This window comes from Paenibacillus sp. YSY-4.3, assembly GCF_054767475.1.
Map to the genome: position 1 here is coordinate 1 of NZ_BAABMC010000016.1, position 52,982 is coordinate 52,982.

The 52,982-nt window shown below is 49.7% G+C and carries 48 protein-coding genes, 1 tRNA gene, 1 other RNA gene and 2 riboswitches; of the genes, 15 read left to right on the forward strand and 35 right to left on the reverse strand.

Going from position 1 to position 52,982, the window contains the following annotated elements:
• Positions 1 to 297 precede the first annotated feature (297 nt).
• The 6 genes from ACYUJT_RS24830 to ffs form a co-directional block, all read right to left on the reverse strand.
• The gene (locus ACYUJT_RS24830; protein WP_460327492.1) at positions 298 to 561 is read right to left on the reverse strand and encodes a pro-sigmaK processing inhibitor BofA family protein; all 264 of its coding nucleotides are present in this window, start codon (positions 559 to 561) and stop codon (positions 298 to 300) included.
• Between the two features lie 30 nt (positions 562 to 591).
• A complete protein-coding gene (locus ACYUJT_RS24835; protein ID WP_460327494.1) occupies positions 592 to 888 on the reverse strand; it encodes a DUF2508 family protein in 297 nt (98 codons plus the stop codon).
• Positions 889 to 1,033: 145 nt separating this feature from the next.
• On the reverse strand, positions 1,034 to 1,633 hold the full coding sequence (gene recR / locus ACYUJT_RS24840) for a recombination mediator RecR (protein ID WP_460327496.1): 600 nt from the start codon (positions 1,631 to 1,633) through the stop codon (positions 1,034 to 1,036).
• A 27-nt stretch (positions 1,634 to 1,660) separates the two neighbouring features.
• Positions 1,661 to 1,972, reverse strand: coding sequence for a YbaB/EbfC family nucleoid-associated protein (locus tag ACYUJT_RS24845; protein WP_379397745.1), 312 nt, complete (start codon positions 1,970 to 1,972; stop codon positions 1,661 to 1,663).
• Between the two features lie 68 nt (positions 1,973 to 2,040).
• Positions 2,041 to 3,780 carry a DNA polymerase III subunit gamma/tau gene (gene dnaX, locus ACYUJT_RS24850; protein ID WP_460327498.1) on the reverse strand — a complete coding sequence of 580 codons (1,740 nt, stop codon included), beginning with the start codon at positions 3,778 to 3,780 and terminating at the stop codon, positions 2,041 to 2,043.
• Between the two features lie 236 nt (positions 3,781 to 4,016).
• Positions 4,017 to 4,284: signal recognition particle sRNA large type (ffs, locus tag ACYUJT_RS24855), an RNA gene on the reverse strand.
• Positions 4,285 to 4,431: 147 nt separating this feature from the next.
• On the opposite strand from ffs, the gene ACYUJT_RS24860 reads away from it, so the two are divergent.
• Positions 4,432 to 5,694, forward strand: a complete 1,263-nt coding sequence (locus ACYUJT_RS24860; protein ID WP_460327500.1) for a stalk domain-containing protein — start codon at positions 4,432 to 4,434, stop codon at positions 5,692 to 5,694.
• Between the two features lie 95 nt (positions 5,695 to 5,789).
• Here ACYUJT_RS24860 and rpmE read toward each other — a convergent pair whose 3' ends face one another.
• From rpmE to rpoE, 8 genes are all read right to left on the reverse strand, one after another.
• Positions 5,790 to 5,987 (reverse strand): 50S ribosomal protein L31, encoded by a 198-nt coding sequence (gene rpmE, locus ACYUJT_RS24865; protein ID WP_155613487.1) that lies wholly within the window; start codon positions 5,985 to 5,987, stop codon positions 5,790 to 5,792.
• A gap of 108 nt (positions 5,988 to 6,095) precedes the next feature.
• Complete coding sequence (locus ACYUJT_RS24870; protein WP_460327502.1) at positions 6,096 to 7,364, reverse strand: radical SAM protein; 1,269 nt, start codon at positions 7,362 to 7,364, stop codon at positions 6,096 to 6,098.
• A gap of 65 nt (positions 7,365 to 7,429) precedes the next feature.
• A complete protein-coding gene (gene rho, locus ACYUJT_RS24875) occupies positions 7,430 to 8,767 on the reverse strand; it encodes a transcription termination factor Rho (RefSeq protein WP_460327504.1) in 1,338 nt (445 codons plus the stop codon).
• A 170-nt stretch (positions 8,768 to 8,937) separates the two neighbouring features.
• Positions 8,938 to 10,191 (reverse strand): UDP-N-acetylglucosamine 1-carboxyvinyltransferase, encoded by a 1,254-nt coding sequence (locus ACYUJT_RS24880; RefSeq protein ID WP_460327506.1) that lies wholly within the window; start codon positions 10,189 to 10,191, stop codon positions 8,938 to 8,940.
• A 185-nt stretch (positions 10,192 to 10,376) separates the two neighbouring features.
• Positions 10,377 to 11,231, reverse strand: a complete 855-nt coding sequence (gene fba / locus ACYUJT_RS24885) for a class II fructose-1,6-bisphosphate aldolase (RefSeq protein ID WP_460327508.1) — start codon at positions 11,229 to 11,231, stop codon at positions 10,377 to 10,379.
• A 311-nt stretch (positions 11,232 to 11,542) separates the two neighbouring features.
• The gene (locus ACYUJT_RS24890) at positions 11,543 to 11,920 is read right to left on the reverse strand and encodes a response regulator (protein WP_055105456.1); all 378 of its coding nucleotides are present in this window, start codon (positions 11,918 to 11,920) and stop codon (positions 11,543 to 11,545) included.
• Between the two features lie 131 nt (positions 11,921 to 12,051).
• A complete protein-coding gene (locus ACYUJT_RS24895; RefSeq protein WP_460327510.1) occupies positions 12,052 to 13,653 on the reverse strand; it encodes a CTP synthase in 1,602 nt (533 codons plus the stop codon).
• Positions 13,654 to 13,936: 283 nt separating this feature from the next.
• Positions 13,937 to 14,491: a DNA-directed RNA polymerase subunit delta gene (gene rpoE, locus ACYUJT_RS24900; protein ID WP_460327514.1), complete on the reverse strand. Its 555-nt coding sequence runs from the start codon at positions 14,489 to 14,491 to the stop codon at positions 13,937 to 13,939.
• A gap of 526 nt (positions 14,492 to 15,017) precedes the next feature.
• On the opposite strand from rpoE, the gene ACYUJT_RS24905 reads away from it, so the two are divergent.
• Positions 15,018 to 16,169 (forward strand): S8 family peptidase, encoded by a 1,152-nt coding sequence (locus tag ACYUJT_RS24905; RefSeq protein ID WP_460327517.1) that lies wholly within the window; start codon positions 15,018 to 15,020, stop codon positions 16,167 to 16,169.
• A 243-nt stretch (positions 16,170 to 16,412) separates the two neighbouring features.
• Here ACYUJT_RS24905 and argS read toward each other — a convergent pair whose 3' ends face one another.
• From argS to speE, 5 genes are all read right to left on the reverse strand, one after another.
• Entirely contained in the window at positions 16,413 to 18,092 is a 1,680-nt protein-coding gene (gene argS, locus ACYUJT_RS24910) for an arginine--tRNA ligase (protein WP_460327519.1), read from the reverse strand.
• A gap of 1 nt (position 18,093) precedes the next feature.
• Positions 18,094 to 18,531 carry a YwiB family protein gene (locus tag ACYUJT_RS24915; protein ID WP_460327521.1) on the reverse strand — a complete coding sequence of 146 codons (438 nt, stop codon included), beginning with the start codon at positions 18,529 to 18,531 and terminating at the stop codon, positions 18,094 to 18,096.
• A gap of 175 nt (positions 18,532 to 18,706) precedes the next feature.
• Positions 18,707 to 19,711: a hypothetical protein gene (locus tag ACYUJT_RS24920; RefSeq protein ID WP_460327523.1), complete on the reverse strand. Its 1,005-nt coding sequence runs from the start codon at positions 19,709 to 19,711 to the stop codon at positions 18,707 to 18,709.
• 212 nt (positions 19,712 to 19,923) lie between these two features.
• The gene (speB, locus tag ACYUJT_RS24925; protein WP_460327525.1) at positions 19,924 to 20,793 is read right to left on the reverse strand and encodes an agmatinase; all 870 of its coding nucleotides are present in this window, start codon (positions 20,791 to 20,793) and stop codon (positions 19,924 to 19,926) included.
• A 14-nt stretch (positions 20,794 to 20,807) separates the two neighbouring features.
• On the reverse strand, positions 20,808 to 21,635 hold the full coding sequence (gene speE, locus ACYUJT_RS24930; RefSeq protein WP_460327527.1) for a polyamine aminopropyltransferase: 828 nt from the start codon (positions 21,633 to 21,635) through the stop codon (positions 20,808 to 20,810).
• Between the two features lie 279 nt (positions 21,636 to 21,914).
• On the opposite strand from speE, the gene ACYUJT_RS24935 reads away from it, so the two are divergent.
• The 4 genes from ACYUJT_RS24935 (at position 21,915) to ACYUJT_RS24950 (ending at position 27,572) form a co-directional block, all read left to right on the forward strand.
• Entirely contained in the window at positions 21,915 to 23,969 is a 2,055-nt protein-coding gene (locus ACYUJT_RS24935) for a transglycosylase domain-containing protein (RefSeq protein WP_460327530.1), read from the forward strand.
• Between the two features lie 87 nt (positions 23,970 to 24,056).
• The gene (locus ACYUJT_RS24940; protein WP_460327532.1) at positions 24,057 to 24,725 is read left to right on the forward strand and encodes a DNA-3-methyladenine glycosylase; all 669 of its coding nucleotides are present in this window, start codon (positions 24,057 to 24,059) and stop codon (positions 24,723 to 24,725) included.
• 185 nt (positions 24,726 to 24,910) lie between these two features.
• A complete protein-coding gene (locus ACYUJT_RS24945) occupies positions 24,911 to 25,297 on the forward strand; it encodes an ArsR/SmtB family transcription factor (protein WP_460327535.1) in 387 nt (128 codons plus the stop codon).
• On the forward strand, positions 25,290 to 27,572 hold the full coding sequence (locus ACYUJT_RS24950; RefSeq protein ID WP_460327537.1) for a heavy metal translocating P-type ATPase: 2,283 nt from the start codon (positions 25,290 to 25,292) through the stop codon (positions 27,570 to 27,572). The genes ACYUJT_RS24945 and ACYUJT_RS24950 overlap by 8 nt, the downstream gene beginning before the upstream one ends.
• 115 nt (positions 27,573 to 27,687) lie before the next feature.
• On the opposite strand, the gene ACYUJT_RS24955 is transcribed toward ACYUJT_RS24950, so the two are convergent.
• Positions 27,688 to 28,215 carry a YwhD family protein gene (locus tag ACYUJT_RS24955; RefSeq protein WP_460327539.1) on the reverse strand — a complete coding sequence of 176 codons (528 nt, stop codon included), beginning with the start codon at positions 28,213 to 28,215 and terminating at the stop codon, positions 27,688 to 27,690.
• Between the two features lie 196 nt (positions 28,216 to 28,411).
• On the opposite strand from ACYUJT_RS24955, the gene ACYUJT_RS24960 reads away from it, so the two are divergent.
• From ACYUJT_RS24960 to ACYUJT_RS24985, 6 genes are all read left to right on the forward strand, one after another.
• The gene (locus tag ACYUJT_RS24960; protein ID WP_460327542.1) at positions 28,412 to 30,403 is read left to right on the forward strand and encodes a M1 family metallopeptidase; all 1,992 of its coding nucleotides are present in this window, start codon (positions 28,412 to 28,414) and stop codon (positions 30,401 to 30,403) included.
• A gap of 199 nt (positions 30,404 to 30,602) precedes the next feature.
• Positions 30,603 to 31,424: a hypothetical protein gene (locus tag ACYUJT_RS24965; RefSeq protein ID WP_460327544.1), complete on the forward strand. Its 822-nt coding sequence runs from the start codon at positions 30,603 to 30,605 to the stop codon at positions 31,422 to 31,424.
• A gap of 220 nt (positions 31,425 to 31,644) precedes the next feature.
• Positions 31,645 to 31,782: riboswitch (cyclic di-AMP (ydaO/yuaA leader) on the forward strand.
• Positions 31,783 to 31,787: 5 nt separating this feature from the next.
• The gene (locus tag ACYUJT_RS24970) at positions 31,788 to 32,279 is read left to right on the forward strand and encodes a C40 family peptidase (RefSeq protein WP_460327547.1); all 492 of its coding nucleotides are present in this window, start codon (positions 31,788 to 31,790) and stop codon (positions 32,277 to 32,279) included.
• 201 nt (positions 32,280 to 32,480) lie between these two features.
• Positions 32,481 to 32,619, forward strand: a riboswitch (cyclic di-AMP (ydaO/yuaA leader).
• Positions 32,620 to 32,623: 4 nt separating this feature from the next.
• A complete protein-coding gene (locus ACYUJT_RS24975; protein WP_460327549.1) occupies positions 32,624 to 33,100 on the forward strand; it encodes a C40 family peptidase in 477 nt (158 codons plus the stop codon).
• 325 nt (positions 33,101 to 33,425) lie between these two features.
• Positions 33,426 to 33,923: a GNAT family N-acetyltransferase gene (locus ACYUJT_RS24980; protein ID WP_460327552.1), complete on the forward strand. Its 498-nt coding sequence runs from the start codon at positions 33,426 to 33,428 to the stop codon at positions 33,921 to 33,923.
• Between the two features lie 245 nt (positions 33,924 to 34,168).
• Positions 34,169 to 34,528, forward strand: a complete 360-nt coding sequence (locus ACYUJT_RS24985; RefSeq protein WP_460327554.1) for a c-type cytochrome — start codon at positions 34,169 to 34,171, stop codon at positions 34,526 to 34,528.
• 81 nt (positions 34,529 to 34,609) lie between these two features.
• On the opposite strand, the gene ACYUJT_RS24990 is transcribed toward ACYUJT_RS24985, so the two are convergent.
• Positions 34,610 to 34,918, reverse strand: a complete 309-nt coding sequence (locus tag ACYUJT_RS24990; protein ID WP_460327556.1) for a 4a-hydroxytetrahydrobiopterin dehydratase — start codon at positions 34,916 to 34,918, stop codon at positions 34,610 to 34,612.
• Positions 34,919 to 35,139: 221 nt separating this feature from the next.
• Positions 35,140 to 35,433 (reverse strand): hypothetical protein, encoded by a 294-nt coding sequence (locus tag ACYUJT_RS24995; RefSeq protein WP_460327558.1) that lies wholly within the window; start codon positions 35,431 to 35,433, stop codon positions 35,140 to 35,142.
• Between the two features lie 190 nt (positions 35,434 to 35,623).
• Between ACYUJT_RS24995 and motA the strand changes: the two genes are divergently transcribed.
• Entirely contained in the window at positions 35,624 to 36,427 is an 804-nt protein-coding gene (gene motA, locus ACYUJT_RS25000; protein ID WP_460327560.1) for a flagellar motor stator protein MotA, read from the forward strand.
• Positions 36,411 to 37,199, forward strand: a complete 789-nt coding sequence (motB, locus tag ACYUJT_RS25005) for a flagellar motor protein MotB (protein ID WP_460327562.1) — start codon at positions 36,411 to 36,413, stop codon at positions 37,197 to 37,199. The genes motA and motB overlap by 17 nt, the downstream gene beginning before the upstream one ends.
• 69 nt (positions 37,200 to 37,268) lie before the next feature.
• Here the strand turns inward: motB and ACYUJT_RS25010 are convergent, their stop codons facing one another.
• Both ACYUJT_RS25010 and ACYUJT_RS25015 read right to left on the reverse strand, forming a co-directional pair.
• On the reverse strand, positions 37,269 to 37,973 hold the full coding sequence (locus ACYUJT_RS25010) for a pseudouridine synthase (protein ID WP_460327564.1): 705 nt from the start codon (positions 37,971 to 37,973) through the stop codon (positions 37,269 to 37,271).
• 67 nt (positions 37,974 to 38,040) lie between these two features.
• Entirely contained in the window at positions 38,041 to 39,927 is a 1,887-nt protein-coding gene (locus ACYUJT_RS25015) for an ATP-binding protein (protein ID WP_460327566.1), read from the reverse strand.
• Positions 39,928 to 40,265: 338 nt separating this feature from the next.
• Here ACYUJT_RS25015 and tadA point away from each other — a divergent pair, with 338 nt between their 5' ends.
• The gene (gene tadA, locus ACYUJT_RS25020; RefSeq protein ID WP_460327568.1) at positions 40,266 to 40,757 is read left to right on the forward strand and encodes a tRNA adenosine(34) deaminase TadA; all 492 of its coding nucleotides are present in this window, start codon (positions 40,266 to 40,268) and stop codon (positions 40,755 to 40,757) included.
• A gap of 108 nt (positions 40,758 to 40,865) precedes the next feature.
• Here the strand turns inward: tadA and ACYUJT_RS25025 are convergent, their stop codons facing one another.
• The 11 genes from ACYUJT_RS25025 to ACYUJT_RS25075 form a co-directional block, all read right to left on the reverse strand.
• Positions 40,866 to 41,933, reverse strand: a complete 1,068-nt coding sequence (locus tag ACYUJT_RS25025; RefSeq protein ID WP_460327570.1) for a hypothetical protein — start codon at positions 41,931 to 41,933, stop codon at positions 40,866 to 40,868.
• 107 nt (positions 41,934 to 42,040) lie between these two features.
• Entirely contained in the window at positions 42,041 to 42,880 is an 840-nt protein-coding gene (locus ACYUJT_RS25030) for a YitT family protein (RefSeq protein WP_460327588.1), read from the reverse strand.
• 378 nt (positions 42,881 to 43,258) lie between these two features.
• Complete coding sequence (locus ACYUJT_RS25035; RefSeq protein WP_460327572.1) at positions 43,259 to 43,411, reverse strand: small acid-soluble spore protein P; 153 nt, start codon at positions 43,409 to 43,411, stop codon at positions 43,259 to 43,261.
• Between the two features lie 806 nt (positions 43,412 to 44,217).
• Positions 44,218 to 44,306 (reverse strand) — tRNA-Ser (locus tag ACYUJT_RS25040).
• A gap of 63 nt (positions 44,307 to 44,369) precedes the next feature.
• Positions 44,370 to 45,653 (reverse strand): serine--tRNA ligase, encoded by a 1,284-nt coding sequence (serS, locus tag ACYUJT_RS25045; RefSeq protein WP_460327574.1) that lies wholly within the window; start codon positions 45,651 to 45,653, stop codon positions 44,370 to 44,372.
• 169 nt (positions 45,654 to 45,822) lie between these two features.
• Complete coding sequence (gene pdxT, locus ACYUJT_RS25050; protein ID WP_460327576.1) at positions 45,823 to 46,407, reverse strand: pyridoxal 5'-phosphate synthase glutaminase subunit PdxT; 585 nt, start codon at positions 46,405 to 46,407, stop codon at positions 45,823 to 45,825.
• 48 nt (positions 46,408 to 46,455) lie between these two features.
• On the reverse strand, positions 46,456 to 47,337 hold the full coding sequence (gene pdxS / locus ACYUJT_RS25055; RefSeq protein ID WP_460327578.1) for a pyridoxal 5'-phosphate synthase lyase subunit PdxS: 882 nt from the start codon (positions 47,335 to 47,337) through the stop codon (positions 46,456 to 46,458).
• 177 nt (positions 47,338 to 47,514) lie between these two features.
• Positions 47,515 to 48,927 carry a D-alanyl-D-alanine carboxypeptidase family protein gene (locus ACYUJT_RS25060; protein ID WP_460327580.1) on the reverse strand — a complete coding sequence of 471 codons (1,413 nt, stop codon included), beginning with the start codon at positions 48,925 to 48,927 and terminating at the stop codon, positions 47,515 to 47,517.
• Between the two features lie 132 nt (positions 48,928 to 49,059).
• The gene (gene guaB, locus ACYUJT_RS25065; RefSeq protein ID WP_460327582.1) at positions 49,060 to 50,517 is read right to left on the reverse strand and encodes an IMP dehydrogenase; all 1,458 of its coding nucleotides are present in this window, start codon (positions 50,515 to 50,517) and stop codon (positions 49,060 to 49,062) included.
• Positions 50,518 to 50,839: 322 nt separating this feature from the next.
• Positions 50,840 to 51,427, reverse strand: coding sequence for an ATP-dependent Clp endopeptidase proteolytic subunit ClpP (gene clpP / locus ACYUJT_RS25070; protein WP_460327584.1), 588 nt, complete (start codon positions 51,425 to 51,427; stop codon positions 50,840 to 50,842).
• 47 nt (positions 51,428 to 51,474) lie between these two features.
• The gene (locus tag ACYUJT_RS25075; protein ID WP_460327586.1) at positions 51,475 to 52,557 is read right to left on the reverse strand and encodes an RNA polymerase sigma factor; all 1,083 of its coding nucleotides are present in this window, start codon (positions 52,555 to 52,557) and stop codon (positions 51,475 to 51,477) included.
• Between the last annotated feature and the right edge of the window lie 425 nt (positions 52,558 to 52,982).

A 52,982-nucleotide genomic window follows, 5' to 3' on the forward strand; every position in this document is an offset into this window, starting at 1 on the left:
GATGTTTGACTTGCTCATTTTGAATCTGACGAGATCAGATTTACATCTGACTCTATTTTTAGATTTCACTTGCGTGAAACCCGCTCACTCGTTGTTCAGTTTTCAAAGATCAATTCTCGTTTTTGTTCGTCGCCGTTGTTTCAGCAGCGACCTTTATAATGTATCATATCCGCTCTTCTTAAGTCAATACTTTTTTTGAAATTATTTTACTGACTGATCTTGCTAAGCACTGTCTTTCGAAGAAGCGATTTATAATGTATCACATAATCCAAATTAACGTCAACCATGAAATGCATTTTATATCATTGTTAATTTAAGCCCAAGCAGTAAACCTACACCAGGGAGACCAAGAATAAGCACCGTACTTATCGTTACCGGATTCATCGGAATATACGTCTCCGTAAGCAAACCCGAGAAATTGACGATATAAATTCCGAGTGCAGCCAATACAACATGAAGGCCCAGGCGAGTAAGCCAAGCTAGTCCCAGCCTTCGCGAGAACACGATATAACCCAACAACAGCAATGATCCGATAAGCACCAAAGATAATATCATTTTCATCCCCCGTCACACCTCCTTACTAACTTGCGTTTAGCCTCTAAGATAGGAATCATGCTGCGAGTAAGTCCCGAATTGAAACGGCTCCCATGTAACATTCGCCTGCTTTGCCGCCTTCAAATGAACCTGGTACCTTCTTTCCGCCGCTTCCAGCGTATATATCGCTATATCCACCTCGTCTGAACCGACCGCTGCCTGCAGCGCACAATATGCCTGCTCCCACTGGCGCCGGGCTTTCATTACCTCACGATACAATTGCTCCTTTTGCTCCAGCTCTTTATCGTACTGCCTAGCTTTCTTCATTCTCAGCAGCCATTGCTTCAATTTCACGTTATATCCGCCTCCCCTGAACCGGTATATTTCATGTGTATCGGGAAAGGGACAAACTTAGAACTATCGTATGCAAATGGGTAAAAAAGCAATAAAAAGAAGCACCGGTCTATGACCAGCACTTCTGAATCAACCTGCTATAAACTTATCTTAATTCACGCCGCCCCTCGAGCGCCTTGGATAAGGTTACTTCATCCGCATACTCCAAGTCGCCGCCGACCGGCAGCCCATGGGCAATACGGGTAACCCGAATATCAAACGGCTTCACGAGACGAGAAATATACATCGCCGTCGCCTCTCCCTCAATATTGGGGTTGGTCGCTAAAATCAGCTCTTTAACCCGTTCATCGCTGAGACGGTTAAGAAGCTCCTTGAGCCGAATGTCGTCCGGACCAAGTCCTTCCATGGGTGAAATAGCGCCTTGCAGCACATGATAGTAACCATCAAACTCTTTTGTCCGCTCCATGGCCACCAAATCTTTGGAGTCCTGGACTACGCAAATTACGGATGAATCCCGAGACTTATCCTGACAAATTCGACAAGGATCGGTATCCGTAATATTGCAGCATACCGAACAGTAGTGAAGATTGCGTTTGACGCTGACCAAAGCCTTGGCAAAGTCAATTACGTCGTCTTCCTTCATGTTCAGCACGTGAAACGCGAGCCTCGCGGCCGTCTTCGGCCCGATTCCCGGCAGATGAGTAAAGGCGTCGATCAGCTTGGCGATCGGTTCGGGATAATACAATGAGCATGTTCTCCTTCGGTCGTGTAATTAGAATAGGCCTGGAATTTTCATTCCGCCCGTAAATTTGCCCATGTCGTTGTTAGCCAGCTCATCCGCTTTGCCCAGCGCATCGTTAACCGCTGTCAGCACCAAATCCTGCAGCATTTCCACGTCGTCCGGATCTACAGCCTCCGGTTTGATATTGATGGACAATACTTTCTTATGTCCATTGACCTCTACAGTAACTACGCCGCCGCCCGCACTTCCCTCAACCGTTTTGCCGCCGAGCTCCTCTTGGGCTTTCAGCATTTGCTCCTGCATTTTCTTAACTTGCTTCATCATTTGGTTCATATTATTCATCTGTCCTACATCTCCTTCTTCTTAGTCATTTATATGGTTAAACAGAATTATACAAAAATCCAGCCTGGCTACTCCTTCACAACAACGAGGTCATCCCCAAACATGTTGAGCGCCTCGTCTACCCACGGCTCCTTGCCTCCGCCGTCTTCCGCGGGCTCTAACTGAAACGGTTCCTCCTTGGACGGCTGCGTCCCAGCGCCTTCAATGCTGTCATCCCAATCCTTGAGCATCATCGTCACCAGACGGTATGGCGAACCCATCACTCGCTCCATGACTGTTTCAATGAGCTGTTTATTCGCTGGTTTCTCCGTAGTTTCACGGTGAATATCGTTCTTGAATGCGACAAGGATGGCATCCTCCAGCGCGGAGACAGGCTCGCCGTTCACGAACCAGGCATGAATGGTAATCTTCTCATCCTTAACGCCTTGAAGCACCTGATTCCATTTCCCCTGCACCGCCATGAATTCCGGGCTGCTGCGCTGGGCTACGTAGCGGTCAAGCCCTGCCGGGAGCTTAGCCTTCGAGGCTACGCGAGGCGCCGTCGTCCGCGATGCCGGACGATTCCCTCTATTGCCCGCATCTTGGCCTCCGCCCGCCAATCCTCCTTGCAGAGCGTGTTCAAGCTTCTTCTCCAGCTCCGCCAACTGCCGGCGAAGCTGCTGAATTTCGGATTGATCAGCCGTAGCGGCAGGCAAAGCCTGCACGTTAACCGCCTCTTCGCCCTGTGGAATGTTGCACAGCTTCAGAAGGGCTACCTCAAACAGCGTCTGCGGCTGCAGCGCATACTTCATCTCGGTCTGGTAATGGTTCAGCGTATCGATAATCCGGAACAGCTGCGGGCGCGTAAACACTTCGGCCATCTCCCTGAATTCCTGGAGATCCAAAGCGCGCTCCGTCATCTTTTCCGCATTCGGCACCATTTTAATCATCAATAAATCGCGGAAATAATACAGCAGGTTCTCCATGCATTTATCGGCGCTCTTGCCTTCCTGCATAAGACCCTCAATCAACTGCAGCATGCCTCCGACATCACCTTCGATCAGCGTCTTCGCGATTTCCGCAAACTGCTTCGAAGGAATCCCCCCGGTCATATCCAGCGCCTGCTTGTAGGATACATGCCCGTCCGAGAAGGAGGCGATCTGATCCAGAATGCTCAGCGCATCTCGCATGCCGCCATCCGACAACCGAGCTATATATTGAATAGCTTCGTCCTCGGCAGTAATGCCCTCCTGTTCACAAATCAGCTTTAACCGCTCGCACTGCTCCTCCAAGGATACGCGGCGGAAGTCAAAGCGTTGGCAGCGGGATATTACCGTCGCTGGAAGCCGATGCGGCTCCGTAGTCGCAAGGATAAACATCACGTGCGGAGGCGGCTCCTCCAGCGTCTTAAGCAGCGCATTGAACGCTTCCGTCGTCAGCATGTGAACTTCGTCAATGATATAAACTTTCTGCCGCACTTCAGTAGGGGCATATTTCACCTTTTCGCGCAAATCACGAATTTCCTCGACTCCCCTGTTGGAAGCGGCGTCAATCTCTAGCACATCCATAACAGCCCCTGCTGTAATCCGGCGGCAAGCGTCGCATTCGTTGCACGGTTCCGGAGCTGGCCCCTTCTCGCAGTTCACGGCTTTGGCCAAAATCTTGGCCGCGCTCGTCTTCCCCGTTCCCCGAGGCCCGCTAAACAAATAGGCGTGCGACAGCCGCTGCTCCCGAATCGCGTTCTGCAGCGTGCGAATAATGTGCTGTTGTCCCACCATGTCCTGAAACGACTGCGGCCGCCAAGCACGGTACAGCGCAATATGCTCCATATGCGGCACCTTCTTTCTTCATGAAACGATAATCGTCACTTTCCCATTATACTATACTCGAGGGACGAGAAAAACTTCTATCCGAACATATTTCCGAGTAAAAGAATATCCCTTCATCCCCTTCTGCACAAGCAGCAAAATAGCAGATTATTCGGCATCAGGCGGGTCCGAATAATTTAAAACAAAAAAACATCTCTGTCCAAAAGACAAAGATGTCGCTTTATAAACCTATGTAGCCGTGCACCTGTTATTGATCATTGCGATCCAAGCGGCACCTTTACGGCGCAACTCGAGACAGGCTTCCCCCCGGCACAAAAGTATGACTGCTTATGGCTGCTTCCTTCCGGACCTGACCAGGTTCACAGGTACTCATTGCGGAGGACCCGTCTGTCAACGTCTGCCGTAAAGACCGGACCTCACATCGGCAAGACCTCTAACAGGAATTCAACCTCGCTATAGCGGATTGCGAGTTACAGGGCACCGCTACCTCCCCATCTAGCACGGTGAAACTAAGTATATCTCATGCATGTCCAAATTGCAACCGACGGCAAAAGTTGTCTATTTAAGATTATTTTTGAACACATGCCTTCTCTCTCAAAGTTTGATATATTTATAGAATAATATGGAACTTCATAGAGAGGATGTGCCTTAATGAGAAGAATAGGCAAACTCGTGCTCGCCGCCACGATATGGATCGGCACTCTTAGCGGACTTGCGTCGCTGCCGCAACAAGCTTACGCAGACACCCAGATCCGCATCATGCTTGATGGATACCCGCTGCAATTTCCAGCCGAGCCTATCATTAAAGATGGAACTACTCTTGTACCGTTTCGCGCTATCTCCGAAGCACTCGGCATTCAAGTGACTTGGGACGAAAAAACGAAGAGCATTTCCGCCATCAAAGGGAGCGGCCCTAGCTCTGTTCGCGTGCAGCTAACCCTAAACAACAAAAAATCCACCGTGAATGGATCCATTGTAGACCTGGCGGTAGCACCCCAGACTGCGAATGGGCATACCTTGATTCCGCTAAGCTTCTTCAGCCAGCAGTTCGGCGCTCAAGTCAATTGGGATCAGCAGACGCGCACCGTCTCAATCTCTTCTTCGAAGCAGCGAATGTACACCATGGGCTTCTATGCGATCTCTTCTTTCTCTGATGCTTCGGTCATACCAAACCTGGACTCCGTCGCCTTCGGCTGGAGCCGGATTGACGAGAACGGCAAATTCACGCTAAGCGGAAAAGACTTTAAATGGCCTCAGCCCGCGGGAGACATCACCCCCGAGAGTCTGGTCAATGAAGCGGCCAAATCGCGGACCCTCCCATACTTAATGGTCTATTCGGGAGACGTAAATGGCGAATTAACCAAAATCATCGAGAATGCCGACACACGGAAACAGGCGATTACAGAAATGATCTCTGCCGCTAAAAACAACCAATTTCAAGGCATCCTGCTGGACTTCGAAGGACTGGGACTTACCACGGACAAAGCAAAGACCCGCTCTTCCTTCACTGCCTTTGTTAAAGAGGTTTCTTTGCAGGCCAAAACAGAAAATCTGAGATTAGCCCTTGCGCTCCATCCGCTCAACTCGTCGTATCAAGGATATGACTACAAAGCGCTCGGCCAAATTGCCGACGAAATCATCATCATGGCCTATGATTACCGCAGCAGCGGCGGAACAGGGCAGCCGGAGCCAGCCGATAAAGTGGATGAAGCGATTCGCCTTGCCTTGAAGGAGACGAAGAAGGACAAACTTGTGCTTGGCCTGAACCTTAACAGCGAGAATACCCATTCAGTGAACACGCTGATCGGCTTAGCAAAGCGCTATGACCTCAAAGGCATAGCTATATGGAGACTCGGCTTAGTCAGCAGCGACGAATGGACACAAATGCAAAAAAGCATCGAATTCAAAAAATAAGTCCAGTAACGACAACAAATCCCCTGCCAGTAGGCAGGGGATTTCCCATGTATTTCGAGATGCCGCAAACGCAGCACTTCTCTAGCAAACGTAGATTAGATGCCGTATTTCTTCTTAAATTTATCAACACGTCCACCAGCATCCACGAATTTCTGTTTACCTGTGAAGAATGGATGGCAGTTGGAGCAAATCTCAACGCGCAGGTCTTGTTTAACAGAACCTGTTTCAAAGGTATTTCCGCAAGCGCAAGTTACCGTTGTCACGTGATATTTAGGTTGAATAGCTTCGTTCATGACTTCACCTTCTTTCCGCCCTGGGCCTCAAGCGTGCACAGAGTTATAATGACACATAACGTGATTATATCACGCCATGTTTTGTCGCGCAATTGGAATATATGAGGTTCATCCCCGAACTTTTACCCGCGCTAATTCAGCAGGCGGTACATGGGTATAAGAACCGATGACTACATCCGGCAGCTCTTGCTGGAATATCTCAATCGCCTGCTTCATGCCGAATATATCCCCTTTTGCCGGGGGAATAAGCTCCAGATAGCTCTCTGGATCGATATTCAGATTGCGAAGCTGAATCAGTCGAAGCTTCGTACGACGGGCGAATTCAATCATCGCCTCAATCTCTTCCTCCCGATCCGTCACACCCGGAAAGATCAGGTAGTTAATCGACGTATACACACCCTGATCCGAGGCATAACGAAGCGATTTCTCTACATTTGCCAAAGTATACCCGCGGGGCTTGTAGTAAGCATTATAATGATCGTCCAGCGCACTAATTGTACTCACGCGCATTAGATCAAGCCCGGCATCGACAATGCCGCGAATATGATCACTAAGACCCGCATTCGTATTAATGTTGATATACCCCATATCGGTCTGGCGCCGAACCTCGCGGATTGCTTCGATGATCAGCTTGGCCTGCGTCGAAGGCTCTCCTTCGCAGCCTTGCCCGAAGCTGATGATCGACTCTGGCGTCTTCAAGTGCTCCAGCATGATTTCAACGAGTTCTTCCACGCGGGGCCGGAAGTTCATTCGCGTCTGCGGAGCGACGAATCCGCTGTCATCCGGCTGCTCCGAAATGCAGCCAAAGCAACCCGCATTGCAAGAGTACGACACGGGAACCGCGCCTTCCCAGCGATTCAGGAACGTGTTCGATGCGGTCAAACATTCATAGCCGAGGGCACAATTCGATAAATGCTCATATAAACGATTCTCGGGATATTTTGTCCGAAGTGCCTTGACTTGATCCTTCAACTCCAGCGGATCGCAGTTCAAAGGATTCCATTTCTCAGGATCATCGGATAAACGCGCCGTCACGTAAAATTGACCGTCTTTCCACACCACTGCTGAATATCCGAACAGCGGAAGCTTATATTCCTTATCCGTCTTTACATAACCCGGAAGACAGAGACGGGTGAATCCCTGTGGAAGCAGCGCCCCTACGGCCTGTACATCTCCAGGGACTGGCATCATTTCACCGGTGTTAGGATCCATTCCTACCGGCCTCGTCGAGGGGAGCCCTACCAGGGTCGCTCCTTCAGGCAGCGGAATAAGCTCATCCTCCAGAATTTCCACGATCATATCCCCGCTGCGGGCTAACCCATACAACGAGGAATGATCATATACTTGCCCTTTGTTGTCTGCATATACTAAATACATGTCGTTCTCCTCTTTGCCTTTCGATTCCGGAACTCTTCAGCCATTCCATCGCGCCAGGCGTATTGTTAAGATGACGAGCCCGATCCGGAGCCTGAAGGCGCAGCGGTACGGGTCGTACGGCGCGTGCTGCTTCCACTGCCGGACGAAGATGCGCTGTTGCCAGCGGTATCGAAGGAAGCGAGAAACTCCGCATTGGTCTTGCTGTCACGCAGCTTCTTCAAGAACCCCTCCACAAAATCGTAAGAGTCGTTCATATTTTTGCGGATGGACCAAATCGTATCGAGCTCCTCTTTCGTCAAAAGTACTTCCTCGCGTCTCGTTCCCGAACGGCGAATATCGATGGCAGGGAAAATACGGCGCTCTGCCAGTTTCCGATCCAAATGGAGCTCCATATTTCCCGTCCCCTTAAATTCCTCGTAAATAATGTCATCCATGCGGGAGCCCGTATCTACCAAGGCTGTCGCCAAAATGGTCAGGCTTCCGCCCTCTTCCACATTACGCGCCGAGCCAAAGAACCGCTTCGGACGATGGAATGCCGCAGGATCGATCCCCCCGCTCAGCGTACGGCCTGAAGGCGGAACAACCAGGTTATAGGCTCTGGCCAGACGAGTGATGCTGTCTAGCAAAATGACGACGTCCTTCTTATGCTCTACCAAACGAAGCGCACGCTGCAGCACAAGCTCAGCCACCTTGATATGGTTCTCAGGCAGCTCATCGAACGTGGAAGCGATCACTTCCCCCTTTACCGAACGCTGCATATCCGTAACTTCTTCCGGGCGTTCATCGATAAGTAACACAAATAGCTCAATCTCGGGATGATTAGTAGAAATGCTGTTGGCGATTTCTTTCAGCAACAGCGTCTTTCCTGCCTTGGGCGGTGCCACGATCAGACCGCGTTGCCCAAGTCCAACAGGGGCTAGAACATCCATAATACGAGTGGATAAATGGTTAGGGGTTGTTTCAAGCACGAGCTTGCTTTGCGGATAAAGAGGTGTTAATGCCGGGAAATGCAGACGTTCCGCTGCGATGGCTGGATTCTCGCCATTAACGGCATTCACTTGCAATAGTCCGAAGTATCGTTCATTCTCTTTGGGCGCCCTGCATTTGCCGGATACAAGATCACCCGTCCTCAAATCAAATTTGCGGATTTGGGAGGCCGAGATATAAATATCTTCCGTGCTGGGCAAATAGTTGATCGGACGGAGGAATCCGTAGCCTTCAGGCAGGATCTCCAGGATGCCTTCCATGAACATAAGGCCGCTCTGTTCCGCCTGAGCCCTTAGAATCGCAAAAATTAATTCCTTCTTCTTAAGCTGACCGTAGTAAGGAATCTGATACTGCTTCGCAAGCTTGTACAGCTCGGTCAGTTTCATTTCTTCCAAGTCGGCAATTTGTAAATCCATATAGAATACCACCTATTCAATTTTTTCGTTTGTGCATGAATGATTATTACTGATTGTTGATTGTCTATTACACTATGAAACCAGTATAAGTCTATAAATCGGAAAATTGATAGACGCATTTTACTAATATTACCCGGTTCCAGCAAAAATATGCGGCCGGCAGAGAACTTCTACTCTGCCTGACGCCACACATCAGCACCGAGTGCACGCAGATTGGTTACAAGATTATCGTACCCGCGATCGATTAATTCGACGCCGGATACTTCAGTAACCCCTTCCTTGACGGTTAGACCAGCAATGACGAGTGCTGCTCCGGCCCGCAGGTCGGTCGCTTTGACCTTGGCCGCGTTAAGCTCGCCGCCCTCGATAATGGCCGAGCGGCCTTCCACGCGAATCTTCGCGCCCATTCGTACGAGCTCCGGGACATGCTTAAACCGGCTGCTGTAAACGAAATCGCTTAATACGCTGACTCCTTCCGCCTGCGTAAGCAGACTGGTCATCGGAGACTGCATGTCCGTCGGAAAACCAGGATAGATAAGAGCCTTCACATCAACGTGCTCATACCGAGCCGCACCCAGAACACGGATTGACTCGTCCATTTCTTCGACCGTAACGCCCATTTCAATCAGCTTCGCCGTGAGCGCCTCAAGGTGTTTCGGAATAACTCCGTCGATAATCATATCACCGCGGGTAGCGGCCGCAGCAATCATGTAAGTGCCCGCCTGAATCCGGTCAGGAATAATCGAATGGCGGCAGCCGCTCATCTCCTTAACCCCTTCAATCCGGATCGTCTCCGTCCCCGCGCCCTTGATGCTGGCTCCCATCGAGTTCAGCAGTGTGGCAACATCTATAATTTCAGGCTCTTTCGCCGCATTCTCAATAATCGTGGAGCCTTTGGCCCTCGCGGCCGCAAGCATAATGTTAATCGTGGCACCGACGCTGCACACATCCAGATATATCTTAGCGCCTCTCAGCTCTTTAGCCTTGAGATGGATGGAGCCATGCTCATTCGTAACCGTGGCCCCCAGCGCCTCGAATCCCTTAATATGCTGATCGATTGGACGAGGTTCAAAATTACAGCCCCCCGGCAGTCCGATCGTTGCCTCGCCGAATCTGCCCAGCATGGCACCCATCATATAATAAGAAGCCCGCAACTTTTTCACAGGGCCGTTCGGCATCGGAATCGAGTGAATTTGACTCGGATCGATCTTGATCTGGCCGTCTGTCCAGGTTACCTTTGCCCCCAGCTCCTCCAATATTTCCGTATATACCGCCACATCACTAAGATGCGGCAAATTATCCAGAGCTACTTCCGATTCCGCCAGGATGGCAGCAGGAAGAAGCGCAATCGCGCTGTTCTTGGCTCCGCTGATTTGAACGGTTCCCCTAAGCGGGCGTCCGCCATGAATCATTAACTTTTCCATAAGAAGAAAATCCCCCTGAAGCCGAAAATAGTTCCTTAATCATTGCGACATAACACATGTTGCTCAATAGCACTCTACGATTCTTATCCATAATACCACTTATGCGCTGAAATAGGAAAGACACCGCTCGAGAGCGGTGTCTTTCTTGTAAATATGAATTGCAAACTGTACCTGGAGTTATTGGCTTATGCTTGGTTGCTGGAGCCGAACTCGCGCATTTTACCGATGACCGTTTGTTTGATGGCTTCACGGCCAGGTTTAAGGAATACACGAGGATCGTAAGCTTCAGTCTTCTCGGCAAGAACTTCGCGAACCACTTTCGTGAAGGACATTTGGTTCTCCGTGTTCACGTTGATTTTGGAAGTACCGAGGGAAATGGCTTTCTTAATGTCATGCGTAGGGATACCTGTGCCACCGTGCAGAACGAGCGGAAGGCTAACCGCGTTGCAGATTTCTTCCATCTCTTTGAAGCCAAGGTTTGGCTCGCCTTTGTAAGGTCCGTGTACGGAACCAAGAGCTGGCGCAAGCGTATCGATGCCTGTCTCTTTCACGATACGGACGCAGTCGTCCAGCTTCGCGTACATTACTTCGCCGATAACGTCGTCTTCTTGTCCGCCGACCATACCTACTTCGGCTTCAACGGATACGCCTTTAGCGTGTGCATATTCAACGACAGCTTTCGTCGTTTCGATATTTTTGTCGATTGGGCTGTGGGAATCGTCGATCATGACGGAAGTAAATCCGGCATCAATCGCTTCTTTACATTTCTCGATGCTTGATCCATGGTCAAGATGAATCGCTACTGGAACGGTGATTTTCAGGTCTTCAATAAGACCTTGCACCATTTTAACAACGGTGTTAAATCCGCCCATATAACGAGCTGCACCTTCGGATACACCAAGAATTACCGGAGATTTCTCTTCTTCGGCAGCTTCAAGAATCGCGTGTGTCCACTCTAAGTTGTTGATGTTGTACTGACCCACTGCATACTTTCCTTTAAGAGCTTTGTTCAACATATCTGTCATACTTACTAATGGCATGGCTCCAATCCTCCTAGGACGTTTGTTTGTATTAATTTTGCCGACATTCACACGTAATTATTATAACACAACCCGACAAAAATACTATTCAAGCTTTTCCATCTATTTATGCAAATTATGCCGCCAAAAAAGCAGTCATATAATGCTTCTTCCGAGCTGTGCCAAGGGCTGGCGAAAACGACCGATTTGGCATCCCCCCGAGAACCTTACCCATTTACATGCAAAAAGAAACCTCCTTCAAGCGGAGGGAATCGAATTTCCCTACGCCTTAAGGAGGCTGTCTTCACGACATATTAAATTGCTGCTTTCGCTTAAAGAACGGCGCCGCCCTTCAGCTCCATGTTTACCGCCATTCTCATTTCATCAATGTCGAACGGCTTCGTAAAATGCCTCAATGCGCCAAGCTCTGTCGCTTCCTTGATCATATCCAGCTCACCGTAAGCCGTCATCATGATAACCTTAATGGCCGGATTGACTTCCTTGATATGCTTCAATATTTCGAGTCCATCCATGCCGGGGATCTTCATGTCGAGAAGCACCAGATCCGGTGAATCGCTGCGGACGATCTCCAAAGCCATCTTGCCATTGGCAGCCTGGAATGTTTTATAACCCTCGCTGCTGAACACTTCCATTAATAAAATACGGATTCCGTTCTGATCATCGACAATCAACACTTTCTTCTCTTCCACTGAGGCACCCTCCTACAAGTCTAGCCCTTGTAATTCTATAAGGTATAATTCGCCTCGATTTAGGAAATCCCTTCTAATTTGGTAAAAAGATACTTGAAATCATTCGCGATTCCTATTGAAAGAGAAAAAAATTAAGATTTATGCGTAATCGCAGCTTTCACGAACTCGCGGAACAACGGCTGCGGCCGGTTCGGACGGGACGTGAATTCAGGATGGAATTGAACGGCCAAGAACCACGGATGGCCAGGAAGCTCGACGATTTCGACGAGACGGCCGTCCGGGGACGTCCCTGAAATGCGCAGTCCTGCCGCCTCCAGCTGTTCACGATAGTTGTTGTTGAACTCATAACGATGGCGATGTCTTTCTTCCACCTGATCCGTCTTATAGCACTGTTCTGCCAAAGAGCCCGGCACTAGCTTACATGGGTACAGGCCTAGACGCATCGTTCCGCCCAAATCCTCGATATCCTTCTGCTCAGGCAGAAGATCGATAACCGGGTGCGATGTAGCCGGATTAATCTCCGAGCTATTCGCGCCTTCAAGACCAGCAAGCGCGCGTGCAGTTTCAATCACGGCTACCTGCATGCCCAAGCAAATTCCGAAGAACGGGATTTGCTGCTCGCGGGCGTAACGGATCGTCGTAATTTTGCCTTCGATCCCCCGGTCGCCAAACCCTCCAGGCACAAGAATGCCGCCTACGCCTTTCAACTGCTCGGCTACGTTGTCAGCGGTAATATCCTCCGCGTTCACCCAGCGAATCTTCACTTCCGCATTGTTGTCGAAGCCGGCATGCGACAGCGACTCTACAACGCTCAAGTACGCATCATGAAGAGCTACGTATTTACCGACGATCGCAATTTCAACCGTCTTCTCCAGCTTGTTGATCCGATCTACCAGCTTCACCCACTCGCTCATGTCCGGAGCCGGGGCATTCAGCTTCAAGTGATTGACGACAATCTCGTCAAGCCCCTCGCCTTGGAGGTTAAGAGGAATTTCATATAATGTATCCGCATCGCGGCACTCTACGACCGCACCGGCATCGATGTCGCAGAAGAGAGCGATCTTCGCCTTCATGTCCTCGGACAGCTCATGCTCCGTGCGGCATACGATTACGTTCGGTTGAATGCCGATGCTGCGAAGCTCTTTAACGCTATGCTGGGTCGGCTTCGTTTTAACTTCGCCGGCAGCCTTGATATATGGAATAAGCGTGACGTGGATGTACATGACATTGTCGCGGCCAACGTCGCTCTTGATCTGGCGGATCGCTTCCAAGAATGGCAAGCTCTCGATATCGCCCACCGTTCCGCCGATCTCCGTAATGACCACGTCTGAACCCGTCTCGCGGCCAGCCACGAACACACGCTCTTTGATTTCATTCGTAATATGCGGGATGACTTGCACTGTTCCGCCGAGATATTCTCCGCGGCGTTCTTTGCCGATAACGGAGGAATAGACCTTGCCTGTCGTGATATTGCTGTTCTTGGACAGGTTGATGTCGATAAAGCGTTCGTAGTGACCTAGGTCAAGGTCGGTCTCTGCTCCGTCGTCAGTGACGAATACTTCCCCGTGCTGGTAAGGACTCATCGTACCCGGATCCACGTTAATGTAAGGATCGAATTTCTGGATCGTTACCTTTAAACCTCTGTTTTTTAGCAGCCTGCCGAGTGATGCTGCCGTAATCCCTTTGCCAAGGGAAGATACAACCCCGCCTGTTACGAAAATATATTTTGCCACAGTCTAAAAACCTCCTACATAATAGTCCAGAAATTCAGGCGACTCAGATCATAGCGTAACCCATTAGCCCACGAATCATAGCTAAAATGGACATAAAAAAACAAAAAAGTGACACCCGAATAGGTCGGGGCACTTTTAAAATTAGAACATATTTATAGGTTTGAATCATAAGCCCATGCAATAGTTTACCCGTTAGCATCTCCCCTGTCAAGTAAAGAAGAGAGCATTTCAAGAGGTTACAATTGTGGCAATTTCGTGCAAATCCAAAGGACGAAAAACGGGTTTATCTGTCTTCGTCTTCACCCTCGTATTCATCCTCTTCGGAATCCGAATCGTCTTCCTCTTCATCGAGCTCTTCATCGTCAAGCATCTGCTCGTCATCGACTTCATCGGCGCTTTCTTCATCATCATCCGAGAACAGTTCGTCTTGATCATCTTCCTCATCGATAGCATCAAAATCGTCTTCGTCCGTGAAATCGTCTTCCTCTTCTGTGAAGTCTTCGTCTTCCAGATCGTCATCATCATCGTTAATGATGCGCGGACGTTTGGCATTCGCTACAGGATCCTCGGAACGCTCGATCGGATACCAGCGCTTCAAGCCCCACAGGTTGGTGCCAACGCAGGCAAATCGACCGTCAATGTTAATCTCCGTATACAATTGAGCGATCGCTTCGTTGATTTCTTCCTCCGACATATTGCGGACCTTCGCTACCTCGTTCATCAGGTCGCGGTAATAATACGGTGTATTCGCCGCTTTCAAAATCAAAAAGGCCAAGTCAACCATTGGAATTTCATGGACCTTCTCCGGGTCGATTTTCAAATTAAGTGGGGTACTCACCAGGCGGACACTTCCTCTCACGCAAAGTTCACTATACAGGGTGCAGAAATCAAACCGCAACTTGATTTCTTCACTAACATATCCATATCACACATAAGTAAAACCTATTTGGTATTAGTATGTCAAGTTTAATAGTGTGTTCAAAACGTGTCCATATTGCGCAGTACCCGGTGACGCCAAATACGTTAGAAAAGACGGGAACGAATCGTTCGCCGTCTCCTGACTGTATCCGACCGAGGAAAAGACGCGAGCCTTCTCTCCAGATGGTCATGAAGGCCGCAAGAGCCTTCCCTTCATCCTATGTCTATATTCTCCCTTTGACACGGGGCTTTACGGCCTTTCTCAACATTTCTAACAATATTTTTATTATTGATAGCTCTGGTCTGCGGACCCAAGACATTTAAACGTATCCTCAATTTAAAGGGGCCTGTTTGCCCATTTCCTCAGAACAGGGTCACTTCCCCACTCCCGGTCAGCGGCACCGTCATAATATACTCCAACACGCTAACTCGGGAGGACATCATCTATGGATTATGCCAAATTACTGGGCTTTCTGAATGACTCCATCGACCCCTCCGGAAAAAGCGGACGGCATATCGTCCGATTCCTGCAGCCAGGCCACTACTCCGAGTTCATCCGTCAATTGTTCAAATATCGGCGCAAATATCCCACCCTTCGGTCAATCCGTTCATCGCCGCTGCTGCAAGCCTTGATCTGCCCTTTGCGTCTCCCGGACAACCAAATTTGCTCCGAACTCGGGCTATATGTCGAAAGCGACTCCACCATCAGCGTTAATTCGCCATCTTCCCCCACCAAGGAACGCGCCACCGAGATCCCTTGGGGCGTAAAACGGATCGGAGCTCCCGAAGTATGGTCTACCTCGACTGGACATCGCATCCGCATAGCCGTCATCGATACGGGAGCCGATTACAGCCATCCCGATTTGCGCTATTCCCTGGCGCGCGGCATTCATTTGCTGAAACGCGCCGGCCTGCCTTATGACGACAACGGGCATGGCACCCATATCGCGGGAACGATCGCGGCAGCCGGCGGCGCACAAGGAATGATCGGCGTTGCCCCCCGTTCATTAATATATCCTGTCAAGGCGTTTGATCATAACGGATCAGCGTATGTGTCCGACATTATCCTCGGGATTGACTGGTGCGTCAGAAACCATATACAAATTATCAACATGAGCTTCGGCATGAAATCGACAAGCATGTCCCTTAAAAATATTGTCAGCAAAGCCCATGAAGCGGGAGTTGTCATCGTCGCCTCTTCAGGAAACGACAAAAAACAGCGTACCGCGGATTATCCGGCAAAATATGCCCAAACCATTTCCGTCGGGGCCACGAACCGGGACGGAAAAATTGCCTCCTTCAGCAATTATGGCCCCTATATTGACATTTACGCCCCCGGTGAAAAAATCACGTCCTCCTGGCTCGGCGGAGGGCACCGCGAAATGAGCGGCACCTCAATGGCGACTTCCCATGTCAGCGGAGCAATCGCTCTGCTGCTTGCGGCACGCCCGAATCTTACGCCGGACGAGATCAAGCAGCGGCTCCGCCGCACGGCGCGCCCGCTAACCTGGACACAGGCCCGAGCCCGGTCCAGGCCGGGCGAGGTTAGCGCATTGCGCCTCGTGCGGGGTAAAACAGCGCGGCGCCGGCAGGGCTGACGCGAGCGGGTCCGGAGGGGCTCGCGGGCAAGCTGCGCAAAAGCGCGGCGCAGCCAAATGCCGCCTGGCAGAAAGCGCCTGCGCAAAAAAGCCGCCCTCTTCGCAGATGCAAAGAAGGCGGCTCCAGCGCCAGCCGGCACGGCATGCGGCTATGCGGCGGCGGTCACGCAGCAAAAGGCACCGCGCCCTGAGCGCGGTGCCTTAACTCGCTGCATGCCGCTGCAGCGGACAACCCTGGCCGTGCTACATCCGTTCCGGCGCGGATACGCCGATCAGCTTCAGCACATTGGCCAGCACGGTCCGCACGCCGCCGAGCAGCGCTAGCCGAGCAGCGGTTTGCTCCGCGTCCTCGGTGATGACGCGCTCCGCTTTGTAATAGCTGTGGAACAACGCCGCCAGCTCATACAAATAACGCACCAGACGATGCGGCGCGAAGTTCTCGGCAGCTACGCCGACTTCCTCCGGCAGCTCGCCCATTTTGCGCAGCAAGTCAAACTCATGCTCTGCGGTCAGCTTGCTCAGCTTCACGTCTTGGATGGCAGGAATCACAATGCCCTGCTCCTCCGCCTGACGGAAAATGCTGCAAATCCGCGCATGCGCGTATTGGACGTAATAAACCGGATTCTCATTGGAAGTAGAAATCGCTAGGTCCATGTCGAAATCCAAATGCGAATCCATGCTCCGCATCGTAAAGAAATAGCGGATCGCATCGACGCCGACCTCATCCATCAAGTCAACCATCGTAACGGCTTTGCCTGTCCGTTTGGACATCTTCACCTTCTCGCCGTCCTGGAACAGGCTGACCATTTGGGCAATCAATACCGTCAGCTTGTCCGGATCGTTGCCAAGGGCCTGCATAGCCGCCTTCACTCGCGGAATGTACCCGTGGTGGTCGGCACCCCAAATGTTGATCATCCGATCGAAGCCGCGATCATATTTGTTGCGGTGATAAGCGATATCCGGCGTCAAATAAGTATAGGTCCCGTCGTTCTTCACGAGTACGCGGTCCTTGTCGTCTCCGTACTCCGTCGATTTAAGCCATGTCGCCCCGTCCAGCTCATAAGTCTGTCCCTTGGAGCGCAGCTCCTCCAGCGATTTCTCCACCTGTCCGTCTAAATATAGGGAAGTCTCGCTAAACCATACATCAAAGCCCACCCGGAAGCGGCCCAGATCGCGTTTGATCTTATCCAGCTCTTTCTCCAATCCGTAATTGCGGAAGAAGGCCTCTCTTTCGTCCGCAGAAAGGGATAATAGTGCATCTCCCTTCTCGGCAACCAGTTCCTTCGCGAAGCCTTTGATATCCTCGCCATGGTATCCGTCCTCCGGCATCCCCACATCCTGGCCAAGCTCCTGCAAATATCTCGCCTCGATCGATTTCACGAGGTTCACGACCTGATTGCCGGCATCGTTAATATAGTACTCCCGCGTAACCTCGTACCCGGCATAATCAAGCACGTTGCACAAGGCGTCTCCAACCGCTGCTCCCCGTGCATGTCCTAGATGCAGGCTGCCCGTCGGATTGGCGCTGACGAATTCCATTTGTACTCTTTTGCCTTCCCCAAGCTTGACCCGGCCATACTTTTCGCCTTGCGCATAAATCTGCCCCAATACAGGATATAGATAGCTTTTGCTGAGGAAAAAGTTGATGAAGCCCGGACCGGCAATCTCGGCCCGCTCAACGCCAGCTTGCTCATAGTCGATGTTCTTCACGATTTCCTCCGCAATTTGGCGCGGATTTTTCTTGGCAATCCGTGTGAGCTGCATAGCCGCGTTCGTGGCGAGATCCCCATGCGCTTTATCCTTCGGCACCTCCAATACGACCGCAGGCACCTCATCGCGAGCGGCGAGTCCCGCAGCCACGACTGCATTAAGAATTGCTTCCTTCACGGACTGATTGATTTGTTCTAACGGATTTACTGTCATCTTAAACTTCCTCCTGTATATGTAAGCTGATTACAAAATGTCCAGTCACTTCTTCATGAACCCACAGGTCATATTCCCAGGCCACAACCCCGCTGGAACCTTCCAGACGAGAATCCAGCCTGCTTGTATCTGTAGATAAATTAAACCTCGTATAAGGGGACCTGTAGAACCCCGGCAGCCGTTTTCCCTGCTGGAACGTCTGCTCGGATTCAACCTCCCCGTGGCGCATGATTTTGAGCTCGTTCTGTGAAATCTTAACTGTGGCCCGCGTCGCGCCGCCTGTTGGGCCTGGCTCCGGCTCGACATACCTGACGTACAGTGTGCTGCCTTTGCTCAAAGTCTCACCCTTGATTCGCTGTTCTGATGCCTCATCGCCTTGCTGACTATTAATGACGATGACGGCTGGCTTCCAGTTCGGCACTCTATCCTCTCCATCCATTCAGCCTGTTCTTCAACATTTTCTTATTGTACTACTATATCCAGTTCAACGGCGCAATTCAATATTTTAGCTTCAGCAAGCGATCATCAAATTCCCAGGGAGCTTCACGCCTGCCTATTCAAAATGAAAACACCACTCTCACGAGTGGTGTCTCCCTAGTAAATCAGCGGTTTAGTTAAAGCGGCTGGCTTAGAACCATATATTTGACCTTGGAACCGTCGAAATGAAGATGAAACCGGAAGTAGTCCCCCGATTTGTAACTCCATTTACTCGGCAGCTTCCTCGCGTCCGCATCGAGCTTCTTGCCGACCTCCGCCGTACTTAGCCCTACCTTGACTCCGCCGGGCGTCTCATGGGAGCCATCGCTGAAGACGATTTTGTTGTTAAGCTCAAGAATCCCGCCTTTGAACTTGCGGACCTCTTTGACTTCACCTACGGAATTATCGTAATAAGGGACTCTCCAGTCCGTGGTCTCGGTGTTCAGCCGCTCCTCCCAATCTGAATAGATTAAGCCGTCTACCGCAATTAGTTCCCGTTCGATTCCTTCGGGCTCCAGAGAATTAGCATGTTTCTCCGCCTCCAATCGGGCTCGTTCCTCGAAGGCATCGAATGCACCGAGTTCCGAGTCGGGCTGCATCAGACCATGCATCATCAGCAGCACCTGATCATCGGCATAATATGCCTTGCCTGCAGCTTCAAATGCATTATTCCCCAAATTGTAGGACAATTCAATGATCCTTTGATCGCTTAGCGCAAATTGCAGAACAACCTGCCCGGCCGGAGAAGCCGTCTCTGTTACCGCGGCCTGCATATCCGTAAACCGCAAAGATTGCAATATGACATACTGGCGTTCAACCGGTATTTCCTTTTTCGTTCCATTCCAAACCGCAAAGACGGAATTCACCTCTTCTTCCTCGAACGACAGGTGATCAAGCAAGTAAGGGGACTGTGCTTCTCCCACCTGATCTTGATTCTGCTCCAGCGATATTTCAGGCGGCTCTGAAAGGTCTGCATTCACCGGCGAATCCCCGCCGTTGGCTGCGTTGACCGCCGGAGCATCCGTAATTTTCAGCGCTTTATCCCGTTCTTGCAGTTTAACGATGCCAATGATTAGGGCAATGGCAAGAACGATCAAGACGCCCGCCAGCAAATAGCCCTTTAAATTGCTATGTTTGTTCATCTTTCCTCCTTAACTGCTGCCAGTTATTGTGCTAAGTAAGTATTTAAAATTCCATGTGATTAGACGCATTAAACGGGTAAAGGTTGCCAAAATTTCTCACTGGGAAAGCAAAATAGTTCCAAGGGCATACCCCAGGACAAACACTGTTCAAACGTAAAAATACCCCGCAGCTAGTTGCGCTGCAGGGCATTTCTATTTAAACAATACTAGAGCTATTTCACAAAGCCGAGCAGCATTTCACGAATGAGCTTGGCGGCCACAATTTGTGTCTGCTCGGTCGGATCATAGATCGGAGCAACCTCTACAAGATCGCAGCCCACGACGTTCACGTCGGATCTCGCGATCAAATGAACCGCTTCAAGCAGCTCCTTCGATGTAATCCCGCCTGCCTCGGCTGTACCTGTACCTGGGGCGCAGGACGGATCAAGCACGTCGATATCGATCGTTACATACACCGGACGCGAGCCCATTTTCGGAAGCTCGGTTTTCAGCGGCGCGGCTACCTCAAACGGATGGAAGTTAATATTCTGGCGTCCGTAAAGGAATTCTTCCTTCGAGCCGGAACGGATTCCGAATTGATAAATGTTCTTGCCACCCATCAATTCAGCCGCTTTGCGAATCGGCGTGGAGTGGGACAACGGCTCGCCTTCATATTGATCGCGAAGATCGGCATGCGCATCGATATGAATTACAGCCAAATCCGGATACTTCTCATACATCGCCTGAATGACCGGCCAGCTGACCAGATGCTCCCCGCCCAAACCGATCGGGAACTTGCCATCATTCAGCAGACCGCGAACATAATCGCCGATTACATCAAGGCTGCGGGCTGGGTTACCGAAAGGCAGCAACAAATCCCCCGCGTCGAAATACGTTGCATCCAAAATGCTCTTATCCAAGTAAGGGCTGTACTCCTCCAAGCCGACTGACGCCTGGCGAATGCGCGCAGGGCCAAACCGCGAACCGGGACGATAGCTTACAGTGTAATCCATCGGCATCCCGTAGATGACGGCTTTGGCGTCCTCATACGACTCGGAGCTGCAAATAAATACGTTGCCCGAATAAGCCTGATCCAGTTTCATTTCCGTACGCCCCCCTACTTCACGAGATCTTCTACGAATTTAGGCAGCACGAATGCAGCTTTGTGCAGACGCGGCGAATAATACTTCGTGTTGATCTCCGGAATTTGGGTCTCATCCACTTGAAGCGGATCATGGGTTTTGCTGCCCATCGTAAAGGTCCACAGACCACTCGGATACGTAGGGATGTTAGCGCCGTATACTCTAACGATCGGGAAAATTTCCTTAACGTCCTTGTTCACTTTTTGAATCAAATCAGCTTTGAACCAAGGATTATCCGTTTGAGCCACGAAAATGCCGTCATCCTTCAGCGCCTCGTAAATCCCTTGATAGAAGCCGCGCTCGAACAGCGGGGCCGCCGGGCCTACAGGCTCCGTGGAGTCAACCATAATCACATCGTATTTATTTTTGCTCTGAATAATATGCATATAGCCGTCATTCACTTGAACCTCAACCCGCGGGTTATCCAGCTCACAGGCGATTTCCGGCAAATATTTTTTCGAGTATTCAATGACTTTCCCGTCAATATCAACAAGAACAGCCTTCTCCACCTTAGGGTGCTTCATAATTTCGCGAATAACGCCGCCGTCACCGCCGCCAACCACAAGCACATGCTTCGGATCTGGGTGCGTAAACAACGCCGGATGAGCTACCATCTCATGGTACACAAATTCATCCTTCACCGTCGTCATGACCATATCGTCAAGCACCAGCATTCGTCCAAACTCTTCGGTATCAATGATCGCCAAGTCTTGAAAATCCGTCTGCTCTCTCACCAATGTTTCCCGAATTTTTGCCGTAATGCCAAAGACGGGCGTCTGTTTCTCCGTAAACCACAATTCCATCGTATAACCCTTCTTTCCCGTTAGAATAGTGTTTAGCCGTCATATTAACCCATACCGGAGGCCGGGGGCTGTCCAGATTCACTTCTCGCAAAGTTTCTCTTCCTATTGTACCAAACAAATCTGATTATATTAAAACAAGGTGAAAATGCAACTATTTATGGAAATCCGCTAAATTGACCCGCCCTATGCCCTACCATGAATATCTCCCCCAAACTTTCCCATACTGAACAGTAGCCGCATCGATTGCGGACATCCGGAGATTGGAGGCGATTAACAGCTATGCAAAGACTTGTCCGCAGCAGCAGACGGGGCCCCCGTCGCAGAAAATCCCTTATAATCAAGTCGCTTTTGGCCTGCGGTATCGCCGTATTAATCGCCTCCGGAGCGCTTCTATTCTATTTATATCAAACCGATTTGCCGCTTGCTTACTCCGACCGGAATTCGCAACTGCTCAGCCGCCAGGGGGAGGCCATTTCCGTCTTCTCCAGCTCCGACCGGAGCCGTTCCAATGTTACGCTGAATCACATTTCGCCATATCTTATTCAGGCAACGCTGGCTGTGGAAGACCGGCAATTCTACGATCATTTCGGTTTTGATCTCAAAGGCATGGCCCGGGCGGTTCTCGTCAATCTTAAGGAGATGAACAAAGTGCAGGGGGCCAGCACGTTGACGCAGCAACTCGCACGCAATCTGTATTTAACGCATGAGCGCACATGGTCGCGAAAATTGAAAGAAGCGATATACACCGCGCAGCTGGAAATGAAGCTGGGTAAGGATCAAATCCTGCAAATGTATCTCAATGAAATATACTACGGCCACGGCGCTTACGGCATTGAGGCAGCAGCCCAAATGTATTTCGGCAAACCCGCGGAACAGCTCAGCTTGGCTGAAAGCGCCATGTTGGCCGGCGTGCCGAAGGGGCCCACTTACTATTCCCCCTTCAATCAGATGAAGAATGCAAAGGACCGTCAGCGCCTCGTCTTAAATGCTATGGTGGAGACGGGAGACATCAACGAGCTGCAGGCGAAAACAGCCTATGAAGAAATCCTTCAGTTCCAATCTCCGAAGCTGCGAACGACCGGAGACAAGGCTCCCTATTTCCGCGACTACGTCCGAAATGTCGTCATCAACGAGCTAGGGTTCGATGAGAGCCTGCTAGAGCATGGCGGGCTCAAAATATACACCACCTTGGATACGGAAGCGCAGAGGGCTGCCGAACTTGCCGTGGCCAGCGAACTGAAGGACTCGCCCGATCTGGAGGCAGCCCTGATTTCCATCGACCCGCGCAGCGGACATATCAAAGCACTCGTCGGCGGCGTGAACTACATACGGAGCCAGTACAATCATGTCTTCGCGACGACCCGTCAGCCCGGCTCAACCTTCAAGCCGATTATGTACTTGTCTGCCTTGTCCTCCCGCAAGATGACGAGTGCCAGCAAATTCTCCAGCCAGCCGACCTTGTTTCATTATGATAACAACCGGAAAACGTACAGCCCCAAAAATTTCGGCGATAAATATTTGGGTGAAATCGATATGCGCCAGGCCATTTCTGCCTCAGACAATATTTATGCCGTCAATACGATCCTGACGGTCGGAGCCGATCAGGTGATCGAGCTCGGCCGGAAGATGGGTATTACAAGCCCGCTAAATGCCGTACCTTCTTTAGCGCTGGGCACGTCGCCCGTCAGTCCATTCGAGATGGCTACGGCGTTCGGGGTAATCAGCAATCAAGGCAAGCAGGTCAAACCGGTTGCCGTACTGAAAATTACCGACGACGAGGACCGTATATTATATGAAGCTCCTTTTGCTGCCCCTGAGCAGGTCGTCGAGCCTGCCGCTGCTTATGTGCTGACCCATTTGCTGGAGAGCGTATTCGAAGCCGGGGGAACCGGGAACCGGGTATCGGCGGACATCAAGCGTCCGGTTGCCGGCAAGACGGGCACGACAAGCACCGACGCCTGGCTGGTGGGATTCACGCCAGAGCTGTCTACGGCCGTTTGGGTCGGCTACGACAAGGGGAAGACACTGGGCACGGCAGAATCGCGCAAGGCGGCGCCCATTTTTGCACAATATACGGAGAAGGCACTGGAGAAAGTACCGCCAAAAATTTTTCCGATTCCCGATGGGGTCGTCAGCGTATATCTCGATCCTGCGACAGGCAAGCTTGCGACGGAGAATTGCCCCACCAAAAAGCTGGAGGTATTTATCGAGGGCACCGAGCCGACGGAAACCTGCGATGCGCACGGGGATAAAGAACCTGCACCGCTTCCTGTTGAAGAAACAACACAGAGCCGCTCTTGGTGGAGCGATCTAAAGCGCTGGTGGATGGACTAGGCGTAAGGCATGCTGTAACATGTGAGACACCCTCAGTCGCACGCATAGGACGCATGAATGATATACAGATAAGGAGATCCCTTAATCATGAGCTTACCATTTACCCCATACTCAGAAGGAAAGCCGCTTCCCTCCGCATTCTACGACACGACGGCTCTGGATGCGGCATCCCGACTGATCGGGCATACGCTCGTTCGCCGTACCGAGGACGGAGATATCTGCTGCCGCATCGTCGAAACTGAAAGCTACGGTGGCATAGAGGATAAAGGAAGCCATGCCTATGGCGGACGAAGGACCGCTAGAACGGAAATCATGTTCGGCCGGGGAGGATCGGCCTACATTTATCTTATTTATGGAATGTATCATTGCCTGAACGTTGTTACCGGCGCCGTTGATGATCCGCAAGCAGTGTTAATCCGGGCCGTCGAGCCTTTAACTGCAGATGATGAAGCCCTAATGCGCAAATATCGAAACGCGGCTGCCAAGAAGCCCGTCGATCTATCCGGTGGCCCAGGCAAGCTGTGCCGTGGTCTTCGCATCGACAAATCGCTAAACGGCCAGTCTCTTCTCGAGCAGGGCGGCCCGTTATGGATCGAGGCAGGCAGGCCGCTGCAAAATGAGACGATAATGCAATCGCCGCGCATCAATATCGCGTATGCGCAGGAGTATGCTGCCATGCCATGGCGTTTTTTCCTGCGGGATAGTCCATATGTGCCTCTGCTTGATAAAAACATGGACGTATTTAAAAAATTCTAAACAGCGGCAGCTTTTGTACAAGCTACTGCCGAGCGCCTATTCGGCGCTTTTTTGCATTTATGTACTTCAAAGGCCCACACATTCAAGCGAGCATTTGAATATGCTGAGCAGCAAGTGTATAATATAAACAACAATCAAACGAATGCTTGAATGTCTTTCTCTAAAATATAGGAGGTTTCTTACATATGACAAATCCGATTCCTTTAGTACAACCGGAAGTTTGCGAGCAATCTCACGTACACAGCGACACTGCAGCCGAGCTGCGAAGCAGTCTCAACGAAGAAGATATCGTCGGCATGGCGCAGATGTTCAAGGCACTGTCCGACCCCAACCGGATGAAGATCGCCTACTTGTTGCAGCAGAAGGAGGAGCTGTGCGTATGTGATGTCGCCTCGATCCTGGACAGCTCTGTCGCTACGGCATCCCATCATTTACGTTTATTGAAGCAAATGGACATTACGAAATCGCGCAAGGAAGGCAAGAATGTATTCTATTCGCTGAAAGATCATCATATCCAAACGTTGATTACGATGACGCTGGAGCATCAGAAGGAGAAGAGTTGCCATGAGTAAATCCCCTACGGCTTCAGGCCAGGATCAGCCCATGCCCCAGGTTGAATACCGTGTTCAGGGCCTCTCCTGTGCCAATTGTGCCCGCGAAATGCAAGAAGAAATTCAGAAGCTCGAGCACGGACAAGACGCAGCCATTCTATACAACAGCGGACGGCTGCTCATTTCTCCGAAAGTCGATCTTGCCCGGGTCAAGGGAATTCTTAAACGGGATGGAGCTGCGTTGATCCCCCCAATGGAGCGAAGAGATGGGCATACTGCCAGGGAGAATTCCCATAGGCATAACGACGGGCACGGACACGATCATGAGCATGGACATGATCACGAGCACAGCGAAGAACATAACCACGGCGAGGAGCATGGTCATGGCCATAGCCATGAGCATGGCGACAGCCGCATAGGAATATGGCTGCTCGGCATAGCTGCAGCCCTATATATAGCTACATTTATAGTGAATTCAGTCGTGCCAGCGAGCGCTCTCATCATTATGTATCTGTCATCCATTGCCCTTAGCGGGTATTCGACTTTTATTCGCGGACTGCGTAATCTGTCCCGTTTGAAATTCAATATGGATACGCTGATGACGGTAGCCATGGTTGGGGCCGTATTGATCGGCGAATGGAAGGAAGCTACGCTGGTCGCCATCTTGTTCGGCCTGAACGAGCTGCTGGAGGGTTACGGTATGAGCCGGGCCCGTAAATCGATGGAGGCGCTGCTTAGCGCCGCACCGAAGCAAGCAGTCCTCATTACGGATGACGGTGAAACGACGGTAGCGATCACGAGCCTAAGGATCGGCGACCTGGTGCTGGTTCGGGCGGGAGAGAAAATACCTTCCGACGGAACAATCGTTGAAGGCCATAGCGCAGTGAACGAGGCAGCGATTACCGGCGAATCCATTCCCGTCGCGAAGGAGCCGGGACACAGCGTTTTCGGCGGGAGCGTTAATACGGACGGCCTATTGAAAATACGAATAGACAAAGCCTACGAGGACTCCTCCCTGGCCCGCATCATGCACCTTGTGCAGGAGGCCCAGGACACGAAGACGCCCACGGAATTGTTCATCGATAAATTCGCCAAATATTATACTCCGGCAATCATGATCATCGCGGCCCTTGTCGTCCTTGTTCCCCCTTTGCTGCTTGGCCAGCCATGGATGAAGTGGGTCTATGAAGGACTCGCCATCCTCATCGTCGGCTGCCCATGCGCCCTGGTGCTCTCTTCTCCGATTGCCCTAGTCAGCGGCATGACGAGATGCGCCAGAAACGGGGTGCTGGTTAAAGGCGGAGTCCATTTAGAACAGCTTGGAAAAATCGACGCCGTCGCCTTTGACAAAACGGGAACCCTGACGGTAGGCCGGCCCTCCGTCATGAAGGAAGTCGTTTACGACGGCCAACGTTTCCATCGCATTTCTGCAGCCATGGAAGCAGGTTCCCTGCATCCGCTCGCCGAAGCCATCGTCCGGCAAGCGGAGGAACAAGGCATTTCGAGTGCTGTACTGCCGCAAACATCCGAACTCATGACGATTCCCGGAGTCGGCTTATCCGCCACGATCGAGGGCATCCGCTACTGGGCAGGCAGCGAGGAAGTATTGGACAAAATCTCCTTAGAGGGCCAACCCCGGCAGCAGATTCTAGATGATCTGAATCAGCTCAAAGCCGCAGGATTCACTGTCGTCGTCATTGCCGATCCCACTCAGGTACTGGGCCTCTACGGCCTTGCCGACGAACTGAGGCAAGAAAGTCCTGACGTCATTGCCGAGCTGCATCGAAGCGGCATAGCCCATACGGTGATGCTAACCGGCGACCACGCCGAATCAGCCAGGACGATCGCCTCACGGGTAGGCGTTACCGACTGGGCGGCCGGACTGCTTCCGGAGCAAAAGGTAGAGAAGGTGCGCGAACTATCCGCGAACTGGAAGGTCGCCATGGTCGGGGACGGCATCAATGACGCCCCAGCACTTGCCGCCTCAAGCCTCGGAATCGCCATGGGCAAAGGCACTGACACGGCGGTTGAAACCGCTGATATCGTGCTCATGCAGGATCATCTTGGCAAGCTGCCAGGCGCGATAAGGGTCGCTAGACAGGCTAGCCGCATTATCACCTGGAATATCGGCATCTCGCTTGCCTTGAAGTTGATTGCCCTGCTGCTAACCATCCCAGGCTGGCTGACTCTGTGGATCGCCGTCATGTCCGATATGGGGGCAACCATCGTCGTAACGCTGCTTGGGCTGACCGTTCTGCTCGGCAAGGACGCATCGCCCCGCGGCTCTGCAAGTTAGCTCAGTATTAGACTGCACCAGCCACCCAATATTACAATAGGAAATCAAATAAGCACGCATCCGGCTAATGGTTCCATCAGCGCCGGCGCGTGCTTATTTCTATTACAACTCGCTTCTATTCCGTCTCCAGAGCCGCCTTCAGCTCATCCGAAGACTTCTCCCACCATTCTTCATTGGTTTCTACGAGCAGCTTCTTCAGGACTGCCTTCTCCTCTGTTCCTAGCCCATCCAAAATAACTCTGCGCTTTAAGGCATAGTCCATCTTGTTGACATGATCGGCTAGAACCTTCCATCCGCGGCGCGCTTCCGTATCGATCAGCATTTCGCAAGCGGTTATCCCTCCGTAAAATTGCCCCAGCTCCGGAGTACGATCCACGGCTACCCATACGATCCATACTTGGCGCCCGTTAGGGACGTCATCCTTATTCGTCGAGAACTTGATCCCCTTCTCCACCTTGCTCTTGGCATGCATGGCACCGATATCGATGTAGGCTTCGTTTCCGTCAATAATGACCGGCGACATGCTGTTTAAGTCGATGGAACCTGCACCGAATCCTTTATGCTTGCTCTTGTCATCGTTACTTATAATATTTAAGGCGAATATCTTCTTACCCGTCTTCTGTGAAGTATCTTTGTTATCCATAATTCCCTCCACCTGGCTTGGGCGGTCGCTGATCAGTTCCTGAGCAGCTTTCGCCGAAGGCAGTTTCTGCGTGTTTTCTTTCCTTATAAGAATGCTTGTTCAGCCGACGTACACATTAATTTTATTTTAGCTAATAATCTCCCAAATGCAAACATATACATGCTGTAGATGCTTGTCAACAGGAGGTATCCATGGTATGACCCGTCGAACGATGATTATTAGTATTACTATCCTTACCCTATGTCTTTTTGGCGGTTCCATAATGTACATGCTTCATGACGACCCCACGGACGCCCCTTCATTTGCTCAGCAGCAGCAGGGCAAAACCGCCTCAGTAAAGGCTCCTTCTCCCCCGCAGGCGGAGAGTATACAGCAGCCGACGGCAGAAATACTTAGCAACCGGGTTACAGAATACCATATTGACGTCAAGCTGAATGAACAAGAACGAACGCTGACCGGCACCCAGACGCTATCCTGGACCCATCCAGGGAAAAAAACGGTGAACGAGCTTTACTTTCATCTATATCCCAATGCCTTCGCTTCCTCAGAAACTACTTTTATGAAGGAATCCGGTGGACGACTGCGTGGCGACACCATGCCGAAGAACGGCTGGGGCTCCATAGAGTTAACCGATATTCGGACGATGGATGGAATTTCCCTTCTGCACCGTATTCAGTATGTCCAACCCGACGACGGCAACGCCAATGACAGGACGCTTGCCAAGGTGCGTCTGCCGATGTCAGTGCAAGGCGGCGAGACCATTACGCTAAAAATCAATTTCACCGTGAAATTGCCCAAGATTTTTGCGCGAATGGGCACTGCCGGCGACTTTGTGATGGCTGGCCAGTGGTTTCCCAAGCTGTGCGTATACGAACCTGTCTCAAGAAGAGGAAGAAGTACGGAGGGCTGGAACCTGCACCAGTATCACGGTAACTCGGAGTTCTATTCCGATTTTGGCATTTACAGCGTGAATATCGACGTTCCAAGCGAGTATACGATAGCTGCCACAGGTTTTCCGACCAAACCTGCAATACAGCGGGGCGAACGTAAAATCATCCAGTATTATGCGGACGATGTGCATGATTTCGCCTGGGCCGCATCTCCAAACTTCATCTACGCTGAAGAGCCGTTCTCTTCAGAGGAGGTGCCAGGGGTCCGGATCAAGCTGTATTTGGATCCAGCCCATAAGGACTTGAAGGATCGTTACTTCTACGCCGCTAAGGTCGCATTGTCTAATTTCAGCAAATGGTACGGAAGCTACCCGTATTCCACTTTATCCATCATCGTACCACCCGCCGAAGGGAATGGCGCAGGGGGGATGGAGTATCCGACCTTGGTCACCGCCTTCGGGGCAACCAGCGATTCTCCGGGGTATGACGAGCTGGAGCGCACTGTGATCCATGAAATCGGGCATCAATTTTTTTACGGCATGGTGGCCAGCAATGAATTTGAAGAAGCCTGGCTGGACGAGGCCTTTACTTCCTATGCCGAAGACCGTTTGATGGAGCAGGAATTCGGAATCACGACCAGCCTTCCTATTCAAGCCGCATTGATCCACGATCCTAAGCCGCTGACTCAACCTTCCTGGGAATTCGGCACGGCGGATACTTACGCCAGAAATGTCTATCACCGCGGCAAACTCGTTCTTCTGGACCTCGAGCGGCAGATCGGTACCAAAGCCATGAATCGCACCCTGTCCCTCTATGCGCGCAAATATCGGTTCAAGCATCCGGCCACTGCGGATTTTCAGAGGGTACTCGAGCAAACGACGGGACGATCCTGGAAAGGTTATTTTAACCAGTACGTATACGGCGGAAAAATGGCGGACTATGCCATAGAGAACATTGACATATACAAGGTAGGGCAGGACAGCAATGCTCTGTACGAAGCCATCGTGGACATCACCCGCAAGGGTGGAACCTATCCAAAGGTGCCGATCCTCTTCACCTTCCAAGACGGACATACCGTTCGAAAGGTGCTGGATGGTAAGGAGGAGCATGCACAATTGAAGTTGACTTATAAGGAACCCCTCGCCTGGGCTATGCTCGACCCGGACTACACGCTGATGCTGGAGAACAAACATATTAATAACTACTTTAAGGCTAGTCTCGACGAGAAGGTCAGTACGCGCTCCAATATTATTGTAACGAAGCTGCTCGAAATGCTGACCGGTCCATTTCTGTGGTAGGCTGCTTCCGATGCGAGTTTTGTTCGGAGCTTATTCAGAGCGGTATTGCTCACAAAACTAGGTTTACGCTTCCGATGCAAGTTTTGTTCGGGGCTATTCAGAGCAGTATTGCTCACAAAACTAGGTATGCTTCCGATGCAAGTTTTGTTCGGGGCTATTCAGAGCAGTATTGCTCACAAAACTTTTAGGAGGGAATACCATGCCCTATATTCGCAATGGGTGGAGCAGCGTCAAAAGACAGTTCCCCTCCGTCATCATTCTGTTCCTGTATCAACTGCTGTGGGGAGTATTTCTATACCGGCTGGTCAATACGGCTGTAGTGCAAGTGCTGCACCGCTATCCCGACCCTCCCCCCCATGACCTGAGCCGGATGCTGTTTGTGATCGAGGGGCAAAATAGATTCTGGCAAATTCCCGAGGTTCATCATTACTTATGGATGATCATCGGCATGGTCTTGCTTCGCCTGCTGCTCACTCCTCTTGTCCATGCAGGAATATTATATGGACTGCTTCCTAGCGAGGATAGAGCGCCCGGCCTCCCGCTATTCAGAGGTATTCAGAAATTCTGGAAACCCGTGACCCTGTTCTACTTCCTGGAGCTTATTTTGATCCTGGTCCCTACGCTTTGGCTCCTACCCAGAGTATACACCGCCTTGGCACCCATTCTGCAGGGAAGCGGCCATATCTCGGTCGTTCTAGTCACTATCGCTTATGCTGTCGGCTGGCTCTGCTACAGCTGGTTCATACGCCAAACTGTACTGTTCCTGCAATTCGGCTACTTATTTAAAGGCAATGCCTGGCCGTCCCTGCTCCTTTGCTGGAAACATCTCCTGCCCGGCCTTGGCATCTCCTTTATCCTTGCAGCCTCTTGCTCTATCATATTCATCTTATTCGGCACGGCATCATGGGTCTGGACCGGTCTGCTGGCCCTCATTTTGCAGCAAACATACCCATTCTTCCGCAGTGTTTTCAAAATATGGAAAATATCCTCGCAATATTGTCTATGGCAACAAAAAAGTTAAAATTTCTTCATCTTCTCCCCTCCCTAGAGCCACAAGGCCTCCGCGCATGCGCGGAGGCCTTATTCTATGCTTACTATATAATTCTCGCAATTTAACCATTGCCAAATGATCCCTGCCTTGTTACAATAACAACAGTACTTTTTAAGTAACAGATTTGTAATCATTTCTGTCATAATTCACAAGATGCATGACAGCAGTGTCGAATAAGTTACACATGGTGTTAAAATCACAGCCGAATTCCCGTCACCAGGGAAACGGGGGAACCATTTTGGGTGAATTGATCTCGCTTCAGAGGGATCATAGGGGACCTTCAACCCGAACCCTTAAGCTAACCTCGCAGGCATTGGAAGGAGCATAACTTCTTTGAAGAAAAAGTTGGCTGTAGCAGCTATAAGTTTGTCCATCCTGTTCACCTTAGGGGCTGGCAGCGCTTTCGCAGACTCTAAACTGGATACAACTATTGATTCCGCACTGGGCACTAAATATGTATCTGGCGGTACGAGCACCGATGGCTTTGATTGTTCCGGATTTACCTCTTACGTATTCAAGAGCCTTGATATCAAGCTGCCTCGCACATCGGCATCCCAATACAATATGGGAACAGCTGTCAAGAAGGATGAGCTGAAGGCCGGGGATCTCGTATTCTTCAACACTTCCGGTAATGGAGTGTCCCATGTTGGCGTTATGGTTGATGGCGAGAGCTTCGCCCACGCTTCAACGAAGAAAGGGGTAATCATTACCAAATTAAGCGATGATTATTATGTCAAACGCTATGTCGGTGCCAAACGCATCATGAGCACGGACAAGTACGAAGAGGTTGCGGTTGATAGCCAAGATCATGACGATGTAGAATAATACGTCCAGAAAACCTGTAGAGTGGTTCCTTGCCGAACCCGCCTACAGGTTTTTTTATCCCTCAAAAGGCACAGGATAACTTTACCAACATGCTGCAGCAGAGCCTTTCTTGCAAAAGATGGCCGTTTTTGTTAGAATAACCAAAGTGATAAGTTACAATCTTGTCATCATTGTTGTAAGTCGTTTCGTTTCGGGTGCATACAACTAGATAAGCCGAATTCCCGGCACCCGGGAAACGGGGGAACCATTTATGGGTGAATTGATCTCGCTACATAAGAGATGATAGGGAACCTTCAACCGAATCCTTAAGCTAACCTCGCAGGCCTTGGAAGGAGCACAACATCTTGAGAAAGACTTTGACAGCAGCGGCGACGAGCTTGGCTATTCTTCTTACGTTGGGGACAGCAAGCGCATACGCCGACTCGAACACGACATTGAACAAGACGGTTAATGCCGTCTACGGAACACCTTACAAATTCGGGGGAACGACCACAAACGGTTTTGATTGCTCCGGATTTACAAGCTACGTCTTTAAGAAAATGGGTGTTAAGCTGGCCCGCGTATCGTCAGCGCAGTACAAGCAGGGTACGTCTGTTGCGAAGAATCAGCTTCAGGAAGGAGATCTCGTATTTTTTAATACGACCGGCAAAGGAGTATCTCATGTCGGCATTTATATCGGCGATGGAAAGTTCGCCCATGCCTCTTCTTCTAAAGGAATCCGTACCGATAAATTAAGCAACAGCTACTACAAGGAACGTTATGTCGGAGCGAAACGGATCCTAAGCAAATACGGCTATTCTACCCACGCCGCCCAATCCTAATCACCTAGCCCATTTATGTCTACTGCTTTTACATAGCCCGACAATTCCTGCCAGAATTGTCGCGGCTTTTTTATTAGGACTTAATCGCTCTATCTTATTAACGAAGCTTCAAGGAAAAAGGTTGCAGGCATACACGCCATAGGTACTATTTATCAACGCCCCACTAAACCGTTTTCACTATAAATAGATAACTCCGCCTCCCACGTTAAAAATCTCTCGGCCAGAGCCTTTACAATAAAATAAAATCCCGTTACAGTGTTGATAAAACGATCGCGCCGGCGAAGTTCCATGGCACGGCATTCCCATTTGTACAAGGAGGCGCAAGATGGATAAACGAGATATTCAGTTTAAAATCGTTCCTATGGAAGAACGCCATGGGGAAGCAATCAGTACTTGGCGCTACGACTCTCCCTATGATATCTATAGCTGGCTGCCTTGGGAACAAATGAAGGCTCTTGATGTTGAATTCGGCAATCCGGCCTTACGGGCCGAGCAGTATGTATCCATTCTAGACGAGGAAGGAAATTTGGCCGGGTTCGCCCAATATTTCCCCATGGAGAACGTCACAAGACTCGGGATCGGGATGAGGCCCGATTTATGCGGTCATGGTTTGGGTAAGTCCTTTGTATTAACGATTGTTAAAGAGGCGCAGCGACGCGCACCGTCCGACGTCATTGATCTTGAAGTGCTTACCTGGAATACGCGGGCTATCCGCGCTTATCAGAAATCGGGTTTTGTCATAACCGATCTTTACGAGAAAATGACCCCCGGCGCAATATCCAAGCCGTATTATTGCATGGTATATCGGGGTGAACGCTTATAGCCTGGCCTACAAAGCGTCTGGGAGCGCCTGCAAGGCGGTCTCAGGCATTTATGTGCCATTAAGGGGTTATCTCCTGAAAGGCGCTGCACGGCTTGTTTCCGGCGCGCTGTGAGGATGCTCATAATATATTGTGACTTTTGAGCAATTATACGGGGAATTCGTTGCTTTTTTTGTCACAAATGCTATGATCAAATAGCATGTTCCGTTATAATAATAAGGTAGCTTACATAGGAGGGACGATTGGAATGCAAAAGTGGGTTATGAGCGGGCTATTCTTTGTCGCGTGTGCACTAGCCCTGGTGCTTATCTTTACTTTGCCCGGTAAAGATCAGGTTGCTCAAGAAAATAAGACGCAAATGCCTGAAGTCACATTAAACGCAGAGCAAGCGGAAGCCGTCGTCAAAGCAAACTGCATCAGCTGTCACGGAGACCAACTGGAAGGCTTGGCTGGGCCGAATTTGCAGCATATTGGGGCCACCATGTCAACCGAACAGCTTTACAAGATCATTTCGAAGGGTAAAGGCTCCATGATGCCTGCCTTCAAAGATAAGCTGCAGGACGAGGAAATCGCGAACGTCGCGCTCTGGCTTGCCGAGAAGAAATAATAAGCATGATAAAGACACGCCCACTAGGATACTTAGCGTTCCCGGTGGGCGTGTCCTGTATTTAGTCCAATACCATCACGGCTATAAGCTTTTTTCAGGTGAATTCATTTTATCGAATGCTTCATTGTATTGCTCTGCTTCCTTAATATCTATGGCCGTGATTCCACCTGCTTCCCATGATGTCAAACGAAGCGTAACTGTCTTGTAATCGATCGTAATGAAGGGATGGTGGTTAAAGGCCTCTGAAATAGCCGCGACCTCGTCCACAAAGGCTATGCCCTTCATAAACTCGGAGAAGGTAAATTTACGAACGATCCAGCGTCCCTCTTCCAGCTCCCATCCTTCCAACTTTTCCAAATGCGCCTCAACTTCTTGTGGTGTAAACGGCATGTTCTTTTCCTCCCTGTTCTTTTTCAAGAACTTCCAAAACTATGTAGTGCTCACTAGTACCTTTAATGCACAAAGCTTTATAGGTAAATTAAAAAAATTATACTTTTGGATTATTGTTATTCTTCCCAGGCCCTATTCATGCCTAACGCCAGGAGATGATTACCTGTTCCTAACTTCATATTTTACCACGCCCTAAGGCGCATGCAAAATCATTAATTCCGCTAAACCAGCTTCACTGAGGTCAGCTCCTCTTCGCCAATCAATACATTGATGCGATGAGCCTCCGGGTCATAAATGACGACCCCGCTGCCTACAGTGATCACTGGCTCAGAGCCCAGCCCGAAGAATAAATCCTCAGCCAACGCTTCCAGCACCTCATGTTTCTCTTCCTTGGACAGTCCCTTCCATTCGTCAGGCTCCATCTCAAAGAAAACATAGCAATCCGGAATACGGCCGACTGCCTCCGTAAATTCCGCCAAAATAAATTCATATTCCCTTCCGTGCTTTACTCCCACGGGCGATTCGCTCCCTTCACGATCTCCTAAATAGACCATTGTCTTATTATAAACGAAAATACCACTTAAAAAAAAAAGGTTTTCTGTCGATAAAAAGGATAACCGTTTATTTTCAATGGTTCCGTCTTTTCGCAAGGATGCTTAAAGACGAAAAGCAAGGCTTCAATTTATCTCAAGGACGAGGTGTATAATGGAAATTTCATCACTCATCGGTATTATTCTCGGTCTAGTCGCCGTAATTCTGGGGATGTTCCTTAAAGGAGCTCCGATCGTCAACTTGGTTAATAACCCGGCGGCGTACATCATTATCTTGGTAGGAACCGCAGCGAGCCTGTCCATAGGCTTCCCTTCCTCGGAATTGAAGAAGATTCCAAAGTTGTTCAAGAAGTTATTCGTCAAGCAAAAAATGATCAGCAAGGCAGAGCTCATCTCGCTCTTTATGGAATGGGCTACCGTTACCCGGCGCGAGGGGCTCCTGGCGCTCGAATCCAAGGTTGAGGAGATTGATGACGATTTCCTGCGCAATGGTATGCGCATGATCATTGACGGTAATGATCAGGAGTTTGTCAGCGATGTACTTGCTGAGGATATTGCAGCAACCGAAGAACGGCATCGGGCAGGTGCGCTCATATTCTCCCAAGCCGGGATGTACGCTCCGACCCTCGGGGTACTCGGGGCTGTTATCGGGCTGATCGCTGCCCTTGCAGATATGTCCGATATGGATTCATTGGCGCATGCGATTGCTGCCGCCTTCGTTGCGACACTGCTCGGTATATTCACCGGTTATGTTCTATGGCACCCAATTGCGAATAAGCTGAAGCGCCTTTCGAAGCAGGAAATCGAAATCCGCCTGATGATGGTGGAAGGACTGTTGTCCATTCAATCTGGTGTCTCAACGATTGCCATCCAACAAAAACTGGCTGTATTTCTGACTCCATCGGAGCGCGCCGGTCTATTAGACAAGGTAGGTGAATCCGGTGAGCAAAAAGACTAGGCAGGAGCCCCACGAGGAGCATGCTGACGAATCCTGGCTAATTCCTTATGCTGACCTGATGACGCTCCTTCTGGCTCTATTTATTGTCCTCTACGGCATGAGTTCAACTGATGCCAAGAAATTCGAGGAAATGAGCCAAGCGTTCGGCAGCGTCCTTACTGGCGGAGTTGGCGTGCTCGATCAGAACTCCTTCGAAAGCAACACCAAGACTAACCCGATAGCCAAGGATTCATCCGAAGGCTTGATAAAGAAAAATGAGCTTATGCGCAAAGAGCAAGAGAACCTGGAAGCTCTCAAGAAACGTCTGGACAATTACATTAAAGAAAATGGATTGACGACGCAGCTCGACACGCAGCTCAATCATTCACGCCTTATGATTACGATTAGCGACAACGCCTTATTCGCGTCCGGCGATGCTGTAGTGAAGCCGGAAGCACGGAAGCTGGCTAAAGCCATCTCTACGATGCTGGAGAAGTTCCCGGACTACGAGGTCGTTGTTTCTGGACATACGGATAACATTCCGATTTCGACAAGCGAGTTCCCGTCGAACTGGGATTTGAGCTCCGGCCGCGCCCTGAACTTCATGAAAATTCTGCTGCTTAACACCAAGCTGAATCCGAAGATGTTCAGCTCGACTGGCCAAGGCGAATATCACCCTGTCGCCTCGAACAAAACAAGCGAAGGGCGGGCTAAGAACCGCCGAGTCGAAGTATCAATTATTCGGAAGTACCAGGAAGAATCGAAAACTGGCATCCCGGCGATTAACAAATAATCGTTTGCCGAGCTGATGAAACACTCAGGCCTATAGAGGCCTGGGTGTTTTGTTTTTAAGGGGCACTCCTTATTTAAGATCATAATTCAACGCGGCCCCGAGCTCCTGCCTCTCTTGCGGCGTCAAATCACGCCACGTCCCGATCGTTTGATTCCCCAAATGAATGTTCATAATCCGAATGCGCTGCAGCTTCCGCACTTCATAACCGAGCGCGCTGCACATCCGGCGGATTTGCCGATTCTTCCCCTCGGTCAAAATAATCCGGAATACCCGATCCGTCATTCGAGTGATTTCGCACGGCCTGGTCTTCGTGCCGAGGATCCGCACCCCTTCGCTCATCGCCTTCAAAAAAGAAGGGGTGATGGCCTTATCCACCGTCACAATGTACTCCTTCTCGTGCCGCCCCTCGGAACGTAAGACTTTGTTCACAATATCCCCGTCGCTGGTCAGCAATATTAAGCCTTCGGAGTCCTTATCCAGGCGCCCGATGGGAAAGATCCGCTCCTCATGCCCTACGAAATCTACGATATTCCCCTGAATATGCTGCTCCGTCGTACTCGTGATCCCGACGGGCTTGTTAAGGGCAATATAGACATGCTTCGATGTTTTCAGCGTCAAGGGCTTCCCGTTAATTCTTACGTCGTCCCCCATCTCAGCTTGGCTGCCGAGCTCGGCCGGCTTCCCGTTAATCGTGACCTGGCCGGATTGTACCAGCTTGTCAGCTTCCCGCCGGGAGCAGTATCCCGTCTCACTAATGAACTTGTTGATTCTCACCTTCGATGTCACCCCGTATGCGATCTCTTTGCTAAAACTTCATGTTTCGATGGCCCTGAAAAAAATCCTATGCGCCCTCGCCCTGATGCGGCTCCTCCTTATGGAGCATTCGCGGCAAGGTAATCGTGACGGCTGTCCCTTTGCCGACCTCGCTCTCGATTTGAAGGGAGCCCTTATGTGACTCGATAATTCTTTGGCTGATCATCAGGCCGAGCCCCGTTCCTTTCTCCTTGTTCGTATAGAACGGCTCCCCAAGCTTCTCCATCCGTTCCTTGGAAATGCCTTCACCTTCGTCTATTACTCGAATGACGGCAAGATCCGGCTCATCGGAATAGAGCATTAACGTAATTTGCCCTCCGGACGGCATAGCTTCCATGGCATTTTTCAGGACATTGATAAATACCTGCTTTAATTGGTTCTCTTCACAGTGTACCAGAATCGCCTCCGGCGAGAAATGAACACTAAATTCAATGTTATGTAAGTGAGCCTCACTATCCAGCAAGGAAACGACATCTCCGAGCGTAAAGCGCACATCCTTGGTTTGATAGTTAACAGCCTGCGGCTTGGCTAAAATCAAAAACTCGCTCACGATCAGATTGATTCGATCCAACTCTGACAGCATAATGTCCGTATGGAGCGGATTGATCGTTCTGGAGTGCTGCTGCATCTGCAGGAAGCCCCGCAGCGTTGTTAGCGGATTTCGGATCTCATGAGCTACCCCGGCGGCTAATTGACCCACCGTCGTCAGCTTCTCCGACCTCCGCAGCAGCTCTTCCATCCGATTATGCTCCGTCATGTCCCTAGAAATGCATATATAAGCCGATATCCTTCCGAACTTGTCGAAGATCGGTGATTCGCTGATGCTGACCTCTACGAGGCTTCCATCCTTGCGCTTACGAACGGTTTCGGACAGAATAACAGATCTGCCCTGCTCCAGTTCCCGTTTCCACTCTTTCCTATCCTGCTCCAAAAACGACGGAATATAGTCCAGCTTCCGATCTACGATCTCCTCGCTCTTCCAGCCGTATAACCATTCGAATGCCGGGTTCACCCGCAGGATTCTTCCCTCCAGATCAATCAAATGTATCGCATCGGCCGTCTGGCTAATAATAGACTCCAAGTATTCATTCATAGAGCGGATTTCTTCATTCTTTTGCTCCAGCTCGGCTGTATAATGCCCAAGACTAACCGCCATAGTGTTGATTTTCTGACCTAGCAATCCAAGCTCATCCCGGCGATTTACCCGCATCCTCGTCTCGAATTTTCCCGAAGAGAGCTGACTGACCTTAATCAGAATATCCTGAATCGGCCGAATAATTTCACCGGCTAGAATGTAACTTGCAAATATGACAATTTGGAGCAGGACTAAGGAAATGGTAACCTGGCTAAACATCTGCTTGGAAATGACTGATGAGATGGGCTCATAACTGGACACGATCCGGATGACGTAAGGACCTTTATTCACAGGCGAAATGGGGATAAAACTCTCCAGCACTCTTTCCCCGTTGATCTTGGTGTCATATAGAAGACTCTCACCCTTCTGAATGACCGCTCTGATCGCCGTTTGGTCCATCCTATCGTTCACATAGTTGTAGGTCCCGAATAACAGCTTGCCGCTCCCTTGGAAGGTCTCGGGATCCATGCCCGTAATCTCAAGCAGATGCTCGTTGGAGCGCAATGTCTCCTGAGTAATTCGCTCTGGACTAGTCATTTGAAGCATGCCTTCCGCCATGCCTCGACTGATATTCCCCTGGTTCTGCCTCTTGATGTACTCGTTGACGGATCGACTCTGTTCGACAGCCAGCGCGATTTGACGGGCGGTAACCATCATATTGGCTTCGCTCAAATTTCTTAAGTTATCCCGAGTTGAGAAGTAACTTAATGCAATATTTAAGGAAAGCAGAATTAATGCGAAAAACGACATGATCAGAGACAGCTTTGTTTTTATTGACAAATTTCCACCCGCCCTTTTGAACCGAATCTTTGGTGATTTTTGGAATTAATCTATTTCTATCATCATAACTGCAACGACATGTTTTGCAAAGACGTTGATATTCCCACTCTCTTTCCCTACAATAAGTAAAAATACCTATAAAGCAGCATAAATCGATCGTGTTTAAAAAGTTATGCACAAGTTATGAACATATCAACAGATACAAAGTCCTTACTGTGTATAATAGTGGGGATAAACCGGTGGTTATACACAGACTTACCCACAACATGTTAACAACGAATATTTGTTCGTTGGACAGGTCTTTTTTCTCATTATTTTGAAGGAGTTGACCCTATTCTATGGATACATCTTATCCTGTTGTCCCTCCCCCCGCTACTTATTCCGATGAACACTGGATGCAGGAAGCGATTAAAGAAGCGCGCAAGGCCGAAGCGATCGGGGAAGTACCTATTGGCGCAGTAATTGTGCTAGGCGATGAAATTGTAGGAAGAGGCCACAACCTGCGCGAAAGTATCCGTGATGGCACGGCACACGCCGAAATGATCGCCATTAGGGAAGCGAGCCAAACCTTGGACGCCTGGCGTCTGTTGCATTGCCGGCTTTACGTGACGCTGGAGCCCTGTCCCATGTGTTCGGGTGCAATCGTGCAGTGCCGTATTCCCCGCGTTGTTTACGGAACTGCTGATCCCAAAGCAGGATGCGCAGGAACGCTTATGAATTTGCTTCAGGAGCCCCGTTTTAATCATCGTACGGAAGTGGCCTCCGGCGTATTGCGGGAAGAATGTGCTTCTTTGCTTACAGAGTTCTTTCGGCGTTTGCGCAAGAAGTAATCCCATCCCCTAATGAAAAAAGGGCGTCCAAAGGTCTATGCAGACCTTGGAAACGCCCTTTTTGTTGTGCAGGTTAGAATTGTCCTGCATATTGTGCTGCCTTTTATCTTAATAGCCTAGCGAATTCATTTCCTGCATAAATTCATCCATCGTCATAGTTTCCTTCGGAATGCCGATGCTGAATTTTGGCTTTTCGTTAATGCTCTTGACTGTACTCTTCATTTGCAAAGCCAGTTTGATTTTCTCCTTCGTATCCGGATCACTGAATTCCACATCCATGTTCATCTCCTGATAAGAAGGATAATTATCCTTATCGATGGCTGTATTCATATTGAACTGATTAATTGTCAGGTAACGCTGCATATCGTCTAGATCCTTTTGGAACTCGTTATGATCCATTTCCGCCAGGTCCTTCTTCGCTTCCTCAATATCCTCCGGCGTTAACTGCAGCATCGCGCGATATTCATCCTTAGCGACGATATCCAGGGCCTTCGGCAGCGCCTCTTGCAGCAGAATGCTGATCGCTTCCTTGGCCGTATCGTTCGTCACGTAGAATTGAACGACCTGCTTCGCCTTATAGCCTTCTGGCAGCTCTATGTCTTTCGGGTCAACATCTTTGATGAACTTCTCAGAGTCATATTCGGACAGAACGACATTCGCGATTTCCGCTACAAACTTTTGCATTTTATCAGTATCCAGCAAATCCGGGTTGAACTCTTCCCCACTGTTCTCCGCCAGTTCCTTTAAATCCACCTCCAGGAATTTGCCAACAGCTTTCTCTGGCAGAGGGAGGAATGGAATGCTAGGTATTTTAACGTATACTTTGTCTTTGGTCATTACGAATTGCAGAGTAATCGTCGTTGAGAAGTCGCCGTTCAGCTTTACTTCCAGTGAAGCTTCCGACTGCATCGGCTCTTTCTGGTACACCTGAGTTAATTTCAGCTCAGCATCCTTCAGCATGGAATAAACTACACCCATCTCGGGAGACGATGAGCCATCGAGCTTAAGATCAGTAATCTTGATTTGGCTCTCAGAGACATAAGAGTCCATGTTCAGCGCAGTTACCGCTGCGCTCTTCAGCGCTTCCTTCGGCTCCTTCTTAGCGCCGCAGCCGGTTAAAACCAACGTTACCGACATAAGTAGAATAAGGGCCGACATGAAAAACTTTCTTGACATACTAACTCCTCTCCATCTTCACAGATGACAATACTTAATATTTTTTCTAAACCACTTATTATATTAACCACAATTATGAAGGACTGAAACAATGATTATTAACAAATTTAATGAATTGCCTTTTTCTTAAAGCGTCCGCCCTTCACATCATGGATATTTCCCACTGCCAGAAAAGCATTCTCGTCAAAATGGTTCACGATATCCTTAAGCTTGGCTTCCTCCAACCGGGTGATGACGCAAAAAATCACCTTTTTCGGATCGCCCGAAAAACCGCCTTCCCCAGATAGGTAGGTAACTCCGCGTCCTAAACGATTCAAAATCGCCTCGCCAATCTCATCGATCTGGTCGCTAATGATCCACACCGACTTGGATTCGTTTAAACCATCCACAACGATATCTATGGTCTTAAAAGCAATATAATACGCCAAGAGCGAGAATAATGCCCTCTCCCAAGTAAATACAAAACCTGCGCTGAGCAGAATGAAGAAGTTCATGAACATAATGACTTCCCCGACCGAAAATGGCGTCTTACGCGACACCAGGATCGCTACGATCTCCGTACCGTCAAGAGATCCTCCGAAACGAATGACCATGCCCGTGCCCAGTCCAAGTAAAATGCCTCCAAACACGAATGCCAGCAAGGTATCCTTCACAAACGGTTCCACTGGATGCAGCACTGCCGTGCCGACCGACATGACCGCAATACCCAACAATGTAGAAATGGCAAAAGTCTTGCCGATTTGCTTGTATCCTATAATCAGAAAAGGAAGGTTGAACAGAAACAGGAACATACCTAAAGGCAAGCCCGACAAATAAAAAGACATAATGGAAATGCCTGTGATGCCGCCGTCTGTAATTTTATTCGGTACTAGGAACAATTCCAAGGCTACCGATACAATCAATGCACCTACCACGATAAAAAAGGCCCTGAGAAAAATGCTGCCTATTGAACGCTGCTTATGCTTGCGAATAGATTGAGGAGGAATGGAGACTGGAGGAATAGAACCTGCATTGTCAAAGTCCAATACGCATCACTATCCTTTCAGATTGAGATAGAAAAAACTCTCTTCTTATTATGACATCATTTGAACCTCATGTCCTGCATTATCGCAAATTAGAAATAAAAACCTCAGCCAGCGGCTGAGGGGTTGAGAGGAGCAGGATGAGTCTACTCCGACTAAATTCAGATTTCGATGGTTGACGACCGATATGCTGTCATTGTGATTACAGCGGGTTGCCGTGTTGTACCTTTTGTACATATTGTACGTCGTTGCGTACGTTGTGTAGGCCTCAAACGATTCATGCCTTTCAGTACACACTAACGCTCAACTGCCCTGAGGATTGTTATGACTGACGTGATTCCGGTTTTTGACCTTCTTGGAACCCGATAACGGCTCCGGCCCCCCACTCCCCCGCTCTCGGCGCTGATTTGTGTCGGGCTGAGTTCCTGGTGTTGTATAAGACTTTGGTTTACTCATATACGCTGCATCCCCCTTTACTCATCGAGCTTTGTTTCTCTTAAGGTGTGGGGAACCCGGTTTTTTTATGCATGGTGATACTTGGAGATGAAATCCTTGGGTTCCACGCTGCGTAACGAGGGGAGCTTTATCTCCATAACCGAGACTCGAGGACGAAACCATTCTAACGAATCTCACGATCACTATTTGTCTAAAAATAACCTTTGTCAAAATGTAACGAAACTGTGGAACGTTATTTCAATCTTTACTACTCCAAACAGAAGATAAACCGTAAATAGCGTGGCTGAAAGTCTTTATATTTAAGATAAGCGCAAATTGGTACAAATAACGGGGATAAGAGTCGTTAGACTCAAATAGCAGGCAGATGCCTTCTCCGAAGTGCATGATAGGTTCGTCCACGCAAATGAGTACTACTCCCTGTAAGCACTAAGAGGTCCGGGGCATGCTTGGATGTTATCTCACCGCATTCACTTGCTCATATTGACGGCTCGACGAGAGGCCAGCCCTAGGAGTAGATTGCAATGCCGTGCCCTTTCACTTTCGCTTCCTGCACGCGATCTGAACGATAGGCTTACTCTCCCTCGCCACCATACAATACACATTTCGAGATATTGCTAAGAAGACCAGGCGATACGTAACGGTGTTTTCTCTTATGAAATCAGCAAGCCCTTGGCATTCCGAAGTTTATACTCTCTAATAACATCAAAAAACCGCCCCCCAACCGGGAAGCGGCATATTCACTAATTTAAATTATCGCTAACGAAGCCTAACACTTCGACGAACCCCTGTGGGTTCTTAAATAAGTATGGCGGAGAGGGTGGGATTCGAACCCACGTGGGCTTGCACCCTAACGGTTTTCAAGACCGCCCCGTTATGACCGCTTCGGTACCTCTCCAAAAAGGTGAATCTGATTAGCGTAACAAATCAGATTCTACCATAGAGTTTATTCGCGCGCAAGTTATTTCTTGATGGTAATATATTCAAGGCCACCCATGTAAGGACGCAGAACTTCAGGTACTTCAACACGGCCGTCTTCCGTCTGGTAATTCTCCAGGATAGCTGCAACCGTACGCCCTACAGCAAGTCCAGAGCCATTCAAAGTATGAACAAATTCCGGCTTGGCTTTAGCCTCCGGACGGAATCGGATATTCGCCCGGCGCGCCTGGAAGTCCTCTACATTAGAGCAAGAAGATATCTCGCGGTAAGCGTCCGCTTCTGGCAGCCATACTTCGAGGTCGTACGTTTTAGCAGCAGTAAAGCCAAGATCGCCCGTACAGAGCGCCAGCACGCGATATGGAAGCTTCAGCAGCTGCAGGACGCGTTCAGCATTTGCCGTCATTTGCTCCAGTTCTTCATACGATTGATCTGGATGAACAATCTTGATCATCTCAACCTTGTTGAACTGATGCTGGCGGATCAAACCACGAGTATCGCGGCCTGCTGCTCCCGCTTCCGACCGGAAGCAAGAGCTGTATGCTACATAATTCCGTGGGAGATCCTCTGCGCCCAGAATTTCATCGCGGTGGAAGTTCGTTACAGGTACCTCAGCCGTCGGAATCAAATAGTAACCTTCCTCGGTCAGCTTAAACAGGTCCTCTTCGAACTTCGGCAGCTGGCCAGTCCCGTACAGGCTGTCCCGATTAACGATATACGGCGGCAGCATTTCTTCATAACCGTGCTCATTGCTGTGCAAGTCCATCATGAAGTTGATCAATGCACGCTCAAGACGCGCTCCTAGTCCCTTATAAAAGGTAAATCTCGAGCCGGTTACCTTAGCTCCTGCCTCGAAATCCAAAATCCCGAGATCCGTGGCGATATCCCAATGAGCCTTTGGCGTGAAATCGAACTGGCGGGGCTCGCTCCAACGACGAACCTCCACATTCTCTTCCTCAGAACCACCAACCGGAACATCTGCATGAGGAATGTTAGGAATGGCCAGCATCAACTCATCGATCTGCGCCTCAAGAGCCCGGACTTCGTCATCCAGCTCCTTAATGCGGTCACCCACCTCACGCATTTCAACGATCAGTTCGTCCGCATCTTCCTTATTCTTCTTGCGTTTGGCGACTTCAGCCGATACCATGTTACGGCGGTTCTTCAGCGACTCGCTCTCCTGCAGCAATTCGCGGCGTTTACCGTCCAGCGGGGCGAAGCCCGATATAAGCTCCAGCGACTTACCTCTGTCCTTAAGCGCCTTCTCGACGCGTTCGAAATCATTTCGCATTATTTTTACATCTAACATAGGTTGTCCCTCCTAGAATCGTCCCCGGACCGCCTCGCTCGACTCGCATGCTTCAACAAAGGAGCAAGACGGGCCGCCATGGGATCACCAACCAGAGAACTCGGGTGTCCTCCGTTAAAACAAACAAACCTTAACCCTTGGGAAAGAGTCAAGGTGCCTGATCAGCTCTTTACTTAGCAGCCGTTTTGTTTGCCTGAATCATTTCTGTAAAATATTTATGCAGAGAGGCATCGTCCGTCAATTCTGGATGAAACGACGACACCAGCAAGTGTCCTTGGCGTGCCGTCACAATTTCATCGTTATAGGTAGACAATACTTCGACGCCTTCGCCAACCTCCGTGATTAACGGCGCACGGATAAAGACCGCGCGAAGCGGCTCCTCAAGACCCTTGACGTCCAGGTCGGTCTCAAAGCTCTCCCGTTGGCGCCCAAACGCGTTACGCGATACACCGATATCCATAACACCCAGGTGAGGCTCTTCACCGCCCTCGATCTTCCTCGCCATAACAATCAAGCCAGCGCAAGTACCAAAAACAGGCTTGCCCTCACCTGAAAATTGCTGAATAGCCTCAATGAAGCCATATTTCCTCATGAGCTTGCCGATGGTCGTACTCTCCCCGCCGGGGATGATCAATCCATCGATATCCAGGAGCTGCTCAGGCTGCTTCACAGCAACACCCTCAGCTCCTGTGCTCTCAATGCTTCTTATATGCTCCGCAACAGCGCCTTGCAGCGCCAGTACTCCCACCTTCATGGAGAAACCTTCTTTCTATCTGACTCAAAAAGGGGATTGCTCTGCCAATTACCAGCCGCGATCCGACATGCGCTCAGCTGGGGATAATTTGGAAATTTCGATGCCTTTCATCGGCGTGCCCAAGTTCTTGGACACTTCAGCAATCAATTTATAATCGGTATAATGCGTTGTAGCTTCAACGATGGCACGCGCGAATTTCTCTGGATTTTCAGATTTGAAAATACCCGAGCCTACAAACACTCCATCCGAACCAAGATGCATCATTAACGCTGCATCAGCAGGAGTAGCTACGCCGCCCGCTGCAAAGTTAACCACAGGCAGCTTACCGTTCTCATGAACTTCAAGCAACAAATCATAGGCAACGCCAAGATTCTTAGCTTCTGCATACAACTCGTCCTTGGACATGTTCTTAACCGAACGGATTTGGCTGTTGATCAGGCGCATATGGCGAACAGCTTCAACAATGTTGCCTGTTCCCGGCTCGCCCTTCGTACGGATCATGGATGCACCCTCACTGATGCGGCGCAGCGCTTCACCCAGATCTTTCGCTCCGCAGACAAATGGAACGGTGAACTCACGTTTGTCAATATGGAACACCTCGTCTGCTGGCGTCAACACTTCGCTCTCGTCCAAATAGTCTACCCCGAGAGATTCCAAAACTTTCGCTTCCACGTAATGCCCAATCCGTGCTTTAGCCATAACCGGGATAGAAACGACTTTCATAACTTCTTCAACAATCGTAGGATCAGCCATGCGGGCTACGCCGCCAGCCGCACGAATATCAGAAGGAACGCGTTCCAAAGCCATGACAGCCGTTGCTCCAGCCGCTTCAGCGATCTTTGCTTGCTCCGCATTCATGACGTCCATAATGACGCCGCCTTTTTGCATTTCGGCCATACCTCTTTTTACACGTGATGTTCCTGTTTCCATGTCCACGCCTCCCGATTTTATTCTAAATATATCCACATGTTATGGAGCCCAGGCGCATGACCTTGTCCCCATAAACATTACTTCTGACGCAATATCGCAAGCGATAATCTAACTTGATATTTTACAATATTTACGCTAAATATACAACCCGTTCACTCGGGATTTATGCTTCACGGACTAGAAAAGATTCTTGATTCCGTTAAACAGATCCTTGAAAAAGTCCCCGATCGCACGCAGGAACAACTTGAACCAATTCGCCTTCTCCGCATCCTGAGCCGTAATCAGCTTCACCGTCTTCTCTATCGGCTCGTCAGAGCCCGGAGCTTTATAAGAGTACGTAACGGTTCCAACTTCCGTTCCTTGCTTCAGAGGGGCCACCAGAGCCGTCTCCTCGTTCAAAGATACCGTTGCTTGCAAGCTGCTCATATCTGCACCCTTAGGTATAACGAAGCTTACGCCTTGATCGGTAACGACAGGCACTTCCATATTCTTCGCTTTCTTAACAGTAACCGTCTCGGTCCCTTCTACCGTCGTCTTAGGAGCGACGACCTGCTTGACTTCGAAGTTGTTGAAACCGTAATCCATCACTTTGCGCGTTTCAACAAAGCGCACATCCTCGGCCTTCATGGTCTTTGTAGCTTGCGTGCCCATAACGACGCTAATCAGCCGCATTCCGTTCCGCTCGGCTGTACCGGTAAAGCAGCTGCCTGCTCTGGAGGTGTGCCCGGTCTTCAAGCCGTCCATCCCCTCATAGGCAAACTGCTTGAAGTTGGTTACATTCTTATTCGCTTCAAGCATGTAGTTCCAGTTCACCATTGGCTTCTTGTCGCGAGGGCGGAACGTATATTCTTGAATCGTTGTAAATTCAGTAAAATCAGGATGATCGGTCACGATGTATTTAGCAAGAATCGCCGCATCCATAGCCGACATTACAGTTTCCTTGTCATTTGCCGGCTGAAACTCCTTGGGCATATCTCCAATATCCAAACCTGTGGAGTTTGCAAAATAAGTATTCTTCATCCCCATGCGCTGAGCCTCGTCATTCATCATCTTGACGAAAGCCTGCTCAGAACCGGCGACATGCTCTGCCAGCGCTACCGTTGCATCGTTCGCTGATCCAACCGCCATAGCGATGTATAATTCCCGGATCGTATGCTGGTCGCCTTGCGCCAGGAATATCCGTGAACCGATCGTCTTGGAGGCATTCTCCCGTACGGTAACTATGTCGTCCCAGCTAAACTTCCCTTGCTTTACTAAGTCTGCAACGATGTATTCCGTCATCATTTTAGTCATACTTGCCGGAGGAAGCGGGGTATCCCCATTGACGTTTAATAGAATTTGGCCGGACACCGGCTCCATTAATATCGCGGATTTAACATTAAGCTCGAGAGATTCCACAGACGGAATGCTAGAGCTAGTTTGCTCTACTACAGGTTTGGTAGACGTCGTCGCTTCAGTTTGCTGTCCTTCAGCAAGCACCACCGCCGGCACCGTAGATAGACATAACATATTCAGTAAAAGAACAGAGGCGACGCTTTTACGAAGGATCTGTCGTTTCGATGTTCTAGGTTTCTTTTCTTTCAATTTCACTGCACTTAAAGCTCCCCTCATATACTCGTTCGATTGCTTTATCTATTCTAACACAGCACAATACGCAAAAAAAGACAGGCCGGGCAGAATTCGCCCAGCCTGTGTTGGAAAATGGTGGTGTGGTCATTATTTTTACAAGGAATAGTTCGGTGCTTCCTTCGTAATTTGCACGTCGTGCGGATGGCTCTCACGAAGGCCTGCCCCCGTAATACGAATAAATTTCGTATCATTGCGAAGCTCGTCCAAGTTAGCTGTTCCGCAGTATCCCATACCTGAACGCAAACCGCCTAACAATTGGTGAACTGTATCGGACAATGGCCCTTTGTAAGCTACGCGCCCTTCGATGCCTTCCGGTACCAGCTTCTTGTCGTCGTCCTGGAAGTAGCGATCCTTACTGCCTTGCTTCATCGCTCCAAGGGAACCCATTCCTCTATACACTTTAAATCGGCGCCCTTGATAAATCTCCGATTCGCCAGGGCTTTCTTCCGTACCGGCAAGCAAGCTTCCCAGCATGACCGCATGCGCTCCGGCAGCAATGGCTTTCGTGATCTCTCCTGAATATTTGATGCCACCATCGGCAATGATCGGAATGCCATATTCGCGGGCAACGGATGCACAGTCATATACCGCGGTAATTTGTGGAACACCGATCCCGGCAATGACACGCGTCGTACAAATCGAACCCGGCCCGATACCTACCTTGACGACAGAAGCGCCAGCTTCGATCAGATCGCGGGTTGCTTCACCTGTCGCAACGTTTCCGGCGATAATTGTGAGTTCCGGATACCGTTTGCGAAGCTCCCGAACCGTGTCCAAAATGTTGATATGGTGTCCGTGCGCAGAATCCACCGTGATAACGTCCACGCCTGCTTTTACCAGAGCTTCTGCCCGTACATAGGAATCAGAGGATACGCCAATAGCCGCTCCGACAAGCAGTCTGCCCTGCTCATCTTTCGCCGCATTCGGAAACTGGATCGCCTTCTCAATATCCTTGATCGTGATCAAGCCTTTGAGCGTGTTGGATTCATCCACCAGCGGCAGCTTCTCGATTTTATGCTGCTGCAGAATAACTTCCGCCTCTTGAAGCGTCGTGCCTACAGGAGCTGTAACCAGATTCTCGTGCGTCATGACCTCGCTGATTTTAATGTTATAGTCATGAACAAACCGCAGGTCCCGGTTCGTAAGAATTCCGACTAGTTTTTGCTCTTCATTTACGATAGGAACCCCAGAAATCCGGTACTTGCCCATCAACTCTTCGGCATCCGATACCAATCGATCCGGCGTAAGGGAGAATGGATTTGTGATAACGCCGCTTTCCGAGCGCTTAACCCGATCTACTTCCTCAGCCTGCTGCTCTACCGACATATTCTTATGAATGATGCCGATGCCGCCTTCCCGTGCAATGGCAATCGCCATAGCCGCCTCCGTCACTGTATCCATTCCGGCGCTGATGAGCGGCATGTTCAGCTTAACCTTATCGCTCAGCTTCGTAGACAAATTTACCTCTTTCGGAAGGACCTCCGATTTACGAGGGACGAGCAGCACATCATCAAATGTTAAGCCTTCTTTGTCAAATTTACTTTCCCACACCTTAGTTTTTCCTCCCTTATATTCTATTCCTCGTCGACCGAATTCCCTTATATATCAAGGCCGGAAAGACACTTACGAAAATATATTATTGTACATCTTAGCAAAGGGCATATAGCCTGTCAAGGACAAGCGCCAGGAAATTACACCAGACTTTCACAGGCACACGAGTGTCCACAGGAGGAATACAGTACACTCTTTCGGATATTCTCCCCGATCTATTGTTCCCCTTTTGCCGCTAATATCATTCCAGCTAAGAAAGCCGTCTACCCTCGCATATAAAAAAGAGCACTGTCTAAAGACAATGCTCCCTTCCGTGCCCTGCTTAACCGGCCCTTGAAATCACCTGATCGATAACGCCATATTCAATCGCTTCTTCAGCGGACATGAAGTAATCGCGATCCATATCTTTGGCTATGCGCTCCAAGGATTGGCCCGTATGCTCGGCGGCAATAGCGTTTAATCTCTCCCGGGTACGGAGAATCCGTTTAGCGCTAATTTCAATGTCGCTGGCTTGCCCTTGGACACCGCCATGCGGCTGATGAATCATAACCTCGCTATTCGGCAAGGCAAACCGCTTTCCTTTAGCGCCTGATAACAGTAAAATTGCCGCAAAAGAAGCAGCCATGCCAGAGCAAATCGTTTGTACGTCAGGTTTGATGTACTGCATCGTATCGTAAATGGCAAACCCTGCTGAAGTCGAACCGCCGGGGCTATTTATATAGAAATGGATATCTTTCTCGGGGTCCTCAGCAGCAAGCAGAAGCATCTGCGCAGTAATGCTGTTGGCTACCTGGTCATCAATCGCAGAGCCCAGAAATACGATTCGATCCTTAAGCAGCCTGGAATAAATATCGTATGAACGTTCTCCGCGGCTCGTTTGCTCAATCACGTATGGAATGAATGTACTCATTTTCCACTACCTCCTGGATAAGTGATATCTAAATCGAACGCCATTCTTTATGCTGCTGCCCATGCCAATGATTGGCTGTAATTTGCAGCTTTGAAGCCATGTTGATATCGAGCGTCTTGCTGCCTACGCTGCTGCAGCACCGGTGGCTGCAGCTGCTCGGGCGCGATTGATTCATTCATGAGCATGAGCAATGCACGAGGATTATTCTCACGGAATGCCTTTAAGTAGGCGTACACGATTTGCTCATTATTCATAGTCACGTTTGAAGAGTCAGCTCTTTTCTCTTCCCGGGTACCATCATCTCCCCCAGATCCGTCCCGTTCCGACTTAAGCTTCGTACGAGCGCGGTGGAGTAAAGCTTTAACAGCCCCTTCGGTCGTAGAGAGCAGTTCTGCCGTTTCAGCCGCCGTGTAACGGAATATATCCATAAGCAGCAGCGTAATGCGCTGATTGATTGGGAGGCGGTTTACGATCGTCTCCATGGCCGTCCAGAGGGAGTCTACGTCTGCCTCATCGGACTGCAGCTCGACCGTTTCCGACTGATCTGTCGAATACAACACTGCAGCAGCTCTATTTTTGCGATGCCTATCAATGCAAATATGGTTAGCTATTCTGTAAAGGTACGATTTATTGATGCTGAAGTTCTTACCCTTCTCAAGAGAAATTCTCCAAACCTTCAACCACGTTTCTTGCGCAAGATCTTCCGCCTCCCAAGATGTACCGACTAGGGATCGGCAATATTGACTCAGCGCCCCCTGGTAAGACTCAACCCATTCTAGAAATCTGTCATGCCCTCTTTCCATTTGTAGGCCGTCGGCTGATGGATGATTAGCTCCCACAGACTTTGATTGCTGATGCTGCTCTTGCCGCTGATATGGGTTCAATTGCTCGTGTGACTTTGACTGCTGAATGATTCTTGGTTGCTGCTGTAACTTTGATTGCTCTATACGTTGAATATGCATCACGGACTTCGCTCCCGGTGAAGGGCTAAATGGCTGTACAATTACAGTGCCTTTCACTCGTTTCATTGCCCCAGCCAGCTTTAGTTCTTGCAAAAGCTCCGCTTCTTGTATTGGCTTCAATTGCTCATTAGTTCTGACGGATTGAATTGCTGCAGGCTTACTGCTCATTTCTGCGTTACACCTCCCTATGCCGAAGCCATTTTTGCTTATTTACTTATATAAACGACAAAAATGTTTGGATCGATACGGTCATAATTATGAAATATTAATTTATTTATAATTCAATCATGCGTTAAGTTCAAATTTATATTATTTTACTCGTCAATCCATTCTTTTCAGGTACACTCTTACGGACCCTGGTTCCGTTATTTCGCATAAATGCTGCTTTTTCTGGGGCCAACGGACACAGCAGACCTTATTCGTGCAAAATCTAAGGCTTCAATAGTCATATTCACTAAATAACGCCTTATGTGTCCGTTAGCTTGCCGATTTCGCGAAAATACAGTAAATAGCGGATCTCTTGTCCGTTAGACCGCGTGTCTTATGCAAATAACACAAAAAAGCACTGCTGATACAAAGATCAGCAGTGCTTT

Coding starts and splice junctions, on each gene's coding strand:
- ACYUJT_RS24830 (WP_460327492.1), bottom strand. CDS start 561: ATGAAAATGATATTATCTTTGGTGCTTATCGGATCATTGCTGTTGTTG.
- ACYUJT_RS24845 (WP_379397745.1), bottom strand. CDS start 1,972: ATGAATAATATGAACCAAATGATGAAGCAAGTTAAGAAAATGCAGGAG.
- dnaX (WP_460327498.1), bottom strand. CDS start 3,780: ATGGAGCATATTGCGCTGTACCGTGCTTGGCGGCCGCAGTCGTTTCAG.
- ACYUJT_RS24860 (WP_460327500.1), top strand. CDS start 4,432: ATGAGAAGAATAGGCAAACTCGTGCTCGCCGCCACGATATGGATCGGC.
- rpmE (WP_155613487.1), bottom strand. CDS start 5,987: ATGAACGAAGCTATTCAACCTAAATATCACGTGACAACGGTAACTTGC.
- ACYUJT_RS24870 (WP_460327502.1), bottom strand. CDS start 7,364: ATGTATTTAGTATATGCAGACAACAAAGGGCAAGTATATGATCATTCC.
- rho (WP_460327504.1), bottom strand. CDS start 8,767: ATGGATTTACAAATTGCCGACTTGGAAGAAATGAAACTGACCGAGCTG.
- ACYUJT_RS24880 (WP_460327506.1), bottom strand. CDS start 10,191: ATGGAAAAGTTAATGATTCATGGCGGACGCCCGCTTAGGGGAACCGTT.
- fba (WP_460327508.1), bottom strand. CDS start 11,231: ATGCCATTAGTAAGTATGACAGATATGTTGAACAAAGCTCTTAAAGGA.
- ACYUJT_RS24905 (WP_460327517.1), top strand. CDS start 15,018: ATGGATTATGCCAAATTACTGGGCTTTCTGAATGACTCCATCGACCCC.
- argS (WP_460327519.1), bottom strand. CDS start 18,092: ATGACAGTAAATCCGTTAGAACAAATCAATCAGTCCGTGAAGGAAGCA.
- ACYUJT_RS24915 (WP_460327521.1), bottom strand. CDS start 18,531: ATGGATGGAGAGGATAGAGTGCCGAACTGGAAGCCAGCCGTCATCGTC.
- ACYUJT_RS24920 (WP_460327523.1), bottom strand. CDS start 19,711: ATGAACAAACATAGCAATTTAAAGGGCTATTTGCTGGCGGGCGTCTTG.
- speB (WP_460327525.1), bottom strand. CDS start 20,793: ATGAAACTGGATCAGGCTTATTCGGGCAACGTATTTATTTGCAGCTCC.
- speE (WP_460327527.1), bottom strand. CDS start 21,635: ATGGAATTGTGGTTTACGGAGAAACAGACGCCCGTCTTTGGCATTACG.
- ACYUJT_RS24935 (WP_460327530.1), top strand. CDS start 21,915: ATGCAAAGACTTGTCCGCAGCAGCAGACGGGGCCCCCGTCGCAGAAAA.
- ACYUJT_RS24940 (WP_460327532.1), top strand. CDS start 24,057: ATGAGCTTACCATTTACCCCATACTCAGAAGGAAAGCCGCTTCCCTCC.
- ACYUJT_RS24945 (WP_460327535.1), top strand. CDS start 24,911: ATGACAAATCCGATTCCTTTAGTACAACCGGAAGTTTGCGAGCAATCT.
- ACYUJT_RS24950 (WP_460327537.1), top strand. CDS start 25,290: ATGAGTAAATCCCCTACGGCTTCAGGCCAGGATCAGCCCATGCCCCAG.
- ACYUJT_RS24955 (WP_460327539.1), bottom strand. CDS start 28,215: ATGGATAACAAAGATACTTCACAGAAGACGGGTAAGAAGATATTCGCC.
- ACYUJT_RS24960 (WP_460327542.1), top strand. CDS start 28,412: ATGACCCGTCGAACGATGATTATTAGTATTACTATCCTTACCCTATGT.
- ACYUJT_RS24965 (WP_460327544.1), top strand. CDS start 30,603: ATGCCCTATATTCGCAATGGGTGGAGCAGCGTCAAAAGACAGTTCCCC.
- ACYUJT_RS24980 (WP_460327552.1), top strand. CDS start 33,426: ATGGATAAACGAGATATTCAGTTTAAAATCGTTCCTATGGAAGAACGC.
- ACYUJT_RS24985 (WP_460327554.1), top strand. CDS start 34,169: ATGCAAAAGTGGGTTATGAGCGGGCTATTCTTTGTCGCGTGTGCACTA.
- ACYUJT_RS24990 (WP_460327556.1), bottom strand. CDS start 34,918: ATGCCGTTTACACCACAAGAAGTTGAGGCGCATTTGGAAAAGTTGGAA.
- motA (WP_460327560.1), top strand. CDS start 35,624: ATGGAAATTTCATCACTCATCGGTATTATTCTCGGTCTAGTCGCCGTA.
- tadA (WP_460327568.1), top strand. CDS start 40,266: ATGGATACATCTTATCCTGTTGTCCCTCCCCCCGCTACTTATTCCGAT.
- ACYUJT_RS25025 (WP_460327570.1), bottom strand. CDS start 41,933: ATGTCAAGAAAGTTTTTCATGTCGGCCCTTATTCTACTTATGTCGGTA.
- ACYUJT_RS25035 (WP_460327572.1), bottom strand. CDS start 43,411: ATGAGTAAACCAAAGTCTTATACAACACCAGGAACTCAGCCCGACACA.
- serS (WP_460327574.1), bottom strand. CDS start 45,653: ATGTTAGATGTAAAAATAATGCGAAATGATTTCGAACGCGTCGAGAAG.
- pdxT (WP_460327576.1), bottom strand. CDS start 46,407: ATGAAGGTGGGAGTACTGGCGCTGCAAGGCGCTGTTGCGGAGCATATA.
- pdxS (WP_460327578.1), bottom strand. CDS start 47,337: ATGGAAACAGGAACATCACGTGTAAAAAGAGGTATGGCCGAAATGCAA.
- clpP (WP_460327584.1), bottom strand. CDS start 51,427: ATGAGTACATTCATTCCATACGTGATTGAGCAAACGAGCCGCGGAGAA.
- ACYUJT_RS25075 (WP_460327586.1), bottom strand. CDS start 52,557: ATGAGCAGTAAGCCTGCAGCAATTCAATCCGTCAGAACTAATGAGCAA.